Source organism: Methylobacterium sp. GXF4, from assembly GCF_000272495.1.
In the GTDB taxonomy this organism is placed as follows: Bacteria; Pseudomonadota; Alphaproteobacteria; order Rhizobiales; family Beijerinckiaceae; genus Methylobacterium; species Methylobacterium brachiatum.
Map to the genome: position 1 here is coordinate 1 of NZ_AKFK01000102.1, position 55,899 is coordinate 55,899.

The window sequence follows — 55,899 nt, forward strand, 5'->3', positions numbered from 1 at the left end:
GCCCAGCCCGCCCCCGCCGAGGCCCGGCGGCATCGGCGGCAGCTTGCCGCCGAACTGCTTCTCGATCTGCGCGATCTGCTCAGGCGTCGGCTCGGGCATGCCGGGCGGAAGGCCGGGCATGCCGCCGCCCATGCCACCACCCATGCCGCCGCCACCGAGCCCGAACATCGAGCCGAGCGCCTGGCCGATGCCGCGTTTCCCGGAGCCCATCGCCTTCATCATGTCGGCCATGGTCCGGTGCATCTTCAGGAGCTTGTTGATCTCCGAGACGTCGACCCCCGAGCCCGCCGCGATGCGCTTCTTGCGGGAATTCTTCAGCAGGTCCGGGTTCTTGCGCTCCTGCGGGGTCATCGACGAGATGATCGCCCGCTGGCGCTTGAACATCTTCTCGTCGAGGTTGGCGCCCTCGACCTGCTTCTTGATCGCGCCCATGCCGGGCAGCATGCCCATCAGGCCGCCGATGCCGCCCATCTTCTCCATCTGGGCGAGCTGCATGGACAAGTCCTCGAGATCGAACTTGCCCTTGCGCATCTTCTCCGCGGTGCGGAGCGCCTGCTCGTGGTCGATGGTCTCGGCGGCCTTCTCGACCAGGGAGACGATGTCGCCCATGCCGAGGATGCGGTTGGCGACGCGGGCCGGGTGGAACTCCTCCAGCGCGTCGACCTTCTCGCCGGTACCGACGAGCTTGATCGGCTTGCCAGTGACGGCCCGCATCGAGAGCGCCGCACCGCCGCGGGAATCGCCGTCCATGCGGGTCAGCACGATGCCGGAGACGCCGAGCCGCTCGTCGAAGGCGCGGGCGGTGTTGACGGCGTCCTGGCCGGTCAGCGCGTCGGCGACCAGCAGCACCTCGTGGGGCCGGGTCGCGGCCTTCACCTCGGCCGCCTCGACCATCAGGGCCTCGTCGACCGTGGTGCGGCCGGCGGTGTCGAGCATCACCACGTCGAAGCCGCCGAGCCGGGCCGCCTCCATGGCGCGCTTGGCGATCTGCACCGCCGACTGGCCGGCCACGATCGGCAGGCTCTCGACGCCGACCTGCTTGGCCAGCACCGCGAGCTGCTCCATGGCGGCCGGGCGACGGGTGTCGAGCGAGGCGAGCAGCACCTTCCGCTTCTCACGCTCCGACAGGCGCCGGGCGATCTTGGCGGTGGTGGTTGTCTTGCCCGAGCCCTGGAGGCCGACCATCAAGATCGGCACCGGGGCGGGGGCGTTGAGGTCGATCACCTCGGCATCCGTGCCGAGCATCGCCACCAGCTCGTCGTTGACGATCTTGACGACCATCTGGCCGGGGGTGACCGACTTGAGCACGACGGCGCCGACCGCCTTCTCCTTCACCCGGTCGGTGAAGCCGCGCACGACCTCCAGGGCGACGTCGGCTTCCAGCAGGGCGCGGCGGACCTCGCGCATCGCCGCGGTGACGTCGGCTTCCGTCAGGGCGCCCCGGCGGGTGAGCCCCGAGAGGATGCCGGAGAGGCGGTCGGACAGGCCTTCGAACATGGTTTTTCGGACCCGCGCTTACTGCTCGAGGCCGGCGCGCTCGACACGGCGCGCCTGGAGGGCGGCCTCGAAGCTGCGCACGGCGCTCGCGAATTTGTCCCGGCATTCCGGATTGCAGAAGCCGACGACGGCGCCGTTATAGAGCGTCAGCGAGTCGGCCGAAATCGGCTTGCCCGACCAGGGGCAGGTCTCGTTGATCGCGTCCGCAATGTTCAATGCGGCTGGAGTCACGGCGTCTTGGGGCATGCGGAGGCCTCGACCGGCGGAGTCCGGCGAAGCGGATCGACCCAACACAGATCGCGCCCGAGGGCGCGGACGCGCTGTCGGGCGTTGACCTCCGGCCTCGGGGACCGGTCGGCTTCGTGTCGTCGCGATCTGCTACGGATCGGAAGCGCGGGGGGTAGCGGCAGCGGCCGCAAAAGTCAATTTTCGGTGTCCTCGTCCGCGAACCACCCCAGGGTTGAGGCCGCCCATTAACTTTTACGGATCGTTAAGCATGTTTGGTCTCTGATCCGGCAGCACCCGTTCAGGACGACCGCCGATGTCGGAACCCGCCCGCACCATACCGCCGCACGAGGCCGGCAGCCGCGCCGCCCCCGGTCCGCTACGGGACTGGCTCGCGACCATGAAGACCCATAGCCCGGCCGAGCCGCGCGGCGACGCGCGGCCGCAGGAGGCCCAGCCCGATGCCAGGACGCCCCGGGGTGCCGAGGCGGCCTGGTCGCCCCGGCTCGTCTCCCCGCCGGACGGTTCCCAGGCGGCTTCGGAGGACGCGGATGTGTCTGAGCTGATGGCCGAGAACCTCATGCTCAAGGCCAAGCTGCGCCTGGAGGCCGACCGCCAGGACGAGCTGCAGGCGATCCTGGCCGAGGAGATCCGGACCCTGCGCGAGCATATCCGCGAGGAGATCGGCTCGATCGAGGATCTGCGCGCCGAGCAGGAGGAGGTTCGCGCCGAGCGCGAGGAGTTCCGGAGCGAGCGCGAGCGGTTCCGGCAGGAGCGCGAGCATATGCGGATCGAGCGCGACCGGGCCGTCGCCGAGCGCGACGCGCTGCGGGCCGAGCGCCACGCCATCGCGGCCGAGCGCGATGCCCTGCGCGAGGAGCGCGATCTGTGGCGGGCGCGGACCGAGGCCCTGGCGCAGCCGCTGTTCCAGTCGCCGAAGCGCTGAAAATTCGGGTCCCGAAAAGCCGAAGGGCCACCCGTGAGGGTGGCCCTTCCATTGCCGAACCGTCATGTCCGGCGGAACTGTCCCGAAATCGGGGCTCTGACGCGTCTTAGAGCGACGCGCCGGAGGCGACGGTCCAGGTCCGGTAAGCCGAGACTGACGGCTGATGACAATGAGACACTGGATCACCTCCTTTCGTTCGTTGCGGGTGAAGCGAAGGTAGGTGGCTCACGGCCGCTTGTGAAGCCCCGCGGCTGCGCCCGTTTGTCCTCCCCGGGAAGGCCGCTTCCGCCCCCGGGCTGCCGGGCGTATGACGGGCGCACCGAGGCCAGCCCGAAAACCCTTGACCGCTCCCGTCACGTCCCTGCCGCGTCCCGCCGAGGATGCCGCCCTCGATCCCGAGGCCATGCGCCAGCCCCTCGGCAACGCGTGGTACTGCGTCGGCCAGTCCCGCAGCCTCGGGCGCACGGGGCTTCGGGCCGTCGAGCTGAACGGCGAGCAGATCGTGCTGGGCCGCGCTCCCGACGGAACGCCGTTCGCCCTGCGCGACCGCTGCCCCCATCGCGGCATGGCCCTGTCCAAGGGCCGGTTCGACGGCGACACGCTGATGTGCCCGTTCCACGGCTGGCGCTTCGGCACGGATGGGCGCTGCCGCGACGTTCCGACCCTCTCCGAGCACGACGCCGCCGATTTCTCCCGCATCCAGGTGCAGCGCTTCCCGGTCCGCGAGAGCGCGGGGTTCCTCTGGGTGAACCCGCATCTCGGCCCCGCTTCCGGCGCGGTACCCGCGGTGCCGGAGCTGGATTTCGAGCCGGCGGGGTCGCTCGTCGTCGAGCTCGTGGTCGAGGCCTCCTACGACCTCACGACGTTGAGCCTGGTCGATCCCGGCCACGTCGCCTTCGTGCATGACAGCTGGTGGTTCCGCCCCTCGAAGCAGCTGCGCGAGAAGGTGAAGACCTTCCAGCCGGTGCCGCACGGCTTCGTCATGACGAGCCACGCCACCACGACCAGCTCACCGGTCTACCGCCTGCTCGGCGGCGTGCCGGAGGTCGAGATCGAGTTCCGCCTGCCCGGCATGCGGCTGGAGCGGATCCGCGCCGGCGCGAAACGCGTGGCCAACTACACCTTCGCGACCCCGCTCACGCCGGACCGCACCCTGCTCACCAATGCCCTCTACTGGAGCATGCCGGCGCTGAACCTGCTCAAGCCCGTCGCCCGGCCGCTGATGCGGCAGTTCCTCACCCAGGACCAGCAGGTGCTCCAGCACGCCCAGGACGGCCTCGACCGCAAGCCGACGATGGTGCTGTTCGGCCAGGGCGATCTGCCCTCGCAATGGTATTTCCGGCTCAAGCGCGAGGCCCTGGAATCGGCCCGGGCCGGACGCCCGTTCGTGAACCCGCTGGAACAGCGCGAACTGCGCTGGCGCTCGTGATTTGTAGAGCCGGTATAGATCACTATTCGGGTCGGTTAACGCACCATTAACTATAATTTGTGTACGGATATCGGCGAATTAGTATTCCTCGAGACGCCGCGCGCCGATGCCCCGCTACTTCATCGACCTCCATGACGGTTCCCAGCCAGTCCGCGACGAGGTCGGTTTCGACCTGCCGGACCTGCCGGCCGCACGCGCCAAGGTCACCCGGATCATGTCGGCGATCGCCCGCGACATGCTGCCCGACGTGGAGCGCCAGGACTACGTCGCCTGCGTGCGCGACACGGTCGGCAAGGTGGTGTTTCGTGCGCGCCTGTCGCTCGCGGCGGAAGCCGTCGAGTGAGGCCGAGACGACCCTGAGGCTCCCCGTCGCGGCCGGGAGAGCTTGACCACGGCGCCGGGCCGGCCATCTCCCCTCCATGAAACGGCGCAGCCTGCTCACGGTCGCGAGTGCGGCCACGGTGATGACGCTCGGCGGCGTCGGCTATGCCGCCCACCGCCGGGGCAAGAACCCGTATTATCGCGGTCCGAAATCCGACCATTTCGACGGGCTGCGGTTCTTCCTGCCGGACCAAGCCACCGACAAGTCGCTGCCGGACGTGCTGCGCTGGCAGGCCAAGCGGCAGCGCGAGCCCTGGCCCAAGAGCTACCCGAGCCCGTTCCCCGCCGACCGGCCGCCCGAGCGCAGCGGCGCGCTGCGCGTCGTGCTGATCGGCCACGCGAGCTATCTCGTCCAGGTCGCCGGCCGCAACATCCTGATCGATCCGGTCTTCGCCAAGCGGGCCAGCCCGGTCCGCTTCGCCGGCCCGAAGCGGGTCAACCCGCCGGGGATCGCGTTCGGCGACCTGCCGCCGATCGATGCGGTCCTGATCACCCACAACCACTACGACCATCTCGACGGGCCGAGCCTCGCCCGGATCTGGCAGGCCCACCAGCCGCTGATCGTCGCGCCGCTCGGCAACGACACGATCCTGCGCAACTACGACGACACGATGCATGTGGAGACCCGCGACTGGGGCGAGTCGGTGGATCTCGGCGACGGCCTGACCGTCCACCTGACCCCTGCCAATCACTGGTCCGCCCGCGGCGTGCAGGACCGGCGCATGGCCCTGTGGTGCGCCTTCGTGCTCACCGCGGCCCAGGGCGTCCATTACCATGTGGGCGATACCGGCTTCGGCGATGGCAGCCTCTTCCGCGACATCCGCGCCCGGTTCGGGGCGCCCCGGCTCGCGACCCTGCCGATCGGCGCCTACGAGCCGCGCTGGTTCATGCAGGCCCAGCACGTGAACCCGGCCGAGGCGGTCGAGGCCTTCGCGCTGCTCGGGGCCGACCAGGCGCTCGGCCACCATTGGGGCACGTTCCAGCTCACCGACGAGGGGATCGAGCGGCCCGTGGAGGCGCTGACGGCGGCGCTGGAGGCGCAGGGCATTGCCCCCGAGCGATTCCTGGCCCTGAGGCCCGGACAGGTCTGGGCGGGCTGAGGGTCGGAATACCGGCGGCCGCGGCGTTGGGCACGATGCATGCAAGATACCGTATGCGGCCTGCGGCGGCACTTCTCGACGGAGGGGGCGCTGACGGCAGCGCGTCCCCTACTGCCGAGAGACACGATGGACTCGATCAAGCCGACACGCCGCGCGCTGATGGCCGGGGGCGCGGCCCTGGCGGCCCTGGGCACGGTCGGCCGGGCCGGCGCCCAGGGCGGAAGTGCCGGCAGCCTGACTTACGGCATCTCGATGACCGACCTGCCGCTCACCACCGGTCAGCCGGATCGGGGCGCCGGCGGCTACCAGTTCACCGGCCTGACGCTCTACGATCCCCTGGTCGCCTGGGATCTCGGCATCGCCGACCGGCCCGGCACGATGATCCCCGGCCTCGCCACGTCCTGGGAGGTCGACAAGGCGGATCCGAAGATCTGGATCTTCCACCTGCGCGAAGGCGTGACATTCCATGACGGCTCGGCCTTCGATGCCGACGCGGTGATTTGGAACTTCGACAAGGTCCTCAACAAGGAGGCGCCGCATTTCGACCAGCGGCAGGCCGCCCAGGTCCGCCCGCGGCTGCCGGGTGTCGCAAGCTACCGGAAGCTCGACGCCAAGACCGTCCAGGTGACCACGAAGAATCCCGACAGCCTGTTCCCCTACCAGATGCTGTGGTTCCTGATCTCCTCGCCGGCGCAGTACGAGGCGGTCGGGCGTGACTGGGCGAAGTTCGCGTTCCAGCCCTCGGGCACCGGCCCGTTCAAGATGGGTCAGCTGGTCCCCCGGGTCCGTCTCGAGCTCCTGCCGAATGCCGGCTACTGGAACCCGAAGCGGGTGCCGAAGCTCGCCAAGCTGACGCTGACCTGCGTGCCCGAGGATCTTGCCCGGGTGAACGCGCTGCTCTCCGGCAATGTCGACCTGATCGAGGCGCCGGCCCCGGACGCGGTGCCCCGCCTCAAGGCGTCCGGCATCCGCGTCGTCGGCAACGACACCCCGCATGTCTGGAACTACCACCTGTCGATGCTGGAGGGCTCACCCTGGCGGGACCTGCGCCTGCGCAAGGCCGCCAACCTCGCCATCGATCGCGAGGGCGTCGTCCAGCTTCTGGGCGGTCTCGCCCAGCCGGCAGCCGGTCAGATGCAGGCGTCGAGCCCGTGGTTCGGCAAGCCGAGTTTCCAAATCAAGACCGACGTCGAACAGGCGCGCAAGCTCGTGCAGGAGGCCGGCTTCTCGGTGCAGAACCCGGTGAAGGCCACGATCATGATCCCCACCGGCGGCACCGGGCAGATGCTGTCCCTGCCGATCAACGAATTCGTCCAGCAGAGCTGGGCCGAGATCGGCATCCAGGTCGAGTTCAAGACCGTGGAGCTGGAGGTGGCCTACACGGCCTGGCGCCAGGGTGCCGCGGATCCGAGCCTCAAGGGCATCACCGCCGGCAACATAGCCTACGTCATTTCGGACCCGTTCTACGCGATCCTGCGCTTCTACGATTCGAAGCAGATCGCCCCGGGCGGCGTGAATTGGAGTCATTACCGCAACCCGGAGGTCGATGCGCTCTGCGACAAGGTGAAGGCGAGCCTGGATCCGGCTGAGCAGAACAAACTGCTGGCCCGCATCCATGAAATCATCGTCGACGACGCGGTGCAGGTATGGGTGGTCCACGACACCAATCCCCACGCCTTGTCGCCGCGGGTGAAGGACTACGTGCAGGCTCAGCACTGGTTTCAGGATCTCTCGACGCTGGCCTGAGGCCGCCTCAATCCATGCGGAGGTTCGGGGAAAGCCTGGGCGAATCAGGAACGATCGTCGCGAGACTGTGTTGGGACCCCAACGCACGAAGGAGTGTCCCATGAAGACCCTGCTCGCCGGCGCCATCCTGGCCGCCTCCCTCGCGACCGTCGTCCCGGCCTCGGCTCAGCGCATCGATATCGGACCCGACGGTCCCAGCGTCGACCTGCGCTCGCGCGGTCAGCGGGAACGCGACTTCCGGCGCGAGGAATATCGCCGGGATCGCGACCGGGCCGATGACGAGGACCGGATGTATCGCCGGCAGCGTTTCGAGGACGACCGCCCCGTGGTCCGTCGCGGCTACGGCTACTGAGTCAGCCGGCTAACCGCCTTGTAGGACGCCATGATTTTGGAAGGGGTCGGCATGTGCCGGCCCCTTTTCTCATCGCGCCTGGCGTTGGAAGCTGCGCTGCACCGCCAAACTTCGCACTTGCAGCAGCGCTGGCGCGCGACTAGGAAGATCGCGCATCACGTTTCGGGAGAATTTGGCAATGACCCTTCGTTTCATCAGTGGTTTCGCGGCGGTTGCGTTTGCTGTGTCCGGCCTTTCGGTCCCCGCCGCCCTGGCCAAGCCGGTGAGCGGAGCCAGCGCCGTGAAGATGATCGACACCGACAACGACGGCACCGTCGATCTCAAGGAAGTCGAGGCCGTGGCCTCCGCCACCTTCGATCGCCTGGAAAAGGATGCCGACGGCACCCTCGATGCCAAGGAGCTGAAGGGCCGCCTCAGCAAGGCCGGCCTGAAGCAGGCCGATCCGGACAACGACGGCACCATCGACAAGAACGAGTACCTCGCTGCCGTCGCCGACCGCTTCAAGGCGGCCGACCCGGATGGCGACGGCACCCTCGATGCCAAGGAGTTGAACTCCAAGGCCGGCAAGGCGCTGCTCGCCCTGATCAAGTAACGTTTGGCGGGCACACCCTGCCCGTATCGACGAACGGCAACGCCCCCGTGGATGTATCCACGGGGGCGTTCTTGCGTTTCAGTCGCGAATATGAGGCCCATACACAGAACTTGCAGGCGCGTGCTTATCGCCCTTCGGTTGTATGCCCCGAATCATGAATGTTGCATTCGGTTGCGTTGCGAAGAGATCGACCGTGCGACGGATGGGCAATAATCTACAGATGCGCGGAAGATGTGCAGGTTGGCGGTTGACGGATCGCAACCTGTAGGTGCAGTTTGGGGTCGGTTGGGGGGCCGACACCATGCGAAACGACACGCCGGAAGACGCGACGAGTCTGGAACTGCTCGCGGAAATGCGGGCGATGATCGACGCGGCGCGGGAGGTCATCGAAGTGTCGCAGGCCACGCGCGACCAGCCGGCCGAGGACCTGGCGCCGGCTTCGGAAGCCGAGCCCGTGGAGTTTCCGATCGATTCGTCGGATCTGCTCGGGGATATCAGCGACAACCTGCTCGTGGCCTATCAGCTGGCCAAGCATGACGGCGATCCGCTCACCGTGGCGCTGATCGAGAAGGTGCTGTTCCATGTCGGGCGCCGGCTGGCGCGGGGCATGTCGCCGGCCGATGCCGGCATTCCCTGCCACTAGAGCGCTCGGCGCCGAAGCGGCCACTGGCTCGGCGTCGGCGGGCGCGATCGGGAGCTGCGTCTGGACGTCGCCCCGAATGGCGGCCTCTGAGGGGCTCAGAGGCGGGCTGTCTCGATACGGTCGAGGAAGGCGCGCAGGTAGAGGCCGGCCGCGTCGGCGCGCTCCACGGCGAGGAGATGCGCCGCCCGGGGGAGCACGACGAGTTCCGCTTGGGCGATGCCGGCGCAGATCTCCTCCGCCATGGCGGGCGGCGTCGAAGGGTCGTCGCGCCCGGCCATCACCAGGGTCGGAGCCGTGATCGCCGACAGGGCCGGGCGCATATCCATGCGCCCGATCGCCTCGCAGCACACCGCGTAGCCCGCCCGGTCACAGGCGATGAAGCGTTCGCGGACCGCCTGGACGGTTTCGGGCGCATGCTGCGCGAAGGCCGGGGTGAACCAGCGCGCCAGGGTGGCGTCCACCAGAGCGCCGGTGCCCTGGCTCCGGGCCGTCGCGGCGCGCGCGTTCCAGGTCTGCGCAGTCGGGAGATGGGCCGCCGTCGCCATCAGGGTTGCGCTCACGGCACGCTCGGGCTCGGCGCTCGCCAGCGCCTGCACGGTCATGCCGCCGAGCGAGAGGCCGACCAGATGGGCGCGGCCGATCCCGAGGGCGTCGAGCAGTCCCGCGAGGTCGCCCGCCAGATCCGCGATCTCGGTCGGCCGGTCGCTCGTTTCCGAGCCGCCATGGCCGCGTGTGTCGTAGCGCAGGGTCCGGAAGCGGCCGGCCAGGGCCGGCAGCAGGGCGTCCCACATCTCCAGGGTGGCCCCCAGCGAGTTCGAGAAGGCCACGAAAGGCGCGTCGCTCGGGCCTTCGAGAACGTAGCGGAGTTCGAGCCCCCGGACGGCGATCTGCGGCATCAAACGTCTCCGTGTTCGGCAATGCGCGTCATCCGCCCAGATAGGTCGCGCGTGCGCGCCTGATCAGCGCCCACGCACGCTCCGGCGCCGCACCAGAATCATCGCCGCCGCGACAGCCCAGGCGGCGCAGGTCGGCGCTAGCCATTGCTGGAGGTTAGGCAAGGACCAGCCGTACAGGAATTCGGCGCCCAAATGCGCTTGGACCGCGTCCCAGCCGGCATGCTTGATGTCGTGCTCGCGCTGCCCGGCCTCGCGGCCGAAATAGTAGGTCGAGACCACCAGCGCCGCGGTCGCCTCGGGACGGGGTGCGCGCAGCCCGATCATCGCGGCGGCGACGCCGGCGGTCTCGGGCAGGGCCGTGAGGGCGTGGCTCGTCGCCGGGTTGGCGATCATGAAGCCGAGGAGCGCGTCGAGCATCCGGTGAGGTTACACGATCCGCCGCCCGGCGTCGGCCGCGCGCATCCGAATGCCGGCCGCGGTGTTGATCTCCTGCAGACCGGAGCGGGACCATGGCCGAACCGTACACTCTCGAGCGTTTCGTCGCCGCGCAGGAGGGCGTCTACGAGCGGGCCCTGGCCGAGCTGCGCGCCGGGGAGAAGCGCAGCCACTGGATGTGGTTCATCTTCCCGCAGATCGCCGGCCTGGGCTCCAGCCCGATGGCCCAGCGTTACGCGATCGGCTCCCTCGACGAGGCCAAGGCTTACCTGGCCCATCCCGTGCTCGGCGACCGACTGCGCGCCTGCACGGCGGCGGTGAACGGCGTCACCGCCCGCTCGGCGCACGCGATCTTCGGTTCGCCCGACGACGTGAAGTTCCGCTCGAGCATGACGCTGTTCGCGCGCGCCGCGCCGGAGGAGCCGCTCTTCGCCGAGGCGCTGGCGCGGTATTTCGACGGCCAGCCCGATCCGCTGACGCTCGCCAAGCTCGGCGCGGGCTAGAGGGTCACCGCCCCCATAGGCCGACGCGCTCGGCCCGGGCCTGCTCCTCGGCGCCGAGCAGGTCCGGCGGGGCGTCTTCCGCTGCGCGCGCGCCGCCGGCTGTGAGGATCAGGGCGGCGAGGTCGTCGCCCTCGATCCGGCAGCGGGCCGTGGCCCCGTCGGCGAGGCTGCAGACCACCTCCCGGCGGCGCAGGTAGTTCGCGAGCTGGCGGGCGAGATGGCCGCGCTCGCCGATGACGCCGAGCAGGCGCACGGTCCGCCCGCGCAGCGACAGGGTCCCGGTGTCGATCACCTCGGGCACGCCCCGGATCTCCGCGGACGCGACCGGGGCCGGCGGGGCCGAGGCGGCGGCCGGCGCCGGCTCGGCCCGTTCCGCCGAAGGGCGGGGCTTGCCCTTGGCCAGCTGCGCGGAGGCGCGCTGGACGAAATCGTGGAAGATGCCGGCCGGCATCTCGCCGCCGAACATCCGGTTCATCGGGCTGTCGTCGTCGTTGCCGATCCAGACCCCGACCACGAGGTCCGGGGTCATGCCGACGAACCAGGCATCGCGGAAATCCTGGCTGGTGCCGGTCTTGCCGCCAATGATCTGGCCCGGCACCCGCGCCGCCCGGCCGGTGCCGGATTCGACCACCGCCTGAAGCGAATCGAGCATCATCTGGCGCGGCTCCTGCGCCAAGGGGGCGGTCTGGGCCGGATCGGCCCGCACGTAGAGCGGCTGCGGGGCGGCGCCGCGGATCGCGTGGATGCCGAAGGCCTGGAGCGGGGCACGGCCCGAGAGCACCGAGCCGTAGGCGCGGGTGATCTCCAGGAGGCTTACGGCGCCGGAGCCGAGGACGAGGCTCGGCACGTTCGGCAGCTCGGACTGGATCCCGAGCTTGCGGGCGGTGGCGATCACCGCCGGGATGCCGACATCCTGCCCGAGCTGGGCCGCCACCGTGTTGATCGAGAGCGCGAAGGCGGTCCGCAGCGGCACCGGCCCGCGATAGCGGCCGTCGTCGTTCTCGGGCTCCCAGTCCCCGATCCGCACCGGGCGATCGTCCATCACGGTCTCGGGCGTGAGGCCCTGCTCGTAGGCCGTCAGGTAGACGAGGAGCTTGAACAGCGAGCCCGGCTGCCGCTTGGCCTGGACGGCGCGGTTGAACTGGCTGTCCTCGTAATCCCGGCCGCCGACCATCGCGAGGATCGCGCCGGCCTTCGACAGCACCACCATGGCCGCCTGGCCGACCTTGCGCTTGGCGCCGTCCTTGTCGAGGCGGCGGGCGACGACGCCCTCGGCGAGGCTCTGCAGGTCGAGATTGAGGGTCGAGCGCACGGTCATGTCGCCGTCGGTGCCGGCCAGACGCTTCACGTCGCCGGCGATCATGTCGAGGAAGTAGTTGGTGCCGGGGGGCGCCTCGGGGGGCGACTTCAGGCTCACGCTCTGCTTGCGCGCGGCGTCGGCCTCTCCCTGCGTGATCGCGCCGGTCTCGACCATGGCCTGCAGCACCACGTCGGCCCGTTCCTTGGCACCGCCGAGGTTGCGGGTCGGGGCGAGCTGCGAGGGCGCCCGCACCAGCCCGGCCAGCATGGCCGCCTCGGGCAGGGTCAGGGCCTTGGCGGGCTTGCCGAAATAGCGCCGCGCCGCCGCATCCGCCCCGTAGGCGCCGGCACCGAAATAGGCGGCGTCGAGATAGCCGAGCAGGATCTCGTCCTTGCTCATGGTCGACTCGACCCGCAAGGCCAGGAACGCCTCCTGGACCTTGCGCCAGAGCGTCTTCTCCTGGTTGAGCGAGGTCAGGCGGACATATTGCTGCGTGATCGTCGAGCCGCCCTCGCGCACGCCGCCGCCCGCGACATTGCGCCAGGCGGCACGGCCGAGGCCGCGCAGGTCGATGCCCCAGTGGCTGTAGAAGCGGCGATCCTCGATCGCCACGATCGCCTTGGCGAGGTTCGGCGGCAGGTCGGCGGCGGTGAGCTTCTGGCCGCGAAAGCTGCCCCGGGTGGCGAAGACCCGCCCGTCATCCGCCTCGACGGTGATCGCCCGCTGGCCGGTATCGACGACCGCGCCCCCGAGCGGCGGCAGGGTGAGGAGGGCGGCCAGCAGGTAGATCGCCAGCGTCAGGACCGGCAGCAGGATCGCCGCACCGACGGCGAGCAGCACCGGCTTGCGGTTCAGGCGCGCGAAACGCGCAGAGGCGGGGGCAGCTGAAGCGCCAACCGGCTGTTCCGTCGCTTCCGGCCGCACGCGATCGCGCCGACGGGCGAGGCTCGCGGCGAGCCGGGCGAAGGCCGAACGCCCGAGCCGTAGGAGGCCGCGTCCACCGGCGGCGATCAGGATCCACAGGTGGCGGAACAGGTCGCGGGCGGCCCGCCCGGCCTCGCGCGCCGCCCTGCGCGGGTCCGACGTGTCCGCACCGGGGCTCCGCGCGGGATCCGGGTCGGTCGGGGCGCGCTCCGGCGCGTCTGGCGTCATCGCGATACGTGTTCCGGGACCGGCCGATCCGATCGACGGAGGGTTCTAAGCTGCATTCGCCTGCGAGTCCCACCGACAAAGCGATGAGGCCGGCCTGCCGGAGACGATCGCGCCCGAGCGTGTGACGCGCGCCACGCGGTCCGGTCTCGAACCGCGGGCGGGCGGCGGCTTACCGCCCCGCGGCCGTGTGCCGGCTGCGCAGCTGGAAAGCCAGGATCAGCAGGAGCACGCCGAACGCGATCGTGTAGGCGCCGATCCACCAGGTGAGCACCAGGGCCGACATGCCCGGCTCCAGGGCCAGCGCGATGCCGAACAGGATCGAGACCAGGCCGCCGAGTCCGAGCCACCAGCGTCCGTAATGGAGGTGCAGCCGGAAGGCGGCCGCGATCATCAGGCCGCCGGTCACGAGCGCCCAGGCGGCGAGCAGAAGCACGAACGCCCAGACCGCGGCACCCGGGACGAGCACGGCGGCCACGGCCACGATGATGTCCACAAGGCCTTCGAGCAGCAGGAAGCCCCAGCGCTCGTGCCGCTGCGCGGCGCGTACGGCGCCGACGATCGCGAAGGCGCCGTCGACCAGGGTGTAGGCGGCGAACAGCAGTACGAGCGAGAGCACGAAGGCCCCGGGCGCCGCGAAGGCGACGATGCCGAACAGGATCGCTACGACGCCGCGCAGGGCGATGAGCCACCAGTTCCGGGCGAGCGCCGCGCTCATCGCATCGAGGCGCGCGCTGCCGGTGAGCGGGATGCCGGAGGGCGATGTCGCGGTCGAGCCGGAGCCTGAGCCCTGCGGGTTGGGTGATTGGGTGCTGGTCATGGCGGAACTCCGAAACGCGCCGGGCCCGCCGGCCCGGTCAATCCGCCCGCAGAACGCTGCACTGCGACAAGCGTTCCTGAGGCCGGCCGCGGGCCGGGTGGAACCTTGGTGCGATCCCTGACTTTTGCTGACCGAGGCGGGCACGCGTACAGCCCGGCTGCCGTGCGGCGGCCGGTCCATCCAGTGGTGATGAGACGCCATGTTTGACGAGCAGCGGCAGGCCGCCGAGCCCGCATCACGTCCGCTGTCGGTCGAGGGACCGCCCGAAGCGCCCCAGCGCGACATTCTGGATCTCGGCCGCGACACTTCCGACCAGAGCCGCGAGACCGCGCGCAAGCCCAACACAGACGACGACGATCCGGGTTCCTCCGACGCGGAGGGCCGGGACGACGATGCCCAAAAGGAGGACGGGCCCGAGGACGAGGAGCAACGCCCGAACATCCTGCGGCGCCACCCCTGGGCCTTCCTGCTCGGAGGCCTCGCGGTGGTCGCGCTGTGCGTCGGCGTGTTCTTCTACTGGCTCCTGTACATGCATCCCTATGAGAGCACCGACGACGCGTTCGTCGATGCCCGCAGCATCGCGGTCCAGCCGAAGGTCGGCGGATATCTGGTCGAGGTGCCGGTCACCGACAACCAGCATGTCGAGGCCGGACAGATGCTGTTCCAGATCGATCAGCGCGACTACCGGATCGCTCTCGAGCAGGCGAAGGCTCAGGTCGCGGCCGACGAGGCGGCGATCACCAATATCGACGCCCAGATCCAGGCCCAGTACGCCAATATCGACGTGTCGAAGGCCCAGGTCGCGACCGCCGAGGCGGCCCTGAAGTTCGCCCAGGAGGATGCGGCCCGCTACAAGGACCTCGCGGAGCGGGGCTCGGGCTCGGTCCAGCAATCCCAGTCGGCGACCTCGACGCTGCAGCAGCGCCAGGCCTCGGTGCAGAGCGCGAATGCGAGCGTCGTCGCCGCGCAGAAGCAGATCGGCTCGCTCCAGGCCCAGAAGGCCTCGACCCAGGCGCAGATGGCGCGGGACAAGGCCCAGGTCGAGCAGGCCGAGTTGAATCTCGGCTACACGACGATCCGGTCGGTGCAGCCCGGGCGGGTCGTGCGGCTGACGGGCGGTATCGGGGCGCTGGCGCAGGCCGGGCAGAGCCTGTCGATGTTCGTGCCGGACGACATCTGGGTCACGGCGAACTACAAGGAGACGCAGATCACCGACATGCGTCCCGGCCAGCCGGTGGACCTCGTGATCGATGCCTATCCGGGTCGCACGATCCACGGCACCGTGGCCTCCGTCCAGCCGGGTTCGGGCACCGCCTTCAGCCTGCTGCCGGCCCAGAACGCCACCGGCAATTACGTGAAGGTCACCCAGCGCATCCCGGTGAAGATCGTGGTCAAGGATTGGCCGACGGATGTCTCGATCGGCCCGGGCATGTCGGTCGTCCCCACCGTCACGGTGCGGTGACCGCGATGGCCGGGACCGGCCGGGCTTCCGCCGGCAAATCGTCCGCCGCCAAGGCGCCGGGCGGGCACAATCCGTGGCTGATCGCCTGCGTGGTGGCGCTGGCGACCTTCATGGAGGTGCTCGACACCACCATCGCGAACGTCGCCCTGCGCTACATCTCCGGGGGGCTCGCGGTCGGGCCCGACGAGGCGGCTTGGGTGGTGACCAGCTACCTCGTGGCCAACGCGATCACGCTGACCGCGTCGAGCTTCCTGGCCAAGCGCTACGGCCGCAAGGCCTTCTTCATGTGGTCGGTGGCGCTGTTCACCGTCGCGTCGATCCTGTGCGGCTTCGCCTGGAGCCTCGAATCGCTGCTGCTGTTCCGGGTGCTGCAGGGGCTCGGCGGCGGCGGCATGGCCCCGCTGGCGCAATCGATCCTGGCCGATTCCTTCCCGCCCGAGAAGCGCGGCCAGGCCTTCGCGCTCTACGGCGTCGCCATCGTGGTCGCGCCGGTGATCGGCCCGACTTTGGGCGGCTGGCTCTCCGACAACGCCTCCTGGCACTGGTGCTTCCTGATCAACGGGCCGATCGGCGTGATCGCGCTCGGGCTGATGTACTGGCTGATCGAGGACAGCGACGCGGCCAAGAAGGAGCGCCGCGCCCTGGTGCGCAAGGGCATCCGGTTCGACATCGTCGGCTTCCTGCTGGTCGCCGTGTTCCTCGGCTCGCTGGAGGTCATTCTCGACGAGGGGCAGCGGAAGGACTGGTTCGGCACGTCGACCCTGATGAACGTCTCCGGCCTGCTCATGGTCGTCTCGTTCATCGCCATGATCCCCTGGCTCCTGACCCGGAAGAACCCGGCGGTGGACCTGCGCCTGATCGGCAATCGCCAGTTCGGCTCCTGCTTCCTGGTGATGATGTTCACCGGGGCGATCCTGATCGCCACCACGCAGTTCATCCCGCAGATCACGCAGGAATATTACGGCTACACCGCCACCCTGTCGGGCCTCGTGCTCGGCCCCGGGGGCATGGTCACGGTGGTGATGATGTTCCTCACCGGCCGGGTCTCGGCTTACGTGCAGCCGAAATGGCTGATCGCGGCCGGCATGACCATCGTGGCGCTGGGCATGTACGACCTGACCCGGCTCAACGGCACGACCACGTTCTCGTTCTTCGCGTGGTCGCGGGTCTATATCGGCATCGGCCTGCCGATGGTGTTCCTGTCGATCACCTCGGCCTCCTACGAGGGCCTGCGCAAGGACCAGACCGACCAGGCTTCGGCGCTGATCAACGTCGCCCGCAACGTCGGCGGCTCGATGGGCGTGTCGCTCGCCCAGAACATGCTGGCCTATCGCAGCCAGTTCCACCAGAGCCGGCTGGTCGAGAGCGTCAACCCGGCCGCGCCCGCCTATCAGGAGACCATGCGGCAGGCGACGCAGTACTTCTCCGAGCACGGCTATGCCGGCGTCGAGGCCCAGAGCCAGGCGACCGCCTGGATCGGCAGCGTGCTCCAGACGCAGGTGGCCTACTGGGCCTATATCGACGTGTTCTGGGTGATGGGCCTGGTCGCCGCCTGCGCGGTGCCCCTCGCGCTGAGTCTGAAATCGGTCAAGCTCGGCGGCGGTGCGCCGGCAAGCGGGCACTGACGCGGGTTGGCATCAGACGCCGTCCGGGGGCAGCGCCTCCGTCACCTCGACGCGACGGTTGTCCGGCGCCTGGTCAACCGCGTTGGACGCGGTCTCGGTCGGGGCGGGCAGCTTGTCGGCAATGACCGCGCCGGTCACCGCGGCGACGCCCTGGTAGCGGGTCAGGCGGCGGTCGATCATGTCGTCGATCCGCCCGTGCAACTCGGCCACCGTCAGGCTGCGGCGCTTGCCGCCGGTCTTGGCGGTGAACAGGCTGCGATTGGCGCGCGCCGCGCTGCGGAACTCGCGTCCGGCCACCTCGTCGGGCTTCTCGGAGGAGAGCGACAGGAAGCGCCCGGCGCTGGCGCTGCCCAGGAAATGGGCGAGATAGAGCTCGGTGGTGGTGAGCGCCCGCCCGACCTTCGCCTCGATCCGCTCGCGGTCGCGCTTGATCAGCTCGGCCGCCATCAAGGCGGCGACGCGGGGGTCGTTGCGCAGGCCGAGCACGCGGGCCCGCATGGGGCCGGCGACGGTGATCGCGGAGCCGCGGCCCTTCACGGCGGCGGCCTCCTCGGCCAGGCCGTATCGGGCGCCGTAATCGCGGATCATCTCCAGCCAGGTGCGGGTGACGAACTGGAACAGGCCCTGCGCCGAGGAGGTCCCGGCCTTGGCATCCGTGTCGAAGCTCGATTCCTTGTCGGCCAGGGCCATCATGTAGACCGGGTCGACGCCGGCCTCGTCGGAGGCCTTCACGATCGTGTCGACCACCTTGCGCGGCACGCTGCGCTCGCCGAACCGGACCGCATCCTCACCCTGCTCCTGGGTCACCCGCGGCAGGGTCGCGAGGTCGTCCTGGATCAGTGCGGTGGTCGCGGGCTCCTGGTCCTCGACGGGCAGTCCGGTCCAGGCGTCCGGGCTCTCCGCCGGGGGCGTGTCCGTGAAACCGGCGCGCAGGCCTTGCTCAGAGCCGCCGGCCTGCATCCAGCCGGACTCGCTGCCGGCGGCGAGCGCCCTGGCCGCGCGCGGGCTGGTGTCGATCCGGTCATGGGCCTGCGCGGATGGCGCGAAGACGGCCGGCGCGAAGGCCGCCTGCGGCAGACCGAACCCGGCGATGACGCCCAGGGCCAGGGTCCCGGTGAGGCGGCGCAGGCCGGTGCGGCCCATGCGGCGAAGTGACCGGCGCCCGTTCCCGCGTCCGGCCCGCGGCAGCCATGCCACGGTCTCAGTCTCACAAAAGCTCGCGCTGGGCACGAGTCGGCTCACGTCGTCGGCGCAATGCGCCGGCTCCGGGAAAACCCCCATCACTGGTCCTTCTCTAGATTGTCCCTTGCGTCGGCCCGGCGTCTGGCGGCCGGGTTCTCTCAGACGGCGGCCCTATCGGCACCGGCCGTGACCAGAATGGGACGGCCCCGTGATTCAACCGTGGCACGGTCAACGAAGGGTTAACCCTGCTTTTTGAGGCCGCGTTAACGCCGTGATCCGGCCGCGCTTCACGTCGGTTGGGCGCAAAGTTGTCGCATTCGACTTGGAACGGGCCACGGTTGAGCCAGTTAGATATCGCCCCGGGGGGGTCGACTACTCTTTCCCCAGACGCGACGCGCGTCCCCACAAGGACAGTATTTTCCGATGAGCATGCAGACCGGTCGCCGCGTCGGCGTCGCGTTCGTTGGCATGGGTGGCGCTGTCGCCACCACCGCCATCGCCGGCATCGAAATGATCAAATCCGGATCGAACCGGCTCGACGGACTGCCGCTCGCCGGCCTCTCCGTGGCGGGCATGGCCGACTACAAGGACCTCGTGTTCGGCGGCTGGGATCTGAACGGCGACGACCTCGCCTCGGCCGCGGCCGGCCACGGCGTGCTGTCGAAGGACGACATCGAGGATGGCGCCAAGGCGCTGAAGGGCATCACGCCCTGGCCCGCGGTCGGCAGCGCCAAGTTCTGCAAGAACATCGACGGCAGCAACCGCATCGTCGCCGCCGGGCACCGCGAGGCGGTCTCGATCATTGCCAGCGACCTGCGGCGCTTCCAGCAGGAGAGCAACCTCGACGAGGTCGTGGTCGTGAACCTCGCCTCCACCGAGCGCTGGCCCGACCTGTCCGACCCGACCCTGAATTCCTCGGACGCCTTCGAGAAGGGCCTGGATTCCAGCGACGAGTCGATCTCACCCGCGATGCTCTACGCCTATGCGGCGATCAAGAGCGGCGTCCCCTACGCCAACTTCACCCCAAGCATCGCCGCCGATGTGCCGGCCCTGCTCGAACTGGCCAAGGAGATGAACGTCCCGGTGGCCGGCAAGGACGGCAAGACCGGCCAGACCATGATGAAGACGGTGCTGGCCCCCGCCTTCAAGGCCCGCGCGCTCCACGTCGACGGCTGGTTCTCGACCAACATCCTCGGCAACCGCGACGGGCTCGCCCTGAACGACCCGAACTCGCTGCAGTCGAAGCTTAACACGAAGGGCACGGTGCTCGACTCGATCCTCGGCTACCCGGTCGAGGACCACCTCGTGCACATCCACTATTACCGCCCGCGCGGCGACGACAAGGAGGCCTGGGACAACATCGACGTCACCGGCTTCATGGGCCAGCGCATGCAGATCAAGGTCAACTTCCTCTGCAAGGACTCGATCCTGGCGGCGCCCCTCGTGATCGAGATCGCCCGTGTGCTCGATCTGGCGAAGAAGCGCGGCGACGGCGGCGTGCAGGAGCAGCTCTCGACCTTCTTCAAGGCCCCGATGGTGAAGAACGGCCACGGGCCGGAGCACGCCTTCGGCAAGCAGGAAGCGATGCTTCTCGACTGGCTCGGCGTTCACTGATGTCCGACGCGGCGGCGCCGGCCGCTCTGCGCGAACTCTTCGTCGAGATGAACGATCTCAAGCGCGTCCACTCGGCGGGCCGCGACGGGTCGATCGCCGAACGGCTGTTCGCGCAGGGGTGGGGCCTGCTCACCGGCGGGGCCTCCCCGAAGGATGTCGCCCTCGACATCACCGCCACGACGCTGGCCGCGACACGGCTCTGCGACCTCGACGCCGCCTTCCTGGCGGCGGCGGGGCTCTCGGACGCGGCGGCCTCCGCCGTGCTGGTCGCGGGCTTCGATGCCGTGGCCGGCGACCTCGACCCGGACCTCCGGGATCGCCTGCGCGCGCGGCTCACGCCGCGCCCGCCGGGCCGGCCCGGACCGGTGCCGTCCTTCGTTGCGGCCCTGGCGAAGCAACCCCGGGCGGGCGTCACCTGCCCCGGCCGCGCCCGGATCCTGCTGGAGCCGCCGGAGAACCACGCCGAGCATTGCCTGATCGTGGCGGTCTACGGGGTCTGCCTGAGCCCGTTCTATCGGGCGGATCCCGGGACCGTGTTCCTGGCCGCGATGGCCCATCATTTCCACAATGCCGCGATGCCCGATGCCGGCTTCACCGGCGAGATGCTGCTCGGCGACCATCTCGGCCCGATCATGGCCGTGACCACCGGTTGGGCGATGTCCGAGCTCGACGCGCCGTTGCGCGATCACGTCGAGCGTGCCCGGGCCGTGCTGCCGGACGACGCCACCGCGGAGGGCCGTGCCTTCCACGCAGCGGATTGCGTCGACCGGGTCCTGCAGATCGCCCAGCATCTGCGCGGCGCCTCGACCACGATGGCGGCGGTGCTCGATGAGTGGGAGCTGGTCCATGCCGGGCCGGTGAAGGGTTTCCACGACCGTGTCCTGCGCGACATGCGCATCCCTTAGGACCAGATTCGCGTTGTCCGTCAGACCCGGTCGCCCATCTGACGGGGCGGTCCCGAGAGCCCATGATCCCGTTCGAACTCAGATCGCCGCAGACCGGCAACCCGCTGAAGCCCGACGCGCCGCACGCCCTGCGTGACGCCGGCACCGGGGCGCGCTGGCCCGTCATCGACGGAATCCCGTACCTCCGGGTCGGCCGCGAGGCGCTGGTCGAGCGGGTGCTGGCCCATCTCGACGCGGGCGAGCCCGATGAGGCCCTGGCTGCCCTGCTGGTCGATCAGGACGATTGGTGGAACGGCCCGCCGGCGGACCCGGCCGAGATCATCCGGCTGATCAAGGACCGCCGCGACGCGACCCTGCGGGATGCGGTCCACCGCCTCGGCTGGGGTCGCGTCGGCGATTATTTCCTGCATCGCTGGAGCGATCCGACCTTCCTGGCCGGCCTGACCCTGCTCGAGGCCCATTGGAACGAGCCGCGCTGCGTCTTCGAATTCGCCTGCGGCATCGGCCACTACCTCCGGGAGCTCGAGCGCCGCGGCTGCAAGACCGCCGGGGCCGACGTGGTCTTCGCGAAGCTCTGGGTCGCCCGCCACTGGGTCGTGGGGCCCAAGCCGCAGCTCGTCTGCTTCGACGCCGGCTCGCCGCATTGGCCGATCCCTGACGCGCCGGTCGATCTGGTGGTGTGCAACGACGCCTTCTACTTCCTCGACGACAAGACGGCGCTGCTCGAAAACCTGCGCCAGAATGCCGGCGACGATGGCTGGCTCGCCCTGAGCCACATCCACAATCGCGAGTGCCCCGGTTTCTCGGCCGGCCGGGCCGTCACCGCCGAGGACATCGCCGAGCTTTTTCCCGACGCCCTCGTGTACGACGACGCCGAGCTGACCCGCGCCCTGGTCGAGGCCCGGGCGCCGGTCCCCCAGGAGCCGGCCGCCTTGAGGACCTGCGAGGCGTTCTCGGTGGTCGCCGGCCCCGGCATGCGCCCGGCGCCCCGGGCGGTGGTGGATGGCCTGACCCTGCCGAAGGCCGGCACGGTCGTGCGGCTCAACCCGCTCTATCAGCCCGACGGCGAGGGCTACGCGATCCGCTGGCCCTCCGAGCGCTACCGGGAGGAATACGCCCCCCGCTCGACCTACCCGATGCAGTCGTCAGGTCCCGAACAGCTCACCTTCGACGGCCGAATCGACGGTGCCGACACGCAGCGCGTCCGCGCCCGCGAATATGTCGATCTGCCGGAGCGCTGGTGATGGACGCGGTCGGCTGGGGCATCGTCGGCTACGGCTGGGTCGCCCGCGATTACATGGCTCCCGGCATCCGGGCCGCCGGGCACCGTCTCGTGGCGGTCAGCGACCCGAACCCGGAGAGCCGCACTGTGGCCGAGCGCGAAGGCGCCCGCGCCCATGCCGACCTCGCCGGTCTCCTTGCGGAGCCCGAGGTCGAGGCGGTCTACGTCGCGACCCCGAACCATCTCCATCGGGGCGCCGTCGAGGCGCTCGCCGCCGCCGGCAAGGCGATCCTGTGCGAGAAGCCGATGGCGGCGACGCTGTCCGACGCCGAAGCGATCGTGCGGGCGGTGGAGTCCAAATCGATCTTCTACGGCACCGCCTTCGATCAGCGCCACCACCCGGCCCACCGGGCGATCCGCGCGCAGGTCGCGGCCGGACGGCTCGGCACCGTGACGGCGGTCCGGATCGTCTATGCCTGCTGGCTCGGGCGCGACTGGTCGGAGGCCGGCCAGCCCAATTGGCGGATCGACGCCGCGCAGGCCGGCGGCGGCGCGCTCATGGATCTCGCCCCCCACGGCCTCGACCTCGTGGATTTCCTGCTCGGCGAGCCGCTCGCCGACATCGCGGCCCTGACGCAGATTCGCGCCCAGGATTATGCCGTCGATGACGGCGCCCTGCTGATCGGCCGCACCGCCGGCGGCGCCCTGGCGAGCCTGCACGTCGCCTACAATTGTCCCGACGCGCTGCCCCGCCGCCGCCTGGAAGTCGTCGGCACAAAGGGCCAGCTCACCGCCATCGACACGATGGGCCAGACGGCGGGCGGGTCCCTGACCTTCACCGACGGCGCGAGCGGACGCGCGGAGCCGCTGGCCTTCGATACCGATAGCTCGCCCTTCACCGAGCAGGTGCGGGCCTTCGGCTCGGCGCTGCGCCGACCCGAGGAGCGCGCGGCCTATTCGGCCTCTCGAGACCTCCACACGATGCGACTCGTCGCCCGTGCCTACGGGCAGGGGTAGCGGCCCCAAGACAGGATGATCGACCGCCGAGCCAAACCCCGGGATCTCCCACCCCGACCCTCATCCTGAGGTGCCCGCGTCAGCGGGCCTCGAAGGAGCCCTCCAGAGACCCCTGCGCTTTCTGGAAGCCTCCCTCGAGGCCGTCGCTGCGCTTCGGCACCTCAGGATAAGGGGGGACGGGTGGGATGGGGCGGCAAAGCGGTTCAAGGCAGACGGGAATACGACTTGACCGACACAGCTCCCAGTCACGACCAGGACGACCGCGCCCGCCACGAGCGGATCAAGGCGCCGCGCCCCTATCGGTTCGGCGCCAAGCGCCGGATCGAAGGCCTGCCGGAGGCGCTGCCCGATCCGGTGCGCGCCTATCTCAACGTGCTGCCGGAGGGGCGCATCGTCGGCTTCCCGCTGGCGCCGCTGGACCGGACCGGCGTGCCGGTCTGGTTCGTCGCCCTGTTCCTCGATGATCCGTTCTTCGTGGGCGCGATGCCGTCGGGCATCGGCTACGGCGCCACCGACGAGGAGGCGCTGATCGGCGCCGTGGCGGAGATCGCCGAGAACCTGATGCCCTCGCTCGCGGTCCTGCCGCGGGCCAAGGAGCGCGCGAGCTACGCCGACCTCGTGCGGGTCTATGGGCCGAAATCGGTCGCCGACCCACTCACCCTGTGCCTGCCGGCGGGCTCCCCGGTCGGCCGGGACACGGTGCTCGAATGGACGCCGGCGGTCCGGCACGGAACCGGCGAGATCGTGCTGATGCCGCTCGACGTCGCCGCCACCGACTATTTCGAATTGTCGGAGGGCTACCGGCCCTTCACCAACCTGATCACCAACGGCCTCGGCGCCGGGCCGGACGTGCCCTTCGCGTTGGGCCACGGCGTGCTCGAACTGCTCCAGCGCGACGGCAACGGCCTGCTGTTCCGGGCCCTCGACCAGGGCGTCATGCTCGATCTCGACGGGATCGGCCCGGAGAACGCCGCGATGCTGGCGCGGTTGAAGGAGTTGGGCATCCGCGCCCTGCCGAAATTCGCCACCGATCAATTCGGCCTGACCAACCTCTACGTCGTCGGCTACGACGAGGATCCCGCCCGGGCGCCGGCGCCGATCGCCCTCTCGGCCTGCGGCGAGGCCTGCGATCCGGACCGCGAGCGGGCCCTGCGCAAGGCGCTGCTCGAATTCCAGGCCGCCCGGGTGCGCAAGACCTTCGGGCACGGTCCGCTCGACCTCGCCGCCACGGTGACGCCGCCCGGCTACGTCGATGCCTTCATCCAGAAGGCGCTTCCCAGCCTCGACCTGGAGGAGAGCCGCGCCCTGCAGGCGATGCTCGCCTGGATCGAGCTGCCGGCCGCCGATCTCCGGAGCGTGCTAGCCGATACCGTGTACAGCGAGCGCAGCACCAAGCGGTTCTCGGACCTGCCGTCCACCGAGGCGGCCGACGGGCATGCCCGGGGCAAGATCGCTTGCGATCGGCTCACCGAGGCCGGGTTCGACCTGCTCTACGTCGATTGCTCGCCGCTCGGCGGCAGCGTCGGCGTGGTCAAGGCGATCGTGCCCGGGCTCGAGGTCGAGACCATGAGCTATTACCGGATCGGCGAGCGCAACACGCGCAAGCTCCTCGACCGCGACCACCCGCTGATCCGCTTCGGCACCGAGAGCGAGACCCTGCGCCCGGTGCGCCTCACCCCGGAGGCCCTGGAGCGGTTCGGCGGCCAGCCGCTGTTCGACACCGCGCTCGCCGAGCAGATCGTCGGCCGCCATTATCCGCTCTATCGCGAGCCCGAATCGCATCACGCGCCGTTCCGGCTCGCGCAGAAGCAGGGGAGGGCGGCGTGACCCTCCGTTTCGCCTACAACACCAACGGCGCGGCCAACCACCGCCTCGACGACGCCCTCCACCTGATCAAGGCGGCGGGCTACGACGGCGTGGCCCTGACCCTCGACATCCACCACCTCGATCCGTTCGCCGAGACCTGGGCGGCGGAGGCCGGCCGGGTGGCGAGCCTGCTGGAGAAGCTGGAACTCGGTTGCGTCATCGAGACCGGCGCCCGCTTCCTGCTCGATCCCACCGCCAAGCATGAGCCGACCCTGGTGACGGCCGATGCGGCGGGCCGGGCCCGCCGGGTCGGCTTCCTCAAGCGCGCGGTCGAGATCGGCGCGATGCTGTCGGCCGAGGCCGTGTCGTTCTGGGCCGGCGTGCCGAAGCCCGGTGTCGACCATGGCGAAGCGCGCCGCTGGCTGACCGAGGGGCTGCACGAGGTCGCGGCCTTCGCCAGCCAGGCCGGAATCGTGCCCTGCCTGGAGCCCGAGCCCGGCATGCTGATCGAGACCCTGGACGATTTCGTTGCGCTGGATGTGCCGGGCCTCAAGCTCGCCCTCGATACCGGCCACTGCCTCGTCACCGGCGAGCGCGACCCGGCCGAGGCCGTGCGCGAGTTCGCCGATCGGATCGGCACGGTGGCGATCGAGGATATGAAGCGCGGCAGCCATATCCACCTGCCCTTCGGCGAGGGCGACATGGATGTGCCGGGCGTTCTCGCGGCGCTGGAAGAGGTCGGCTTCGGCAAGCTGGTCTGCGTCGAGCTGTCCCGCGAGAGCCACCGGGCCGACGTGATGATCCCGCAAGCCCTCGAATATCTGCGCGGCTGCCGCCGCCCCGGCCCGGAACTCGCCGGCGAGCAGGAGACGCGGCGGCAATGGCAGTGATGGGACGCGCGCACCTCTCCTCCCCCTTGCGGGGAGGAGCCGGAGGTGGGGGTGGTGCACAATCGAGCGCCCCGGTGCCGTCTGCGCCACCCCCACCCCTACCCCGCCCCGCAAGGGGGAGGGGATCCTGGCCGTCCGGTGCTGCCCGATGAGAATCCTGTTCCTCAGCCGCCGCTACTTCCCGGCGATTTCGGGCATGAGCGTCTATGCGCAGAACCTGCTGCGCGAGCTGGTCGGGGCCGGCCATGACGTGACGATGATCTCGCAGTACCGGGGCGATGCCTTCGGTACCCGCGTCTATGGCGGTGGGCCGCCGCCGCCGGTGCCGGGCGTCCGGGTGATCGGCCTGGAGCAGCTCGGCGAGCAGAGTTCGGGCGATTTCGAGCGCGACATCGCCACCATGGTCGATGCGATCTGCCGGGAGCACGCCGACAAGCCGTTCGACGTCCTGCACGCGCAATACGGCTATCCGACGGGCTGGGCGGTCCTGCTCGCCGCGAGGAAACTCGGGGTGCCGAGCGTGGTCTCGATCCAGGGCGGCGACGGCCACTGGGTCGGATCCTGCTGCGAGACCCACCGGGTCGCCATGTGCGAGGTGCTGGCCCACGCCAACGCGCTGCTGATCGGCGGCGCCTCGTTCGTGGATGAGGTCTGCGATCGGCTGGGCTCGGATCCCGCCCGCTTCACCATCGTGCCCGGCGCGGTCGACACCGAACGGTTCGCGCAAGGCACGCCCGACGGGCTGCCGACGCCGCATATCGGACCGGTGCGGCTGTTCTATCACGGCCGGGTCGACCGCCGGAAAGGCGTGCTCGACTTCATCGCCGCCCTGGCGATCCTGCGTGAGCAGGGCACGCCCTTCGCGGCCACGATCTCGGGGATCGGGCCGGACGTGGATCCTGCCCAGGCGATGGCCGCCGACCTCGCCTTCTCCCCGCGCGAGATCGCGTTCACCGGCTATGCCGAGTACGGCCAGGTGCCGGACCTCTATCGCCGCGCCGACGTGTTCGTCTCGCCGACCTACGCGGAAGGCTTCTCCAACACGATCCTGGAAGCCATGGCGGCCGGTCTCGCGGTGGTCTCCTGCCACGCGGTCGGCGTCTCGGATTGCCTGCGCGACAGCGAGAACGGCCTGCTGATGAATCCGGGCGACATCCCGGCGCTGGCCGGCGCGCTCACCCGCATCGTCACGGATACGGCGCTGCGCCGCGGCCTGGCGGAGGCGGGGCTCGAGGAATGCCGGCGGGTCTATTCCTGGAGCGCCGTCGGCCGGCAGATCATGGACGTCTACGAGCGCGTGCGCCACGAACGCCCGGCCACGGACTTCTCCGTCGACCTGCCCGAGGACCCGACCTGCCGGTTCCGCGCCGAACCGCATCTCCTCTGACCGAGAAGCCACGCCGCGTGCCGACAGCCCTCGCCCTCTCGCCCCATCTCGACGATGCGGCCTTCTCCTGCGGCGGGCTGCTGGCGAGCCTGGCCGGGGAGGGCTGGCGGGTGGTGATGGCGACGCTGTTCACCGGCAGCGTCTCCGATCCGAAGGGGTTCGCGCTCGCCTGCCAGCTCGACAAGGGCCTGCCGGCCGAGATCGACTACATGGTTCTGCGCCGGGCCGAGGATGACCGGGCCGCCGAAGAACTCGGGATCGCGCCGCCCCGGCACCTGCCGTTCCGCGAGGCGCCGCACCGCGGCTACGGCTCGGCGCCGGAACTGTTTTCCGCCCCCCGCGCCGATGACGGCATCGCCGCCGATCTGGCGCCGGCCCTCGCCGAGCTCATCGCCGCGGAGAGGCCGGACCTCATCCTCGCCCCGCAGGCGGTCGGCGGCCATGTCGACCACGTCCAGGCGGTCCGCGCCCTGACGAGCCTCGCCGTGCCGATCCCGATCCTGTGGTGGCGCGACTTCCCCTACACGGTCCGCGAGGCCACGCCCCGGGAGCCCCTGGCCGACCTGTTCGCTGCCCTGCCGGTGCGGCGGATCGCCCTCGATCCCGGGGCTCGGGCGCGCAAACGCGCGGCCTGTGCGGCCTATACGAGCCAGATCGGCTTCCAGTTCGGCGGCGTGGCGGGTCTCGACGCGCGGCTCGCCCGGGAGGAGGGGATCGAGGGCTTTCGCCTCGCGGGCCGGCTCGGAGCGCCGATCCCCGGCCTCGATGCCGGCTGAGCCGCAGGCGCCGAAATCCCTGGCCGACCCGGAGGCGCTCGCCGCCCGCCGCGCCCTGATCACCGCGCCGCATATCGCCCCCATCCGGGCCCTGGCCGAGCGGATTTCCGCGGAGCGGGGAGCGCCGGTTCCGGTGCCCGACCCCCTCGACGGCGGCGTCGCGGCGCGGATGCTTTTGCTTCTGGAAACGCCGGGTCCGGCGGTGCTGCGCACCGGCTTCGTCACCCGCGACAGCGCGAACGGCACCGCCGCCAACCTGTTCCGGTTCCTCCGGGAGGCCGGAATCCCGCGAGCCGACACCCTGATCTGGAACGCGGTACCCTGGCTGATCCACGCCGCGGGCGCGCTGAACCGAGCGCCGCGCCGGGCGGAGGTCGCCGCGGCCGCGCCCTATCTGGCGCCGCTGCTGGACCTGCTGCCGCGGCTGAGCGTGGCGGTCCTGGCCGGGCGCTTCGCCGGCGGGGCGGCTCCGGCGATCGCGGCCCTGCGCCCCGGCCTGCCGCTGATCGCCATCCCCCATCCGAGTCCGACCTATGTCTGCACCTCGCCGGAGGTGCCCGCTCGGATCCGGCAGGGCCTGTCGGAGGCCGCGGCGCTCCTGCGCCGCACCGATCCGTGAGCAGAGCGTGCCCGCCCCCGCCCGGCCTTCCCTGGCCTTGAGCGCCGGTTCGGCCTACATGCGGGGCAACGGGCCGCGGTCCGGGAACATCCGGCACGGGCGCAGGCCTTCGGCCGGGCCGCGCAGCCGGAAGGGCGGACGCCGAACGGCATGAACTTTCAGGGACAGCACCGGGGACCGGCAGAGCCGGTCGAGCCGGTCGAGCACGACGCTGCCGCGGGCACCTCGCGGAAGAGCTGGCGCGGCCGGTATGCCTGGATCGGCACGGCCGCCAGCATCGTGCTGTTCGCGGTCTCGCTCGGCGTGCTGTGGAAGCTCGTCCAGAGCGTGAGCTGGGCGGAGGTCCGCGCGGCCGTGGCGGCGGCGACCGCCGAGCAGCTCGGCCTCGCCTTCCTGTTCGTCGGCATCAGCTACCTGTTCCTCACGGGCTACGACGCGCTGGCCCTGCGTCAGCTCCGGATCAAGGTGCCCTACCGGATCACCGCGCTCGCCTCGTTCACGAGCTACGCGGTGAGCTTCACCCTCGGCTTCCCGCTGCTGACCGCCGGCACGATCCGCTACTGGATCTATGCCCGGCAGGGCCTGTCCACGGCCAAGATCGCGGCGCTCACGGTCATTGCCGGCTTCACCTTCTGGCTCGGCATGGGCGTCGTGCTCGGCCTCAGCCTGATCATCGAGGCGGGCCAGCTCGCCGGGCTCGCCTTCACGTCGATCCGGATCAACCAGGGCGTCGGGCTTGCGGCGCTGGCCCTCGTGCTCGGCTACCTCGCCTGGGTCTCGGCCAAGAAGCGCAGCATCACCGTCAAGCAGTGGCGGCTGGAACTGCCCGGCGCCTCGGTCTCGATCGGGCAGATGCTCGTCGGGATCGGCGATGTCTGCGCGGCGGCGGCGGTGCTCTACGTCCTGCTGCCGCAGGAGACGACGCTGGGCTTCACCACCTTCCTGGCGATCTACGTGCTGGCCGCCATGCTGGGCATCGCGTCCAACGCGCCCGGGGGGATCGGGGTGTTCGAGGCCACGATCCTGCTCGCTTTGTCGAGCCTGCCACGCAACGAGGTGCTGACCTCGCTGCTGCTGTTCCGGGGCTGCTACTACATCGTGCCGTTCATGACCGCCCTGGCGATGCTCGGCCTCTACGAGATCGTGAAGCGGGCCGGGGGCGCGCGCGATCCCGGGCCGCCGGAGGGGATTGCCGGCCCGTCCGGGCGGCCGCGGCCCGACGACACCGGATCCCGGTAACCGGTCCGGCACGCCCTCGACCATGCCCGACCGTCCGCGCAGTTCCCAATCCTGGATGGGCGCCGCGATCGCGGTCGGCCTGTTCGGCATCGCCGTGGCACTCTCCGGCCGTCTCGAACTCCCGCTGATCCTCGTCGGCCTCGGTGCCGTCTGCATCGGCGGCTGGCTCGGCGGCCGCGGTCAGGAGGCGCCGCGCCCGCGACCGGCGGCGACCGCCCAGCGCCACGCGATCGCCGAGGCGCTCCTTGCCCATGTTCCCGACCCGGTCATCCTGGTGGACCGCCGCACCCTCGTGGTGGAGGCCAACCCGGCGGCCCGGGCGCTCCTGCCGGCCCTGCATCAGGCGCGGCCCCTGTCCTTCGCTCTGCGCAGCCCGGAAGTCCTCGACGGGGTCGAAGCGGTCCTCAGCTCGGGCATGCCCCGCCGCGTTCCCCTGGCGACCCGGGTGCCCCTGGAGCGGACCTTCGAGGTCCAGATCGGCGCCCTGCCGATGCCGGACGGATCGGGGGTGAGCGCCGTGCTGTTCCTGCGCGACCTGACCTCGGCCCGGCGCCTGGAGGCGATGCGGGTCGATTTCGTGGCCAATGCCAGCCACGAGCTGCGCACCCCGCTCGCCACGCTGATCGGCTTCATCGAGACCCTGCAGGGGCCGGCCCGCGAGGATGCGCAGGCCCGCGAGCGGTTCCTGGAGATCATGCGCGTCCAGGCCCTGCGCATGACCCGGCTGATCGACGACCTGCTGTCGCTGTCGCGGATCGAGCTGCGCGAGCACGTCGCGCCCACCACCGTGGTCGATCTCGGGGCGCTCGCCCGCCAGATGGTCGACGCGCAGGGGCCGCCCGCCGAGGCGCGGGGCGCCACGGTGCAGTTCGAGGACGGGGCCGGGCCGTATCCGGTCCCCGGCGATGCCGACGAGCTCGCCCGAGTGATCGAGAACCTGATCGAGAACGCCGTGAAATACGGGGGCGGCCATGTCGGCGTCAGCCTGTCCCGGGAGGAGGATCCCCGGCTCGGGCGCCGTATCGTCCTGTCCGTGACGGATGACGGCCCCGGCATCCCGCCCGAGCACATCCCGCGCCTGACCGAGCGCTTCTACCGGGTCGACGTGGCCTCGAGTCGCGCCCGGGGCGGCACGGGCCTCGGCCTCGCCATCGTCAAGCACAGCCTCAACCGCCACCGCGGCCGCCTCGCGATCGAGAGCACGGTCGGGCAGGGGACCACCGTGCGCGTCAGCCTGCCGGAATACGGCGCCACCGCGGAGCTGCCGCGCGCGGCCGATCAGGCATAGGGACCGAGCCCGAGTGCCGTCTCGACGCGGGTGATCCAGGGGCGGAGGGCTGGGTAGGGCGCCAGGTCGAAGCCGCCCTCGTGGGCCATGCGCGTGTAGGCGACCAGGGCCACGTCGGCGAGCGTCGGCGCGTCGCCGACCAGGAAGGCAGAGCGTTCGAGCGTCCCCTGCATCAGCCGAAGGGCGTCCGCGCCGCGTTCAGCCAGCCGGGGATCGAGCGTGTCCGGCGCCCGCTTCAGGTAATGGAGCTGGTAGCGGCGGACCGCGATGTAGGGCTCGTGGCTGTACTGCTCCCAGAACATCCATTGCAGCATCCGGGCGCGGGCGCGTGCCGCCTCGGGAATGAGGCCCGAGCCTTCCGCGAGATGGAGGATGATCGCGTTCGATTCCGACAGCGTCTCGCCATCGGGAAACACCAGGAGCGGGACCCGGCCGGCGGGGTTCAGCGCCAGGAAGGCCGGTTCCCGCGTCCCGCCGCCCGGCACATCGACGGTGCGCCAGACCGAGGGAATGCCGAGATGATCGGCCACCCATTTGACCTTGAGGCAATTCCCGGAGCCGAGATCGCCATACAGGGTCAGGGGTTCCGTCATCGGATCTCTCGCGCGTGGTGCGCAGGAAATCTGTCGGGCGCGTCGCGATTTGGCAATGCGATTCGGCTGGCCCTTGACCTTCCCATCATGGGAAGCCCCATCTGAGGCGGCATGGATGCCCCGATCGGAACCGCCCCCGTGCCCGAACACGTCTCCTTGAGCTTCCCCGTCGAGGGGATGTCCTGCGCGTCCTGTGTCGGCCGCGTCGAGCGCGCCCTCAAAGCCCTGCCCGGCGCCCGGGACGTGGCGGTCAACCTCGCCACCCACCGCGCCAGCCTCGTCCTCGACGGTGGCGCGCGCCCGGCCGACGCCGCCGCGGCGCTGGCCGAGGCCGGCTACCCGGTCCCGGAGACGCAGAGCGTGATCGCCGTCGAGGGGATGTCCTGCGCCTCCTGCGTCGGCCGGGTCGAGCGCGCGCTCGCAGCCGTGCCGGGCGTGCGCGGCGCCAGCGTCAACCTCGTCACCGGCCAGGCCGCGATCCGCCATCCGGAGGGGCTGGTGGCGACCTCCGATCTCGTCGCGGCGGTGGAGGCGGCCGGCTACGAGGCGCGCCTGCTCGATGACGGGCCGCGGATCGACCCTGCGGCCCGGCAGGAGGCCGAGGGCCGAGCCCTGCGGCGCGACGCCATCGCGGCGGCGTTGCTCTCCGCCCCCGTGGTCGTCCTCGATATGGGCGGCCACATCCTGCCGCAGCTCCGTGGTGGCTCGGTCACGGCCCTGGTCCAGGCCGCCCTGGCCACCCTGGTCCTCGCCTGGCCCGGGCGGCGCTTCTTCCTGAGGGGCGTACCGGGGCTGCTGCGCGGCCATCCGGACATGAACGCCCTCGTCGCCCTCGGGGCCGGGGCCGCCTACCTCTATTCGCTGGTCTCGACCCTGGCGCCGGGCCTGCTGCCCGCGGGTGCCGCGCATCTCTATTTCGAGGCCAGCGTGCTGATCGTGACGCTGATCCTGCTCGGGCGAACCCTGGAAGCCGGCGCCCGGGGCCGGACCGGCCAGGCCATCGCCCGGCTGATGGATCTGGCGCCCAAGACCGCCCGCGTCGTCCGCGACGGCACGGAGGTCGAGGTGGGGCTGGCGGAGCTGCGCATCGGCGACGTGGTCCGCGTCCGGCCCGGGGAGCGGGTCGCCGCGGACGGCGCGGTCCTGTCCGGCTCGAGCCACGTCGACGAGAGCATGGTCACGGGCGAGGCGGTTCCCGTGCGCAAGGGGCCGGGAGACCGAATGGTCGGCGGCACCCTCAACGTGCGCGGCAGCCTCGACCTGCGGGTCGATGCGGTCGGCGCCGCCACGGTGCTCGCGCAGATCGCCGCCATGGTCGAGCGGGCCCAGGGCGGCAAGCTGCCCATCCAGGCGCTGGTCGATCGCGTCACCGGGCGCTTCGTGCCGGCGGTGATCGGGATCGCCCTCGCGACCTTCCTGGGCTGGCTGGTCCTCGCCCCGGCGCCCGCCCTCGGGCCGGCCCTGGTCAACGCCGTGGCCGTGCTGATCATCGCCTGCCCCTGCGCCATGGGGCTCGCCACGCCCACCGCCATCATGGTCGGGACCGGCCGCGCCGCGAGTCGCGGCATCCTGTTCCGCGACGGCGCGGCGCTGCAGCGCCTGCGCGACGTGCGCGTCGTGGCCTTCGACAAGACCGGGACCCTCACCGAGGGCCGCCCGCGGGTGACGGATGTCGTCGCAGGGCCGGGCCTCACGGAGGACGCGGTGCTGACCCTGGCTGCCGGGCTCGAGAGCCGGTCCGAGCACCCGCTCGCCGGCGCCGTCGTGGCCGCGGCCCGGGCCCGGGGGCTCACCATCGCCGATCCGGCCGACTTCGAGGCCCTGGACGGTTTCGGCGTCTCCGGCGAAGTCGCCGGGCGGAGCCTCGCCCTCGGCGCGCCACGCTATCTCGACAGGCTCGGCATTGCCCGGGACGCGGACCTCACGGCCCGGGCCGAACGCCTCGCGCGCGCGGGCAAGAGCCCCATCCATCTCGCCCTCGACGGTCGCCATGCGGCCCTTCTGGCCGTGGCCGACCCGGTGAAGGCTGGAGCCCGCGAGACCGTGGCCGCGCTGAGGGCGCAAGGCCTCGTGGTGGCGATGGTGACGGGCGACGACCCTCACACCGCCGCCGGGGTCGCGACGAGCCTCGGGATCGCCGAGGTCGCGGCCGGGATCCTGCCCGGCGGCAAGGTCGAGACGGTCAGGGCTTTCCGGTCGGCGCACGGGCCGGTCGCCTTCGTGGGCGACGGCATCAACGATGCGCCGGCCCTCGCGGAGGCGGATGTCGGCCTGGCCATCGGCACCGGCACGGACATCGCCGTCGAGAGCGCCGACGTGGTGCTGATGTCGGGGGATCCGCAGGCGCTCGTGGAGGCGCTGGCCCTGTCCCGGGCGGTGATGGCCAATATCCGGCAGAACCTGTTCTGGGCCTTCGCCTACAACGCCGCGCTGATCCCGGTGGCCGCGGGGCTGCTGGTGCCGTTCGGCGGCCCGGCCCTGTCGCCGGTGCTGGCCGCCGGCGCCATGGCCTTCTCGAGCGTCTTCGTGCTCGGCAATGCTCTGCGGCTGCGCCGGGCCGGCGGGCGGCCCGCACCCGCCGAGCAGCCGGCGCTGGCGCCGAGGGCCGCATGAGCGAGGGAGCGATCACGATCGGCGAGGCGGCGCGGCGCACGGGCGTCTCGGCCAAGATGATCCGCTGGTACGAGGGGACCGGCCTGCTGCCGCCGGCGACCCGCTCCGAATCGGGCTACCGCCACTATGACGAGGCGGATCTGCACACCCTGCGGTTCGTCCGCCGTGCCCGCGACCTCGGCTTCAGCGTCGAGGCCATCGCGGATTTGCTCGCGCTCTGGCGCGACCGCGCCCGGCCCAGCGCCGGCGTGAAGGCGATCGCCGAGGAACAGATCGCGGATCTGCGTCGCCGCATCACCGAGCTGGAGGGCATGGCCCGGACCCTGGAGCGCCTGGCCGAGAGCTGCTGCGGCGACGACCGGCCCGAATGCCCGATTCTCGACGACCTCGCGACGGAGGACAGGCCGCCTGCGCCGCGCCGGCAAGCCTCGCCCCTGGCGGCTCTGGGGCCCCGCTCGGCCCACCGGCGCGACAAGCGTGGCCGTTGACGGCGCGACTGGCCCCGGCTTTGCTGGTCCGGCACCGACCTGAAGGCCACGAAAGCCCGGACTCATGCCCGTCCTCGAACGGATCCGCGATTTCGCCGACACGATGAAGGCGTGGCGGCACGATCTGCACGCCCATCCGGAGCTGCTCTACGACGTGGAGCGGACCGCGGGGTTCGTGGCCGATCGGCTCCGCGACTTCGGCTGCGATTCGGTGGAGACCGGCATCGGCCGGACCGGCGTGGTCGGGGTGATCCGCGGCAACGGCCGGAACTCGAACCGCGCCATCGGGCTGCGTGCCGACATGGACGCCCTGCCGATCCAGGAGGTCCGGGACCTGCCCTACCGCTCCACGGTGCCGGGCAAGATGCACGCCTGCGGCCACGACGGGCACACCACGATGCTGCTCGGGGCGGCCAAGTACCTCGCCGAGACCCGGGATTTCGACGGCGCCGCGGTGCTGATCTTCCAGCCCGCCGAGGAGGGCGGTGGCGGCGGCGAGGCGATGGTCGAGGACGGCCTGATGGAGCGGTTCGGGATCGAATCGGTCTACGGGATGCACAACATCCCCGGGATGGCGGTGGGCACCTTCGCGATCCGTCCGGGGCCGATCATGGCCTCGACCGACCGTTTCACCATCACGATCGAGGGTCGGGGCGGCCATGCGGCCCTGCCGCAGAACGCCGTCGACAGCGTGCTGGTGGCGAGCCACGTGATCATCGCCCTGCAGAGCATCGTGTCGCGCAACCTCCATCCGCTGGAATCGGCCGTCGTCTCGGTCTGCGCGCTCGATGCCGGCGAGGCGTTCAACGTGCTGCCGCAGAGCGTCACCATGCGCGGCACCATGCGCACCCTGTCCCAGGCGGTGCGCAGCCAGATCAAGGCGCGGATCGAGACCCTGGTGGCGGAGATCGCCGGCGGCTTCGGCGCGAAGGGCGTCGTGGAATACGGCTCGAGCTATCCGGTGACCGAGAATCACCCGGCCGAGACGGACTTCATGGCCGGCGTGGCCGAGGCGCTGGTCGGGCCGGAGAATGTCGACCGGACCGTCGCGCCGATGATGACGGCGGAGGACTTCTCCTACATGCTCGGCCGCCGCCCCGGCGCCTACATGTTCATCGGTAACGGCGACAGTGCCTCGCTCCACCACCCCCATTACGACTTCAACGACGCCGCGACCCCGTACGGGGCTTCGCTGTGGGCGCGTCTGATCGAGACGGCGCTGCCCCTGACGGCGTGAGCCCGGCGGGCGCCCCCGGCCTTCCGAATCCGACCCTGAGGCAGGCCGTCCCGGTCTGGCTGCGGGTGGCGGCCCTCTCCTTCGGCGGGCCGGCCGGCCAGATCGCCGTGATGCACCGGATCCTCGTAGAGGAGCGACGCTGGATATCGGAGCGGCGCTTCCTGCACGGGCTCGGCTTCTGCACGCTTTTGCCCGGCCCGGAGGCGCAGCAGCTCGCGACCTATATCGGCTGGCTGATGCACGGGCCCGCCGGTGGCCTGGTCGCGGGCGGGCTGTTCGTGATGCCCGGGCTCCTGGCCCTGATGGGCCTGAGCTGGCTCTACGTCCTGTACGGCACGATCGATCTGGTCGCCGGCCTGTTCTTCGGGCTCAAGGCAGCGGTGCTCGCCATCGTGCTGCACGCGCTCTGGCGCCTCGGCGGCCGGGCCTTGCGCGGGCGGACGGACCGCCTCATCGCGGGCGCCGCCTTCGTGGCGATCTTCGCCCTCGCCGTACCCTTCCCCCTGGTGGTCGTCGTGGCGGGCGTGCTCGGCCTCGTGCTGGGGCGGAAGCCCGCGCCGGCTCCGACCCCCGCGGAGGCCGCGGCGGCGGGCGAGGCCGGATTCCTGATCGGCGAGGCGATGCTGCCGCGGGAGCGCGCCGGACCGGCGGATTCGCTGCGCGTCGGCGCCCTCTGGCTGGCGATCTGGCTCCTGCCGGTGGTGGCGCTGCTGGTTCTGCCCGGCCCGGCCCCGGTCTTCGGGCAGGTCGCGCTGTTCTTCTCCAAGATGGCGGTGGTGACCTTCGGGGGCGCCTACGCGGCGCTCGCCTATGTCGCCCAGCAGGCGGTGGAGCATTACGGCTGGCTGCGGCCGGGCGAGATGCTCGACGGGCTGGGGCTCGCCGAGACGACGCCCGGCCCGCTGATCATGGTGCTCCAGTTCGTCGGCTTCCTGGCCGGCTACCGGGCGCCCGGCACCCTGCCGCCGCTGCTGGCCGGAACGCTGGCCGGCCTGCTCACCACCTGGGTCACCTTCGCGCCCTGCTTCCTCTGGATCTTCGCCGGAGCGCCGCTGATCGGGCGTCTGCGCGGGAGCCGGCTGCTCGCCGGGGCCCTGTCGGCGATCACCGCTGCGGTGGCGGGCGTGATCCTCAACCTCGCGGTCTGGTTCGGGCTGCGGACGCTGTTCGGCGCGGTTCGGACGGTGCCGCTGGGGCCGCTGCGCCTGGACGTGCCCGTGCTCGCGAGCCTCGATCCCGCCGCCCTGGTGCTGACGCTGCTGGCGGTCCTGGCGGTCTTCCGGCTGAATCTCGGGGCGCTGCCGACCCTGGCGCTCTGCGCCGGGGCCGGGATGCTGCTGCGACTGTCGGGCCTGGCCTGACCGTGCCGCTCAGGTCCCGTAGCGGGCCTTGAGCAGCGCGTAGGTCAGGCGCGCGGTCTGGACCTCGCCGCCCTCCGGCCGGCCCGGCTTGGTCGCGGGATTCCAGCCGTAGAGATCGAAATGGCCGTGCGCCTTCGTCTTGGGCGCGAAGCGGCGCAGGAACAGCGCCGCGGTGATCGCGCCGGCGAACGGGCCCCCGGACACGTTGTTGAGGTCCGCCACCTTGGAGTCGAGCAGGCTCGCGTAGGGGGCGTGCAGCGGCATCCGCCAGATCGGGTCGATCGCCGTCCGCCCGGCCTCCGCGACGGAGGCGGCCAGGCCCTCGTCCTCGGTGAAGAACGCCGGGAGATCGGGACCCAGCGCCACCCGGGCCGCGCCCGTCAGCGTCGAGAAGTCGAGGATCAGCTCGGGCCCCTCCGCGTCGGCGAGCGCCAGCGCGTCGGCGAGGATCAGCCGGCCTTCGGCGTCGGTGTTGCCGATCTCGACGCTGAGCCCCGCCCGGCTGGGCAGCACGTCGCTGGGACGGAAGGCGTTGCCGGAGACCGCGTTCTCCACCGCCGGGATCAGCACGCGCAGGCGGATCCTGAGGCCGGCGCCCATGATCATGTCGGCGGCGGCCAGCGCCACCGCGGCGCCGCCCATATCCTTCTTCATCAGCAGCATGGCGGAGGAGGGCTTGATGTCGAGCCCGCCGGTGTCGAAGGCGACGCCCTTGCCGACCAGGGTCACGCGCGGCGCATCTTCCGGCCCCCAGCTCAGGTCGATTAGGCGCGGCGCCCGCGGCGAAGCGGCGCCGACCGCGTGGACCAGGGGGAATTCCCGGGCCAGCGCGTCGCCCTGCGTCACCGCGATCGCGGCGCCGTGGCGCTCGGCCAGGGCCCGGGCCGCAGCCTCGATCTCGGCCGGTCCGAGATCGTTGGCGGGGGTGTTGATCAGGTCCCGGCCCATCGCGACCGCGGCGGCGATCCGCCCGATCTCGTCGCTGTCGATCCCGGCGGGCGCCACGAGGCGCGCCTTCGGGCCGCCGGCGGAGCGGTAGCGGCCGAAGCGGTAGCTCCCCATCAGCCAGGCCAGCGCGGCCTCGGCGGGGTCGGGGGCGTTCTCCAGGCGGAAGTTTCCGTCCGGCAGCAGGCTGGGCAGCTTCCCGGCGATCAGGCGGTCATAGGCCGGCGCCTCGGTATCGCCGAGGCCGAACAGTACCCGGGCGAGATTGCCGTCCGGGCCCGGCAGCAGCGCGAGGCTCCCGGCCTTCGGCTTGAAGCCGAGCGAACGGGCGAAGCTGCTGTGGGCCGGGTCCAGGGCGGCCTCGGCCTCGGACCAGGACGCCGTCGTCACGAGGGTGACCGGCACGGCGGGCGTGTCGCCGGGCAGAAGGGCGGGATGCGTCGCGGAAGCGTCGGCCTGGGTCATATGCCTCTCGTGGGGCGGTCGGGCCGGCAGCGGCTTAACCGGTGGTTAGGGTTAACGCTCTATCACCGGCCGGCCGGGAGCGTGAAGCGCGAGCCAGAGCCCACCCGGCCTGTGCCGGCGGAGCGCATCATGAAGACGGCCCCGATCCGGGTCACCGGAACCCTGGCTTCCAACGTCCGCCGGGCAGCTCTTGCCGCCGCGGCCCTCACGGCACTGGGTCTTGCCGGCTGCAACACCCGCTCGCCCGAGACCACCGGCTCGATCGGCGATCTCGGTGGGCGCCAGATTGCCGCGCGCCAGGAAGCGCCCTCGCGCCAGGATCTCGAGGCCCTGGCCGAGCGGTTCAACGCCAATCCCGGCGATGGGCGGGCGGCCATCGCGTATGCCCGCGCCCTGCGGGTGAACGATCAGGCGGCCCAGGCTTCTGCGGTGCTGCAGCAGGCGGCCCTGCGCAACCCGCGCGACACGTTCATCCTCGGCGCCTACGGCAAGTCGCTGGTCGAGGCCGGCCGCTACCGCGAGGCGATCGACGTCCTCGCCAACGCCCATTCCCCGGCCTCGCCCGATTGGCGGATCCTCTCGGCCCAGGGCTCGGCCTCCGCGCAGCTCGGCGAGCAGGCCCGGGCCCAGAGCTTCTACGAGGCCGCGCTGAAGATCCGGCCGAACGAGCCCTCGCTGCTGTCGAATCTCGGCCTGTCCTACGCCCTGTCGCGCAACCTCGATCAGGCCGAGCAGACCCTGCGGCTCGCGGCCGACCAGCCCGGCGCCGATGCGCGCGTCCGGGCGAACCTCGCCCTGGTGCTCGGCCTCAAGGGTCGATTCGCCGATGCCGAGGCGATTCTGCGCCGGGACATGAGCCCGGAGGAGGCCGCGACCAACGTCGCGTCCCTGCGCAAGCTCGCCGCCCAGCCGAATCGCTTCAAGACGCTGCCGGGCGCGCCGCAGCAGGGCTGATCGCCGCCCGAATCGCATCCAGGGCTGATGGCAGAGGCGCCGACGCGTTCCGTCCGCGTCTCACGATGCACCGCACCATCGAGGCAGCCCCGCAGGCCCGACAGGGCCGCGCGGCTGTCATCGCAACCCGGTAGCGGCCAGATTCGAAAAGTTCTATATCGCTTCCTGGCTGCGCCGCGCGGCTCCACGGGCGTCCAAATCGCCCCCGCGCATCGTCCTGCCCGGGCACTCCCGGGGCGGCGCGCGCCCGTCGGGCGCTACACAGGCCGAACACAGACTTCGTAGCGCAGGTCTTGCCTGCGCGTGTTCGACAACCCGCAGCGAGGATAGAACCAGCCGTGCCATCACTCGACAGCTTCAAGGCCCGCCAGACGCTCGAAGCCGGCGGCAAGACCTACACCTATTATTCGATCCCCGAGGCCGAGAAGAACGGCCTCGCCTCCGCCACCGCGCTGCCCTTCTCGATGAAGGTCCTGCTGGAGAACCTGCTGCGCTTCGAGGACGATCGCTCGGTCCGCAAGGCCGACATCGAGGCGACGGTCGGCTGGCTCGCCGAGAAGGGCAAGGCCGAGGTCGAGATCGCGTTCCGGCCCGCCCGCGTGCTGATGCAGGACTTCACCGGCGTCCCGGCCGTGGTCGATCTGGCGGCCATGCGCGACGCCATGGTGGCGCTCGGCGGCGACCCGCAGAAGATCAACCCGCTGGTGCCGGTCGATCTCGTCATCGACCACTCGGTGATCGTCGACGAGTTCGGCACCCCGAAGGCGCTCGCCGACAACGTTGCCCTGGAATACTCGCGCAACGGCGAGCGCTACACCTTCCTGAAGTGGGGCCAGTCGGCCTTCGACAACTTCTCAGTGGTCCCCCCGGGCACCGGCATCTGCCACCAGGTGAACCTGGAATACCTGGCCCAGACCGTCTGGACGAAGTCCGAGGACGGGACTGAAGTCGCCTATCCCGATTCGCTGGTTGGCACCGACTCGCACACCACCATGGTCAACGGCATGGCGGTGCTGGGCTGGGGCGTCGGCGGCATCGAGGCCGAGGCGGCCATGCTCGGCCAGCCGCTCTCGATGCTGATCCCCGAGGTCGTGGGCTTCAAGCTCTCCGGCAAGCTGCCCGAGGGCACCACTGCCACCGATCTGGTGCTCACCGTCACGCAGATGCTGCGCAAGAAGGGCGTGGTCGGCAAGTTCGTGGAGTTCTACGGCCCCGGCCTCGACGACATGGCGGTCGCCGACCGGGCCACGATCTCCAACATGGCCCCGGAATACGGCGCCACATGCGGCTTCTTCCCGATCGACCAGCGGACCATCGACTTCCTGAAGGTCACCGGCCGCTCCGACGACCGGATCGCCCTGGTGGAGGCTTACGCCAAGGCGCAGGGCATGTGGCGCGACGCCAAGACGCCCGACCCGGTCTTCACCGACACGCTGCATCTCGACATGGGCGAGGTCCGCCCCTCGCTCGCCGGCCCGAAGCGCCCGCAGGACCGGGTTCTGCTCGATGCCGCCAAGCCCGGCTTCGCGACCTCGATGGAGACCGAGTTCAAGAAGGCCGCCGATCTCGCCAGCCGCTACCCGGTCGAGGGCACGAATTTCGATATCGGACACGGCGACGTGGTGATCGCGGCGATCACCAGCTGCACCAACACCTCGAACCCGTCGGTGATGATCGGCGCGGGCCTGCTCGCCCGCAACGCCGTGGCCAAGGGCCTGCGCTCGAAGCCCTGGGTGAAGACCTCGCTGGCCCCCGGCTCGCAGGTCGTCGGCGAGTATCTCGAGAAGTCCGGCCTTCAGGAGCCCCTCGACGCGCTGGGCTTCAACCTCGTCGGCTTCGGCTGCACCACCTGCATCGGCAATTCCGGCCCGCTGCCGGAGGCGATCTCCAAGGCGATCAACGACAACGATGTCGTGGCCGCCGCGGTGCTCTCGGGCAACCGCAACTTCGAGGGCCGGGTGAACCCCGACGTGCGGGCGAACTACCTCGCCTCGCCGCCGCTGGTCGTGGCCTACGCGCTGGCTGGCTCGATGCAGATCGACATCACCACCGAGCCGCTGGGCCAGGGCTCCGACGGCAAGCCGGTCTACCTCCGGGACATCTGGCCGTCCTCGGCGGAGGTCCAGCAGTTCATCGAGGAGAACATCACCTCGGAGCTGTTCAAGCGCCGCTACGCCGACGTGTTCGGCGGCGACGAGAACTGGAAGAACGTCGAGGTCACCGAGGCCGAGACCTTCGCGTGGAACCCCGGCTCCACCTACGTGCAGAACCCCCCGTACTTCGTCGGCATGGAGAAGACGCCCAAGCCCGTGGAGGACATCGAGAACGCCCGTATCCTCGGGCTCTTCCTCGACTCGATCACCACCGACCACATCTCGCCCGCGGGCAACATCCGGGCGGCCTCGCCGGCCGGCGAGTACCTGCAGGCGCACCAGGTCCGCGTGCAGGACTTCAACCAGTACGGCACGCGGCGCGGCAACCACGAGGTGATGATGCGGGGCACCTTCGCCAATATCCGCATCAAGAACCAGATGGTCCGGGACCCGTCCGGCAACGTGGTCGAGGGTGGCTGGACGCTGTTCCAGCCGTCGGGTGAGAAGATGTTCATCTACGACGCGGCGCAGAAATACGCCGCGCAGGGCACTCCGCTCGTCGTCTTCGCCGGCAAGGAATACGGCACCGGCTCCTCGCGCGACTGGGCGGCCAAGGGCACCAAGCTGCTCGGCATCCGCGCCGTGGTCGCCGAGAGCTTCGAGCGTATCCACCGCTCGAACCTCGTCGGCATGGGCGTGGTGCCGCTGGTCTTCCAGGGCGACACGTCCTGGGCGTCCCTGGGCCTCAAGGGCGACGAGACCGTGACCATCAGGGGGTTGTCCGGCGAGCTGAAGCCGCGCCAGACCCTGATCGCGGAGATCACCGCGTCGGACGGATCGAAGAAGGAGGTGCCGCTCACCTGCCGGATCGATACGCTCGACGAGCTGGAATACTTCCGCAACGGCGGCATCCTGCCCTACGTGCTGCGCTCGCTCGCGGCCTGAACCCTCGGCCAGGCGGCCCCCGCAGGGTCGCCTGAACCGTATCGAGGCGGCGCCGATCCGGCGCCGCCTTTTTCATGCCCGGCGTCAGGCTGCGCATCCTGACGGAATTGTCTTGCGCACAACCTTGTTTCGCGCCCGCGGCGCCCCATAACCCGGCTCCCGAAGCAGGACCGGAACCCGATGAAGCATCTCAGCAAGACCCTCGCCGCCGCCGGACTGACAGCTCTGCTGTCGAGCGCAGCCTTCGCCGCGCAGGTCGAGCGCGTCCGCGGCACGATCGACAAGGCCGAGGGCAGCACGCTCACGATCAAGACCGAGGACGGCAAGTCCGAGACCGTCGATGTCGGCGGCGCCAAGTTCGCCTGGGTGGTTCCGTCGAGCCTCGACCAGATCAAGGACGGCGTCTTCATCGGCACCGCCACCAAGGGCGAGAACCCGATGACCGCCCTCGAAGTCGTGCTCTTCCCCGAGTCGATGCGCGGCACCGGCGAGGGCCATTACGGCTGGGACACGATCACCGACCAGACCGGCGGCGCCGGCTCCAAGGTGAAGAGTGCCATGACCAACGGCACCGTGAAGGCCGAGACCGCCAACGCCCTCAAGGTGAAGAGCGCGATGACCAACGGCACCGTGAAGGCCGATGCGAGCGCCGCCGGCGGCGCCCGCACCCTGACGGTGAGCTACGGCAAGGACGGGTCCAAGGAGATCGTGGTGCCGTCCTCGGCGCCGATCGTCGCCTTCGAGCCGGCCGATAAGACGATCCTGGCCCCCGGCTCCAAGGTCTTCGCCGTCGTCGCCAAGGATGGCGCCAAGGCCGAGGGCAAGCTCGTGGCGGTCGGCAAGGACGGCCTCACCCCGCCGATGTAAGGTTTGGACGTGCGCCCCGGGGCCGGCAGGGCCGATCCCGGGGCGTGGCCGCCTTCGCGAAGCCTGTGTTTTCGAGTCCGGAGCCCCGGTGTTGGGCCCGCCATCCTGCTCGGTCCGCGAGGACGACGCACGCACGTGCACAAATCCTCGGCATGATCGGGCGCTTCGCGCAGGCCGCAGAATCGGGTCGAGTTCTGCAACGGTCCGAACAAGCGCGTGATATCGCGCATGAGGGAAGTAAGTTTGCGGTCTATTTTACGATTTATAATATGTTATGTTTTGTCTTATTAATATATACAACCAATTTATCTTGATACTAAATTGGTCTGCGCCTGTATGGTTTGTCGGCAGGGTAGCGCACAGGGCTTTCGCCGTTGATGTTTCCGTGGTCAAGCTGGAGGATCAGGGATCTAGCTTGCACGATGCGGGGCCGGCGCGATGAAGTTCTTGCGTGACGCAAAAATTCTCGTGAAACTTGCAATCCCGCTTCTGATCGTCGCTCTCGCCGCCGGTGGATTCATTCTCTACGCCCGTGCGAGCCTGGTCGCGCAGTCGGAGCAGACACGTCACATCATCGACGTGCAGGCCAAGCGGCTCGCGCTGATCCTCGGTCTCCAGATCGATGTCAGCGAGATGTCCGTCCAGGCCCGGAACCTCGTCCTCGAGACGCGGGACTCGCAGCTGGCGGGATACGAGACGCGCATCAAGCAGGCCAAGGCGCATGCCTTCGGCCAGATCGACACTCTCGGAAAGCTCGCCGACACGCCCGAGCGGCGCGCGGCCAACGCGGAGCTGAGTCAGACCCTGACGGCTCTCGGGGCGGTCATCGACCGGGTCATCGCCAGCGCGGAGGAGGGCAACAGCGAACTCGGCCGCGACATCCTGCTGAGCGACGGCAATCCGCTCCGTGCGAAGCTCTGGGAGCTGGCCCAGGCGCGGATCGATGTGCTGACGGCCGAACTGCAGCAGGAGCGCGACGCGTCGGAGCAATCCGCGGCCCGGGCGACCCTGACGCTGGTCGCGGCGGCGTCCAGCGGTCTCATCGCCGCCATCGGGGCGGGCGTCGCGGTCGTCATCCTCGGCGTGACGGCGCCCCTCAAACGCCTGGTCCGGACCCTCGAGCGCATGGGGCACGGGGAGATCGACAGCGAGATCGCCGAGGCCGCCCGCGGTGACGAGATCGGCGCCGTCGGGCGCGCGGTCGAGGGGATCAAGCGCATGGTCGCCGCGGAGGCGGCCGAGCAGGCCGAGATGCGGCGCCGGGCCGATGCCGCCGCCTCGGCCGAGCGCAGGCGCGCCCGGGCCGAACTCGCCGACAGTTTCGAGCAGGCCATGGTCGGCATCGTCGGCGCCGTGTCGAACTCGGCGGTCGAGCTGCAGACGGCCGCCCAGGGCATGACCGATACCGCCAGCATCGCGGCGATGCAGGCCGCGACCGTCGCGGCGGCGGCGGAGGAAGCCGCCGCCAATGTCCAGACGGTTGCCGCAGCCGCCGAGGAACTCGGCACCTCGGTCCGGGAGATCGGCCGCCAGGTCACCGGATCGGCCGCGCTGACCCGGACGGCGGCCCAGGAGGCCGGCGAGACGACCCAGCTCGTGCAGGCCCTGAACCAGACATCAGCGAAGATCGGTGAGATGGTCGGGCTGATCGCCAACATCGCCAGCCAGACCAACCTTCTGGCCCTGAACGCCACCATCGAGGCGGCCCGGGCCGGGGAGGCGGGGCGCGGCTTCGCCGTCGTCGCCTCGGAGGTGAAGGAACTCGCCGGCCAGACTGCCCGTGTCACGGACGAGATCACCGGTCAGATCGGCGCGATCCGGGCGGTGACCGAGAACGCCGTGGCGGCCATCGGGGGGATCACCAACCGGATCGGCGAGATCGACGGGGTGACCGCCAGTATCGCGGCGGCGGTCGAGGAGCAGGGCGCGGCGACTCAGGAGATCGTGCGCAACGTCGCCCAGGCCGCCTCCGGCACCGGCGAGGTCACGAGCAACATCGTCGGGGTCGCGGAGGCGTCCGAGGCGACCGGGGCCGCCGCCGCCCAGGTTCTGGGGGCGGCCGCGGCGCTCTCGGACCAGTCCGGGCTCCTGAATGCCGAGGTGGCCCGCTTCCTCAATGGCATCCGGGCCGCCTGAGGCGGCCCCGACCGATCGGCCGGGTCATCCCGGAAGCCGAATGTCGGCTCCCGGGATGATGCGCAATCAGGCTGCGAGCGCGACGGTGTAATCCGCCTCGGTCTTCTTGCGGATCTCCGCCTCGGAGACGCCGTCGGCGAGCTCGATCAGCTTCATGCCGCCGTCGCCCTTCTTGTCGATCTCGAAGACGCCGAGATCGGTGATCACCAGATCGACCACCCGTGTCCCGGTCAGCGGCAGGTCGCAGGCCTTGAGCAGCTTGGGGCTCTCGGTGCCGTCCTTGTTCTTGGCGACGTGCTCCATCACGACGATGACGCGCTTCACGCCGGCAACGAGGTCCATCGCGCCGCCCATCCCCTTCACCATCTTGCCGGGGATCATCCAGTTGGCGAGGTCGCCGTTTCCGGCCACCTGCATCGCCCCCAGGATCGACAGGTTGATGTGCCCGCCCCGGATCATCCCAAAGGAATCCGCCGAGGAGAAGTAGCTGGTCGTCGGCAGGGCCGTGATCGTCTGCTTGCCGGCGTTGATCAGGTCCGGGTCCTCCTCGCCCTCGTACGGGAAGGGGCCCATGCCGAGCATGCCGTTCTCGGATTGCAGCTGCACCGACATGCCCTCGGGAATGTAGTTCGACACCAGCGTCGGGATGCCAATACCGAGGTTCACGTAGAAGCCGTCTTCCAGCTCCTTGGCGGCGCGCGCCGCCATCTGCTCGCGGGTCCAGGCCATCGTTCTACTCCCTTCCCTCGATCAGTGCGTGCCGCCGCCGGCGGCGGCCGCGGGCGTGGTCTCGGAGCGCTTGCGCGTGGTACGCTGCTCGATCCGCTTCTCGCGCACGCCGACCTCGATGATCCGCTTCACGAAGATCCCGGGCGTGTGGATCGTGTCCGGGTCGATCTCGCCCGGCTGCACGAGATGCTCGACCTGCGCCACCGTCATCGTGGCGGCCGTCGCCATCATCGGGTTGAAGTTGCGGGCGGTCATCCGGTAGCGGAGGTTGCCCTCGGTATCGCCGGTATGGGCGTGCACGATCGCGAGGTCGGCAAACAGGCCGCGCTCCATCACGTATTGCTCGCCGTCGAACTCCCGCACCTCCTTGCCCTCGGCGACCTTGGTGCCGACGCCGGTCTTGGTGAAGAAGGCCGGAATGCCGGCGCCGCCCGCGCGGATGCGCTCGGCGAGCGTCCCCTGCGGGTTGAATTCGATCTCCAGCTCGCCCCCGAGATACTGCCGGGCGAACTCCTTGTTCTCGCCGACATAGGACGAGATCATCTTGCGCACCTGTCGCGTGTCCAGGAGCTTGCCCAGGCCGACGCCGTCGATGCCGGCATTGTTCGAGACGATGGTCAGGCCCTTGACCCCCGAAGCGCGCACCGCCTCGATCAGCTCGTCGGGGATGCCGCAGAGGCCGAAGCCGCCGCACATCACCATCATGTCGTCGCGCAGCAGGCCGGCCAAGGCCGCGGTGGGATCCGTGTAGACCTTCTTCATCGAACCGTCCTTTTCCCGCCCGGTCTGGCCCGGCCGAAATCTTGGGAAGCGCGTTTCCTCGGGCTTGCTGTCCGCGATTCCGCGACCGAAATCCAGTACCGCGATCCCCAGCCCACATGGTGTCCGGGGCGATCCGTAACCCGCGCCGCCCTGGGGAGAGCCCGACCGCAGCGCCGGAGCCCCGCAGACAAGGCGGCCTGAGCGCGCTATGAGATGAATTCGACGAGCAGACCCTACCGGGCCGCGACGGCTTGAGGGGGCTGGCGCCGCACCCGGCCTTCGGCCGCATCTGCGGCTCGCCCATCCGGAGCATGATGTCGCCGCGCCGCCCAATCCTCGCTCTCGCCCTCGCGGGCCTCATCCTCGCGGGCCTCGGCCTTCAGGACTGGTCCGTCGATGGCCGCCGGGCGACGCGTTTCGCGGCCCATGCGCTGGACGATTACGGACTCGCGCTGACCACGCAGGGGACCGCTCAACTCCGACTCCTGCCCCTGCCGCGCTTGACCCTCGGACAGGTGCGCCTTGCCGCCGGACCCACCGGGCCGACCCTTGCGGAGGGTGGCCGCTTGACCATCGACCTCGATCCGCTCGGGTTGCTGGTCGGGCGGGCGGATCTGGGCGGGCTCCGGCTGGAGGATGCACGCCTGTCCGCGGATGCCGCCGCCTGGCGCGAGCCGCTCACGCAGCTGACCGGCCGCATGCGCTCGGGGCTGACGCAGCGCCCGCGCTGGATCGCCCTGAGCGGGGGCCGCATCGACGGGGGCGACGACGCGCGGGATATCGCAATCGACCTCGCCTGGCCGTTCTGGAGCGCCTCCGCCGAGGCCCATGCCAGCCTGACCTGGCGAGGCGTGCCGATGCGGGTGGCGCTGACCCATCTTCTGCCGGCCTACATCGCACAGGGGCTGCGCACACCGTTCACGGCTTGGATGACCTGGCCGGATGGCAGCCTCGCGCTCGACGGGACGGCGGGACCTCCGCCGGATGGAAGCACAATGCCGGCCCTGGCCGGGCGAGCCCGGTTCGAGAGCCGCTCGCTCCCGGAAACCCTGGCCTGGCTCGGGCGCGACGCACCGCTCGCATCGCTCGCGGGCGCCTTCTCGCTCGACGGACGTTTCGAGACGTCGGACAAATCCGTGTCCTGGCCGAGCCTGCGGGTCGGCCTCGGCGACGACGTTCTGGAGGGGGCGGGTGCCGTGGCCCTCGGTCCGGGTACCCCGCAGCGCCTTTCGGTCCAGGCGACCCTGGCGGCCGAGACGCTCAACCTGGCGCCGCTGATGGGCGATCTGGTCAAGCTGTTCGAGGCGGAGCCGACGCCTCTGGCGCTGGCGCCACTCACCAAGGGCGATCTCGATCTGCGCCTGTCGGCGGCCGAGGGCCGGGTCGGGCTGGTTCAGGTCCAGGACCTAGCCGCCAGCATCCTCGTCCGGGATGCCGCCGTGGAAGTGGCGGTGAACCGCGCGCGCCTTCAGGACGGCACGCTCAAGGGGCGCGTCACCCTGGCGAGCGGTGCAGATCCGGCCGAGACCGAGGTGCGGATGCAGGGCAGCCTCGATCGAGTCGATCTCAGCACCCTGCTGGGCGAGATCGGGACCGGGCGCTGGATGAGCGGGCCGCTGCAGGGGCAGTTCTCCCTCGAGGGCAGCGCCCGCGACAGTGCCGGCCTGCTCGCTCATCTCGGCGGTCGCGCGACGCTGTCGGTCGACGGCGGTGCGATCTCGGGTCTCGATTTGGCCGAGCTCGTTCACCGCAATGGCGTCGTCCCCGCCGGAGCGCTCGCGCGCCGCAACGGCCGGACCGCCTTCGAGCGCGCCGCAATCACGCTGCGCTTCGCCGACGGGGTCGGTGAATTCGCCGAATCGGGCCTGCGTGGGCCGAGTGTCGGGGCCAGCCTGCAAGGTCGGGTCTCGCTGCCGACGCGACGGATCGAGGCCCGGGGCGATCTGGCGCTGCGCGCGGCATCCGACCCGTCCCGCGGGCTCCTGTTCGAGGTCTCGGGTCCATGGGATGCGCCGACCGCGCAGGTCGTACCCCAGGGCGAGGCGATGCTGCCCGACCCGTTCAAGGTTCCCGCTGCGCTCGGGCTGAGCGGCAACGCCCGCGCCTACGCGCCGTGACGCCGGTGATGGCGTCCGTTCGTGCCCGCTTTTAAGCTCCGGCTTCAAACCTGTTCGTGACCCCCATGCGCCGCCTGCCACTCGAGGAACCGATCACCCGCGCCGGGCCGCTGTCGCGGCAGCTCGCGGTGTTCGCCATCATCGCCACGGGGCTCGCTCTGATCGTGGTCCGCGACCCGCGCGCGGATACCGACGCGGCGCTGGTCGCGCTCGCGGCCGGGCTCTGCGTCGCCCTGGCCGCGGCGGTCGCGGCGGTTTTCGCGTTCGTGCATGTCTGGCGCGAGGGCGCGCGGGGACTGGGGGCGGCGCTGGCCGGATTGCTTCTGGCGCTCCTCCTGCTGGGCTACCCGGCCTATCTCGGCCTGCGCGGCCTACGCCTGCCGGCCCTGTCGGACATCACCACCGATATCGACAACCCGCCGGCCTTCTCGCGCTCGCGGGCCGCCTTCGCGGCGCGGGGCGGGCGCTACCCGCCGGATCCGGGCCCCGCGATCCGCGAGCGCCAGCGCGGCGCCTATCCGCAGATCGCGCCCCTGACCCTCGATATCGGCGCCGATGAGGCGTTCGAGCTTGCGCGCAAGGCGGCGCTCAACCGGCATTGGCAGATCGTCGAGGCGATCCGCCCGGGGGGACGCACCGGCAATGGCCGGATCGAAGCCGTGGCCCGCGGCCTCATCCTCAATCTGCCCGACGACGTGACCGTGCGGATCCGTCCCCGGGCCGACGGCGCCCGGATCGATGTGCGCTCGGCCTCGCGGATCGGGGGCCGGGATTTCGGCAGCAATGCCGACCGCATCCGGGCCTATCTCGACGACGTCGCCAACCTCGCGCTGGCGGTGAAGTAGGCGAGCGCCGGTCAGGCCGGGGCGTAGGCGCTGTCGAGGCGCGGCGGCCCATCGCAGGCCACGAGCCCGCGCCCGACGAGATCTTCCAGATGGGCGAACACCGACAACGCGGCGGCGCCCCGCAGCCGCGGGTCGAGCCCCTGGTAGATCGCCGCGACGACCTCCGGAATGCGTGAATCCCCGGCGGCCAGCCGGGCGCGGATCGCCGCCTCCCGCTGACGGCGATGGCCGAGGAGGCAGCGAACGAGGCGCGCGGGCTCGCGGACCGGGCCGCCATGTCCCGGCCAGTAGATCGTCTCGCTGCGCCCGCGCAGCTTCTCGAGCGAGGCCATGTAGGCCCGCATCTCGCCGTCCGGGGGGGCGACGATCGTCGTGTTCCAGGCCATCACGTGGTCGCCCGAGAACAGCGCCTCGCCCTCCGGCAACGCGAAGGCGAGGTGGTTCATCGTATGGCCGGGGGTCTCGACCGCCACGAGCGTCCATCCCGGACCCGAGATGGTCTCGCCCTCCGCCATGACGCGCGCCGGGGCGTGGGCCTGGTCGGAACTGGCATCCAACATCGGGGCCTCGCCCTCCGCGAGGGCCCGGGCCGCCCGATGGGGGCCGCAACCGACGATCGACGCACCGGTCCGGGCCGCCAGGAGACGCGCCCCGGGCGAATGGTCCCGATGCGTGTGGGTCACCACGATGACCTCGACCTGTTCGTCGCCGAGGTCTGCGAGCAAAGCGTCGATATGGTTGGATTCGTCCGGGCCGGGATCGATGATGGCGACGCGCCCGTGGCCGACCACATAGGTGCAGGTGCCGGTCGCCGTGAACGGTCCGCCATTCGGAGCGATTCGCCGCCGGATCAGCGGTGCGACCTGCTCCATTCGCCCGCTCTCGGGCAGCGACCGATCGAAGGTCGGCTTGCTCTCGTCCTCACCCGCCATCACCACCCCGTCCCTGTCCGGGGGTGGTTCTAAGGCCGCGTCCGACCGCGGTGCAAACGGGGCCGAACCTTAGACGGCTCCGTTGAACGCGCCGCGGTCTCGGGGCTCAGCCCATCGTCCCACGGGTGTGGGCTGAGTCCCAGCCGGGGGGCGGTCAGCCCCCGCGTCGCTCGTTGCGTCGCGAATCAACCGGCCCGGTGAGACCGGCCGGCGCGGACGCGGACGCGGACAGGCACCGGCACGGGGGCCGGCATGACGCCGAGGCCGAGGGCCGCGGCCCGCGCCGCGTCGGCAGCCCCATCGACGATCTCCGTCACGCGCGTCGCCAGGGCGGCGACCTTGGATCGAACGGCTCTCTTTGCAGCTTGCAGCATCGCGGATCCCGGTTCGGACCTAATGACCTATCATCGAACGCTACCGTCAGGCTCCCGTTCCGTCACGCAACGTCGCGGGCAGATCCGCGAGCGAGACGAATCGCGCCTCCCTTGTCAAGTGCGCGGAACCAGAGCGAAACCTTGGCGTTTTCGAGTCCAGAACGACGCGGCCACCCGCGCCGGTACTTTTAAAGGATCCGCACAATGCTCGGTTGGGCCGTAACCTTCCTCGTCGTCGCTCTGGTCGCCGCTCTGCTCGGTTTCGGTGGTATTGCCGGGACCGCCATGGAAGCAGCCAAGCTGGTGTTCTTCGTTGCGATCGTCCTGTTCGCGATCTCGGCCGTCGTCGGCCTGATGCGCGGCCGCTCGCCAACTCTGTAAAGCGGTCGTAACCACTGGCGCTGGCGCCAGGCTGTGGACCGAATTGGGGAGAGCCGCCGTCATCCACGGCGGCTTTTCCATCTTCAAGACGTCTCGAAGGCCTCAAGACCGTCGGCCGCCGCTCACGCCTTCTCGCGATCCCCACCATCGAGTTTGGCGATGAGTTCGGCGAAGCGATCGGGCACCGGTTGAAGCGCCACGGTGTCGTACATCGCGCGCAACTGCGCGGCGAGGCGGTTGCGGGTGTGATCGCTCAGGGCGCCGCGACCGCCGGGCCGGTCTCCCGACGCGGGGGCGGCATCCGCGGGATCGCCCGATGCAGTCATCGGGGCTTGGGCCGAAGGGGCTGAAGCGGTTCCGGCATACGGATCACCGGCGCGGAGGTCCGCATCCTTGCCCTGGTCCGCCATTCACACGCCCCTTATTGCCGAAGTCCGCTGGGCCGCATTGTACTGCGGCTCGACATACGCCATGGCTGCGGCTGCAACGCCCGCCCGCCGGATCGGTTCCGCTGGGGGCGGAACGGAGTGCGGGCCTCCGCGTTGGGCGGTAGGCTGCGCAGGATACAAGCCGGCCCCGGCACGACCTCGGTCGAGGACCGAGGCATCGCGGCCGGGCAACACGGCGAGGCACAGGGGATCGAATGTCGACATCGCAACTCGTGGTACAGCACCTGCCGTACCTGCGCCGCTACGCGCGGGCGCTCACGGGGAGCCAAGTGGCGGGCGACGCCTATGTCGCCGCCACCCTGGAAACCCTCGTCAACGAGCCGGACACGCTCGGCCGCAGCACCAATATCAAGGCGGACCTGTTCCGGGTCTTCACCCGGATCTGGAACTCCCTGTCGGTGAACGGGCGCAGCGAGCAGGTCCAGCACGATTTGCCGGCTGAAGTCCGACTCGGCCAGATCACCCCGCTGCCGCGGCAGGCCTTCCTGCTGTCCTGCCTCGAGGGCTTCTCGGAGGAAGATGCGGCCATCATCCTGGCCGTCGATGTCTCCGAGGTCCGTGACCTGGTGGACGAGGCCGGCCGCGAGCTCGCCGCCGACATGGCCACCGAAATCCTCATCATCGAGGACGAGCCGCTGATCGCCATGGATCTCGAGGCGCTGGTCGAGGGCCTCGGCCACAACGTCATCGGCGTCGCCCGCACCCGGACCGAGGCGATCAAGATCGCCAGCGAGGGCAAGCGCCCGGGTCTGATCCTGGCCGACATCCAGCTGGCCGACGGCTCCTCGGGCCTCGACGCGGTGAACGACCTGCTGAAGACCTTCGAGGTGCCGGTGATCTTCATCACCGCCTATCCGGAGCGGTTCCTCACGGGCGAGCGCCCCGAGCCGGCCTTCCTCATCGCCAAGCCGTTCCAGCCGGCGAATGTGTCGGCGGTGATCAGCCAGGCCTTGTTCTTCCAGCAGACCGCGCGTCGCCGGGAAGCTAAGACCGCCTGATCCCTGAGGGCACCGGAGCGGCTGGCCGCTCCGGACCGACTCATCGAGCTCAAAAAACCCCGGTGCGAGCCGGGGTTTTTTGTTGCGCTACGTTCGGCGCGAGCGCGCACAAAAAAACGGGCCGGAGATGGCTCCAGCCCGTCGAAGAGGTTCCGGCCGATGCACAAGGGGAATGCGGGGAGGACCAGGTGGCCGGGTCTCGATGTAACGAGCGCGGCCTCGGGATGTTCCGGAAGATGCGCTTTTTGCGCGAGCGTGCTATTTTAAGCACAGGGGATGGTTGTGGATGCCGGGGTGCGCCGCCGCACCAACAGCCCGCCCGTTGACGAATACTCAGTGATCACAGGAACGGGACTGTTGTGGAACCTGCGATTGCAGGCCGCGTTGTTCGAACATCCTGTCAAGCTCTCGTGATGAGGTCGGGGCAATGCTGCGGTCTGGTTTCATTCTGGGCGTGAGTGCTCCCGCGGCTCTTCTCACCGTGCTCCTGCAGCCGGTGGTTCGCGAGACGGCCGACAATTGGTCGCCGCCCGTCATCGCCGCCACGGCGTCCGCGCCCGCATCGCTGCCGGGGATGCGTCCGGCCTCCCTGGCGCTGAACCCGACCCGCGTCGCCGGCGTCCAGCGCACCGAGAGCCGCCCGGTCCCGGTCGCGGAAGAGGGCCAGGAAATCGGCATCCGGCCGATCCTCAAGCCGCCGGTGCAGCCGCGCCGTTTGGTCCGTGAGGGCTGCGAGACCGCACTCAGCTCCCTGGTCGGTCCCGAGGCGCGCCGCATGACCCCGGGCCGCTGCATCTCCTGATCCCGAAAGCCTATTCGCCCCAAAGCAAAAGGCCCCGTCTCTCCGGCGGGGCCTTTTGCTTTGGGGCGGTTGTCTGAAACGGCTCTGAAAACAAGGACGGCGCCGGTCTGAAGACACGGCGCCGTTACGCAACGCGATGGTTCTGGTGCGTCACTCGGCGCGGCCAGTCCCGGTCGATTGTCCGCCCTTGCGGCCCGCCGAAGAGGCCAGCTCACGGTCCTGCGAGAAGGAGCGCTTCTCGGCCGGCACGCTGCGTCCGCCCTTGCTGGCGATCTCGCGCTGCCGCGACAGGTCCATCGAGGCAAAGCCCCGCTTCGAGGTTGAATTCCCGGATGCCATCAGTTCCTCCTCAGGCTTCGCTTCACCCCGCAACAACCTTCAGCAATAACCAAGGTTCCTGTGACGAGACCTGGCCAAGTTTGGCAAAGCTAAGCTTGGCAGCAACCGCCGTCTGTGTGCGGCGTTGATCCGGGATTGATCTGCGCGCACCGCCACGGGCGCCTCAGGCGCGCCGCCTTGGGCCGGCCTTCTCTCGAAGGGCGCCCGCGGGGATCTGCGATGCAGGTCGGGAAAAAGGGTTTTGGGTGATGACGAACCGCGACATGGTGAAGATCAGGCCCGGCTCGGCGCCGAGCGTCGAGCCGAACACGCCTCCGCTGCCGCCGATGCCCGCCCCCGAGGATTCCCCGACGCCGACGACGCGCGAGGAGCCGGTCGACTCGCCGCATCTGAATGCCAGCCTGAAGCGTCCGGCCCCCGGTCCCGGGGAGCAGGGCCTGTCGACGAAGCGCTGAGCCGGCTCGGCCTCAGCCGGCGCGCAGGCGCGTCCGGCGGGTCAGGCCGACGATCAGCAGACCGATCCCTAGGATCGTCGCGATCCCGGTCACCGTCAGGATCCGCTGCACGAGGGGTGTGTAGAGGCCGCGTGCGGCATCGTAGCCGTAGCAGAGCAGCGTGAGGCGATCGGCCAGGCTTCCGACCCGGCCCTCGCCGGCCTCCGTCAGGGCAAGGCGAAGATCCCGCCCGGTCAGCGCCAGCGGCGACAGCACGCGGGCGACCCGGCCGTCGCCGGCAAGCAGCATCGCGGCGGCGGGATGGGCGAAGCTGTCCGTCCCGGCATCGTAGACCGCGCTGTAACCCAGGGCGCCGGTCAAGGCCGCGAGGGCGGCGTCGGAGACGAGCAGGGGGCGGATGCCGGCCGCGCGGTCGCCCAACGTCTCCGCGAGCATGCGACGCGCCGCCGCGGCATCGTCCCGCGGATCGATGCCGACGAGCACGAATGCGTAGTCCTCCGCGGCGAGGCCGGTGGCCGCCAAGGCGTCCGCCGCCATCGACACCATCGGGTCGCAGACATTGCCGCAGGTATAATCCACCGGCAGCAACAGGGCGGCGCGCCCGCTGAGGGCCTGCCCCAGCGTCATCGCCCGCCCCGTCCGGGCATCCGTGACGGCGAGCTCCAAGGGGACCCGGGCATCCGGCGGGGGAGCGACCGCGACGCGGGCCAGATCGGCCTGGACCAGCCGGGCGCGGGCCGGCACCGGACCGACCAGAAGCCCGCCCAGGATCGTGAGCAGGGCGGCGATCAGGCTGCGGACGGCCCGGTCTGCGCCGGGGCTGGGACTGGACAAGCGCTTGACGAACCGCATGGATGTGTGGGCCGGTGCGGCCATCTGAAGACCATCCATGCCCGCGAGGGCGTGAAACCCCTCGCGGAGCCCGCGAATGACCCTCGATACCGAGGTTTCCTCTTTAAGGCAGGTTCCGCTG

General features: G+C 70.5%; 53 protein-coding genes (1 of these 53 only partly in view). 37 read left to right on the forward strand and 16 right to left on the reverse strand.

Translation table 11 applies throughout. The features are described 5' to 3' along the window. The coding region (gene ffh, locus WYO_RS27075) for a signal recognition particle protein (protein ID WP_007568777.1) at positions 1-1,497 on the reverse strand (1,497 nt) is incomplete at its 3' end. Between the two features lie 18 nt (positions 1,498-1,515). Then, the gene (locus WYO_RS27080) at positions 1,516-1,743 is read right to left on the reverse strand and encodes a hypothetical protein (RefSeq protein ID WP_007568778.1); all 228 of its coding nucleotides are present in this window, start codon (positions 1,741-1,743) and stop codon (positions 1,516-1,518) included. 295 nt (positions 1,744-2,038) lie between these two features. Between WYO_RS27080 and WYO_RS27085 the strand changes: the two genes are divergently transcribed. From WYO_RS27085 to WYO_RS27120, 8 genes are all read left to right on the forward strand, one after another. Continuing rightward, on the forward strand, positions 2,039-2,668 hold the full coding sequence (locus tag WYO_RS27085; protein WP_007568779.1) for a hypothetical protein: 630 nt from the start codon (positions 2,039-2,041) through the stop codon (positions 2,666-2,668). A gap of 307 nt (positions 2,669-2,975) precedes the next feature. Next, positions 2,976-4,097: an aromatic ring-hydroxylating dioxygenase subunit alpha gene (locus WYO_RS27090; RefSeq protein ID WP_081497057.1), complete on the forward strand. Its 1,122-nt coding sequence runs from the start codon at positions 2,976-2,978 to the stop codon at positions 4,095-4,097. 106 nt (positions 4,098-4,203) lie between these two features. Further along, positions 4,204-4,440, forward strand: coding sequence for a hypothetical protein (locus WYO_RS27095; RefSeq protein ID WP_007568781.1), 237 nt, complete (start codon positions 4,204-4,206; stop codon positions 4,438-4,440). A gap of 76 nt (positions 4,441-4,516) precedes the next feature. Next, on the forward strand, positions 4,517-5,578 hold the full coding sequence (locus tag WYO_RS27100; RefSeq protein WP_007568782.1) for an MBL fold metallo-hydrolase: 1,062 nt from the start codon (positions 4,517-4,519) through the stop codon (positions 5,576-5,578). A 126-nt stretch (positions 5,579-5,704) separates the two neighbouring features. Then, on the forward strand, positions 5,705-7,324 hold the full coding sequence (locus WYO_RS27105; RefSeq protein ID WP_007568783.1) for an ABC transporter substrate-binding protein: 1,620 nt from the start codon (positions 5,705-5,707) through the stop codon (positions 7,322-7,324). A 100-nt stretch (positions 7,325-7,424) separates the two neighbouring features. Continuing rightward, complete coding sequence (locus tag WYO_RS27110; RefSeq protein WP_007568784.1) at positions 7,425-7,676, forward strand: hypothetical protein; 252 nt, start codon at positions 7,425-7,427, stop codon at positions 7,674-7,676. Between the two features lie 178 nt (positions 7,677-7,854). Then, positions 7,855-8,268, forward strand: coding sequence for an EF-hand domain-containing protein (locus tag WYO_RS27115; RefSeq protein ID WP_007568786.1), 414 nt, complete (start codon positions 7,855-7,857; stop codon positions 8,266-8,268). Between the two features lie 301 nt (positions 8,269-8,569). Continuing rightward, positions 8,570-8,911, forward strand: a complete 342-nt coding sequence (locus tag WYO_RS27120) for a hypothetical protein (protein WP_007568788.1) — start codon at positions 8,570-8,572, stop codon at positions 8,909-8,911. Positions 8,912-9,006: 95 nt separating this feature from the next. On the opposite strand, the gene pcaD is transcribed toward WYO_RS27120, so the two are convergent. Together pcaD and WYO_RS27130 are read right to left on the reverse strand one after the other, a co-directional pair. Then, a complete protein-coding gene (gene pcaD, locus WYO_RS27125) occupies positions 9,007-9,807 on the reverse strand; it encodes a 3-oxoadipate enol-lactonase (protein ID WP_007568790.1) in 801 nt (266 codons plus the stop codon). Between the two features lie 63 nt (positions 9,808-9,870). Then, entirely contained in the window at positions 9,871-10,224 is a 354-nt protein-coding gene (locus tag WYO_RS27130) for a hypothetical protein (RefSeq protein WP_007568792.1), read from the reverse strand. Between the two features lie 92 nt (positions 10,225-10,316). Here WYO_RS27130 and WYO_RS27135 point away from each other — a divergent pair, with 92 nt between their 5' ends. Then, entirely contained in the window at positions 10,317-10,745 is a 429-nt protein-coding gene (locus tag WYO_RS27135; protein ID WP_007568794.1) for a DUF1810 domain-containing protein, read from the forward strand. Between the two features lie 4 nt (positions 10,746-10,749). On the opposite strand, the gene WYO_RS27140 is transcribed toward WYO_RS27135, so the two are convergent. Beyond that, a complete protein-coding gene (locus WYO_RS27140) occupies positions 10,750-13,197 on the reverse strand; it encodes a PBP1A family penicillin-binding protein (protein ID WP_007568796.1) in 2,448 nt (815 codons plus the stop codon). A 169-nt stretch (positions 13,198-13,366) separates the two neighbouring features. Next, positions 13,367-14,014, reverse strand: coding sequence for an HdeD family acid-resistance protein (locus WYO_RS27145; RefSeq protein WP_007568798.1), 648 nt, complete (start codon positions 14,012-14,014; stop codon positions 13,367-13,369). A 199-nt stretch (positions 14,015-14,213) separates the two neighbouring features. Between WYO_RS27145 and WYO_RS27150 the strand changes: the two genes are divergently transcribed. Beyond that, positions 14,214-15,476: an HlyD family secretion protein gene (locus WYO_RS27150; RefSeq protein ID WP_007568800.1), complete on the forward strand. Its 1,263-nt coding sequence runs from the start codon at positions 14,214-14,216 to the stop codon at positions 15,474-15,476. A 5-nt stretch (positions 15,477-15,481) separates the two neighbouring features. Next, positions 15,482-17,101: a DHA2 family efflux MFS transporter permease subunit gene (locus WYO_RS27155; protein ID WP_007568801.1), complete on the forward strand. Its 1,620-nt coding sequence runs from the start codon at positions 15,482-15,484 to the stop codon at positions 17,099-17,101. A gap of 12 nt (positions 17,102-17,113) precedes the next feature. Here the strand turns inward: WYO_RS27155 and WYO_RS27160 are convergent, their stop codons facing one another. Continuing rightward, positions 17,114-18,244 (reverse strand): transglycosylase SLT domain-containing protein, encoded by a 1,131-nt coding sequence (locus WYO_RS27160; RefSeq protein WP_244424330.1) that lies wholly within the window; start codon positions 18,242-18,244, stop codon positions 17,114-17,116. 462 nt (positions 18,245-18,706) lie between these two features. On the opposite strand from WYO_RS27160, the gene WYO_RS27165 reads away from it, so the two are divergent. From WYO_RS27165 to WYO_RS27215, 11 genes are all read left to right on the forward strand, one after another. Next, positions 18,707-19,897, forward strand: coding sequence for an inositol-3-phosphate synthase (locus WYO_RS27165; RefSeq protein WP_007568803.1), 1,191 nt, complete (start codon positions 18,707-18,709; stop codon positions 19,895-19,897). Further along, complete coding sequence (locus WYO_RS27170; protein ID WP_007568804.1) at positions 19,897-20,802, forward strand: hypothetical protein; 906 nt, start codon at positions 19,897-19,899, stop codon at positions 20,800-20,802. The genes WYO_RS27165 and WYO_RS27170 overlap by 1 nt, the downstream gene beginning before the upstream one ends. A 62-nt stretch (positions 20,803-20,864) precedes the next feature. After that, on the forward strand, positions 20,865-22,046 hold the full coding sequence (locus WYO_RS27175; protein WP_007568805.1) for a methyltransferase domain-containing protein: 1,182 nt from the start codon (positions 20,865-20,867) through the stop codon (positions 22,044-22,046). Next, on the forward strand, positions 22,046-23,041 hold the full coding sequence (locus WYO_RS27180; RefSeq protein ID WP_007568806.1) for a Gfo/Idh/MocA family oxidoreductase: 996 nt from the start codon (positions 22,046-22,048) through the stop codon (positions 23,039-23,041). Before WYO_RS27175 ends, WYO_RS27180 begins: the two co-directional genes overlap by 1 nt. 225 nt (positions 23,042-23,266) lie before the next feature. Beyond that, positions 23,267-24,868 carry a YcaO-like family protein gene (locus WYO_RS27185; protein WP_039904450.1) on the forward strand — a complete coding sequence of 534 codons (1,602 nt, stop codon included), beginning with the start codon at positions 23,267-23,269 and terminating at the stop codon, positions 24,866-24,868. Continuing rightward, the gene (locus tag WYO_RS27190; protein ID WP_007568809.1) at positions 24,865-25,737 is read left to right on the forward strand and encodes a sugar phosphate isomerase/epimerase family protein; all 873 of its coding nucleotides are present in this window, start codon (positions 24,865-24,867) and stop codon (positions 25,735-25,737) included. Before WYO_RS27185 ends, WYO_RS27190 begins: the two co-directional genes overlap by 4 nt. Positions 25,738-25,885: 148 nt before the next feature. After that, entirely contained in the window at positions 25,886-27,124 is a 1,239-nt protein-coding gene (locus tag WYO_RS27195; RefSeq protein WP_007568811.1) for a glycosyltransferase family 4 protein, read from the forward strand. A 17-nt stretch (positions 27,125-27,141) separates the two neighbouring features. Then, positions 27,142-27,900, forward strand: a complete 759-nt coding sequence (locus tag WYO_RS27200; protein ID WP_007568813.1) for a PIG-L family deacetylase — start codon at positions 27,142-27,144, stop codon at positions 27,898-27,900. Then, entirely contained in the window at positions 27,890-28,519 is a 630-nt protein-coding gene (locus tag WYO_RS27205) for a uracil-DNA glycosylase (RefSeq protein ID WP_007568815.1), read from the forward strand. The genes WYO_RS27200 and WYO_RS27205 overlap by 11 nt, the downstream gene beginning before the upstream one ends. Before the next feature lie 150 nt (positions 28,520-28,669). Continuing rightward, a complete protein-coding gene (locus tag WYO_RS27210; RefSeq protein WP_007568817.1) occupies positions 28,670-29,758 on the forward strand; it encodes a lysylphosphatidylglycerol synthase domain-containing protein in 1,089 nt (362 codons plus the stop codon). A gap of 22 nt (positions 29,759-29,780) precedes the next feature. Next, positions 29,781-31,046, forward strand: a complete 1,266-nt coding sequence (locus WYO_RS27215; RefSeq protein ID WP_039904467.1) for an ATP-binding protein — start codon at positions 29,781-29,783, stop codon at positions 31,044-31,046. Here the strand turns inward: WYO_RS27215 and WYO_RS27220 are convergent. Then, positions 31,037-31,639, reverse strand: coding sequence for a glutathione S-transferase family protein (locus tag WYO_RS27220; protein WP_007568821.1), 603 nt, complete (start codon positions 31,637-31,639; stop codon positions 31,037-31,039). The two genes, WYO_RS27215 and WYO_RS27220, sit on opposite strands and share 10 nt — an antisense overlap. A 111-nt stretch (positions 31,640-31,750) precedes the next feature. On the opposite strand from WYO_RS27220, the gene WYO_RS27225 reads away from it, so the two are divergent. The 4 genes from WYO_RS27225 to chrA all read left to right on the forward strand — a co-directional run bounded on the left by WYO_RS27225 (position 31,751) and on the right by chrA (position 37,338). Further along, positions 31,751-34,252: a heavy metal translocating P-type ATPase gene (locus WYO_RS27225; RefSeq protein WP_007568823.1), complete on the forward strand. Its 2,502-nt coding sequence runs from the start codon at positions 31,751-31,753 to the stop codon at positions 34,250-34,252. Beyond that, complete coding sequence (cueR, locus tag WYO_RS27230) at positions 34,249-34,740, forward strand: Cu(I)-responsive transcriptional regulator (RefSeq protein ID WP_007568825.1); 492 nt, start codon at positions 34,249-34,251, stop codon at positions 34,738-34,740. The genes WYO_RS27225 and cueR overlap by 4 nt, the downstream gene beginning before the upstream one ends. 64 nt (positions 34,741-34,804) lie before the next feature. Further along, positions 34,805-35,977 carry a M20 aminoacylase family protein gene (locus WYO_RS27235; RefSeq protein ID WP_007568828.1) on the forward strand — a complete coding sequence of 391 codons (1,173 nt, stop codon included), beginning with the start codon at positions 34,805-34,807 and terminating at the stop codon, positions 35,975-35,977. Then, on the forward strand, positions 35,974-37,338 hold the full coding sequence (gene chrA / locus WYO_RS27240) for a chromate transporter (protein ID WP_007568830.1): 1,365 nt from the start codon (positions 35,974-35,976) through the stop codon (positions 37,336-37,338). The genes WYO_RS27235 and chrA overlap by 4 nt, the downstream gene beginning before the upstream one ends. 9 nt (positions 37,339-37,347) lie before the next feature. On the opposite strand, the gene WYO_RS27245 is transcribed toward chrA, so the two are convergent. Next, complete coding sequence (locus tag WYO_RS27245) at positions 37,348-38,748, reverse strand: leucyl aminopeptidase family protein (RefSeq protein WP_007568832.1); 1,401 nt, start codon at positions 38,746-38,748, stop codon at positions 37,348-37,350. A 129-nt stretch (positions 38,749-38,877) separates the two neighbouring features. Here WYO_RS27245 and WYO_RS27250 point away from each other — a divergent pair, with 129 nt between their 5' ends. The 4 genes from WYO_RS27250 to WYO_RS27265 all read left to right on the forward strand — a co-directional run bounded on the left by WYO_RS27250 (position 38,878) and on the right by WYO_RS27265 (position 45,743). Further along, positions 38,878-39,702, forward strand: a complete 825-nt coding sequence (locus tag WYO_RS27250) for a CDC27 family protein (RefSeq protein ID WP_007568834.1) — start codon at positions 38,878-38,880, stop codon at positions 39,700-39,702. A gap of 338 nt (positions 39,703-40,040) precedes the next feature. Then, positions 40,041-42,740, forward strand: a complete 2,700-nt coding sequence (gene acnA, locus WYO_RS27255) for an aconitate hydratase AcnA (RefSeq protein ID WP_007568836.1) — start codon at positions 40,041-40,043, stop codon at positions 42,738-42,740. Positions 42,741-42,920: 180 nt separating this feature from the next. Further along, complete coding sequence (locus WYO_RS27260; RefSeq protein ID WP_007568838.1) at positions 42,921-43,607, forward strand: hypothetical protein; 687 nt, start codon at positions 42,921-42,923, stop codon at positions 43,605-43,607. 438 nt (positions 43,608-44,045) lie between these two features. Further along, positions 44,046-45,743 carry a methyl-accepting chemotaxis protein gene (locus WYO_RS27265; RefSeq protein ID WP_007568840.1) on the forward strand — a complete coding sequence of 566 codons (1,698 nt, stop codon included), beginning with the start codon at positions 44,046-44,048 and terminating at the stop codon, positions 45,741-45,743. Between the two features lie 66 nt (positions 45,744-45,809). Here WYO_RS27265 and WYO_RS27270 read toward each other — a convergent pair whose 3' ends face one another. Together WYO_RS27270 and WYO_RS27275 are read right to left on the reverse strand one after the other, a co-directional pair. Continuing rightward, positions 45,810-46,472 (reverse strand): CoA transferase subunit B, encoded by a 663-nt coding sequence (locus WYO_RS27270; protein ID WP_007568842.1) that lies wholly within the window; start codon positions 46,470-46,472, stop codon positions 45,810-45,812. 21 nt (positions 46,473-46,493) lie between these two features. After that, positions 46,494-47,234 carry a CoA transferase subunit A gene (locus WYO_RS27275; protein ID WP_007568844.1) on the reverse strand — a complete coding sequence of 247 codons (741 nt, stop codon included), beginning with the start codon at positions 47,232-47,234 and terminating at the stop codon, positions 46,494-46,496. Positions 47,235-47,548: 314 nt separating this feature from the next. Here WYO_RS27275 and WYO_RS27280 point away from each other — a divergent pair, with 314 nt between their 5' ends. Both WYO_RS27280 and WYO_RS27285 read left to right on the forward strand, forming a co-directional pair. Next, positions 47,549-49,351, forward strand: a complete 1,803-nt coding sequence (locus WYO_RS27280; protein ID WP_007568846.1) for an AsmA family protein — start codon at positions 47,549-47,551, stop codon at positions 49,349-49,351. A gap of 65 nt (positions 49,352-49,416) precedes the next feature. Continuing rightward, positions 49,417-50,196, forward strand: coding sequence for a DUF1499 domain-containing protein (locus WYO_RS27285; RefSeq protein ID WP_007568848.1), 780 nt, complete (start codon positions 49,417-49,419; stop codon positions 50,194-50,196). A gap of 11 nt (positions 50,197-50,207) precedes the next feature. Here the strand turns inward: WYO_RS27285 and WYO_RS27290 are convergent, their stop codons facing one another. Together WYO_RS27290 and WYO_RS27295 are read right to left on the reverse strand one after the other, a co-directional pair. Beyond that, on the reverse strand, positions 50,208-51,128 hold the full coding sequence (locus tag WYO_RS27290) for an MBL fold metallo-hydrolase (protein ID WP_007568850.1): 921 nt from the start codon (positions 51,126-51,128) through the stop codon (positions 50,208-50,210). A gap of 185 nt (positions 51,129-51,313) precedes the next feature. After that, entirely contained in the window at positions 51,314-51,502 is a 189-nt protein-coding gene (locus WYO_RS27295) for a hypothetical protein (RefSeq protein WP_007568852.1), read from the reverse strand. Positions 51,503-51,706: 204 nt separating this feature from the next. Between WYO_RS27295 and WYO_RS30310 the strand changes: the two genes are divergently transcribed. Next, complete coding sequence (locus WYO_RS30310; RefSeq protein WP_007568853.1) at positions 51,707-51,883, forward strand: DUF1328 domain-containing protein; 177 nt, start codon at positions 51,707-51,709, stop codon at positions 51,881-51,883. 122 nt (positions 51,884-52,005) lie between these two features. Here the strand turns inward: WYO_RS30310 and WYO_RS27305 are convergent, their stop codons facing one another. Continuing rightward, positions 52,006-52,293 carry a NepR family anti-sigma factor gene (locus WYO_RS27305; protein ID WP_007568854.1) on the reverse strand — a complete coding sequence of 96 codons (288 nt, stop codon included), beginning with the start codon at positions 52,291-52,293 and terminating at the stop codon, positions 52,006-52,008. Between the two features lie 233 nt (positions 52,294-52,526). On the opposite strand from WYO_RS27305, the gene WYO_RS27310 reads away from it, so the two are divergent. Next, positions 52,527-53,330 carry a response regulator gene (locus WYO_RS27310; protein ID WP_007568855.1) on the forward strand — a complete coding sequence of 268 codons (804 nt, stop codon included), beginning with the start codon at positions 52,527-52,529 and terminating at the stop codon, positions 53,328-53,330. A 427-nt stretch (positions 53,331-53,757) separates the two neighbouring features. Continuing rightward, positions 53,758-54,132: a hypothetical protein gene (locus WYO_RS27315; RefSeq protein WP_007568856.1), complete on the forward strand. Its 375-nt coding sequence runs from the start codon at positions 53,758-53,760 to the stop codon at positions 54,130-54,132. Positions 54,133-54,282: 150 nt separating this feature from the next. Here the strand turns inward: WYO_RS27315 and WYO_RS27320 are convergent, their stop codons facing one another. After that, complete coding sequence (locus tag WYO_RS27320; protein ID WP_007568857.1) at positions 54,283-54,471, reverse strand: KGG domain-containing protein; 189 nt, start codon at positions 54,469-54,471, stop codon at positions 54,283-54,285. Between the two features lie 248 nt (positions 54,472-54,719). Here WYO_RS27320 and WYO_RS27325 point away from each other — a divergent pair, with 248 nt between their 5' ends. Next, positions 54,720-54,926, forward strand: a complete 207-nt coding sequence (locus WYO_RS27325; RefSeq protein WP_007568858.1) for a hypothetical protein — start codon at positions 54,720-54,722, stop codon at positions 54,924-54,926. Positions 54,927-54,938: 12 nt separating this feature from the next. Here the strand turns inward: WYO_RS27325 and WYO_RS27330 are convergent, their stop codons facing one another. Then, a complete protein-coding gene (locus WYO_RS27330) occupies positions 54,939-55,802 on the reverse strand; it encodes an SCO family protein (RefSeq protein WP_007568859.1) in 864 nt (287 codons plus the stop codon). 52 nt (positions 55,803-55,854) lie between these two features. Here WYO_RS27330 and WYO_RS27335 point away from each other — a divergent pair, with 52 nt between their 5' ends. Next, positions 55,855-55,899 carry the 5' portion of a Crp/Fnr family transcriptional regulator gene (locus WYO_RS27335; protein ID WP_007568861.1) on the forward strand. The gene runs 399 nt beyond the window's last position, so the window shows 45 of its 444 coding nt (coding positions 1-45); it begins with the start codon at positions 55,855-55,857; its stop codon lies beyond the right edge, outside the window.

Bases quoted from the DNA above. Each gene is read 5' to 3' on its own strand.
- WYO_RS27080 (WP_007568778.1), bottom strand. From the start codon at position 1,743: ATGCCCCAAGACGCCGTGACTCCAGCCGCATTGAACATTGCGGACGCG.
- WYO_RS27085 (WP_007568779.1), top strand. From the start codon at position 2,039: ATGTCGGAACCCGCCCGCACCATACCGCCGCACGAGGCCGGCAGCCGC.
- WYO_RS27090 (WP_081497057.1), top strand. From the start codon at position 2,976: ATGACGGGCGCACCGAGGCCAGCCCGAAAACCCTTGACCGCTCCCGTC.
- WYO_RS27095 (WP_007568781.1), top strand. From the start codon at position 4,204: ATGCCCCGCTACTTCATCGACCTCCATGACGGTTCCCAGCCAGTCCGC.
- WYO_RS27100 (WP_007568782.1), top strand. From the start codon at position 4,517: ATGAAACGGCGCAGCCTGCTCACGGTCGCGAGTGCGGCCACGGTGATG.
- WYO_RS27105 (WP_007568783.1), top strand. From the start codon at position 5,705: ATGGACTCGATCAAGCCGACACGCCGCGCGCTGATGGCCGGGGGCGCG.
- WYO_RS27110 (WP_007568784.1), top strand. From the start codon at position 7,425: ATGAAGACCCTGCTCGCCGGCGCCATCCTGGCCGCCTCCCTCGCGACC.
- WYO_RS27115 (WP_007568786.1), top strand. From the start codon at position 7,855: ATGACCCTTCGTTTCATCAGTGGTTTCGCGGCGGTTGCGTTTGCTGTG.
- WYO_RS27120 (WP_007568788.1), top strand. From the start codon at position 8,570: ATGCGAAACGACACGCCGGAAGACGCGACGAGTCTGGAACTGCTCGCG.
- pcaD (WP_007568790.1), bottom strand. From the start codon at position 9,807: ATGCCGCAGATCGCCGTCCGGGGGCTCGAACTCCGCTACGTTCTCGAA.
- WYO_RS27130 (WP_007568792.1), bottom strand. From the start codon at position 10,224: ATGCTCGACGCGCTCCTCGGCTTCATGATCGCCAACCCGGCGACGAGC.
- WYO_RS27135 (WP_007568794.1), top strand. From the start codon at position 10,317: ATGGCCGAACCGTACACTCTCGAGCGTTTCGTCGCCGCGCAGGAGGGC.
- WYO_RS27140 (WP_007568796.1), bottom strand. From the start codon at position 13,197: ATGACGCCAGACGCGCCGGAGCGCGCCCCGACCGACCCGGATCCCGCG.
- WYO_RS27145 (WP_007568798.1), bottom strand. From the start codon at position 14,014: ATGACCAGCACCCAATCACCCAACCCGCAGGGCTCAGGCTCCGGCTCG.
- WYO_RS27150 (WP_007568800.1), top strand. From the start codon at position 14,214: ATGTTTGACGAGCAGCGGCAGGCCGCCGAGCCCGCATCACGTCCGCTG.
- WYO_RS27155 (WP_007568801.1), top strand. From the start codon at position 15,482: ATGGCCGGGACCGGCCGGGCTTCCGCCGGCAAATCGTCCGCCGCCAAG.
- WYO_RS27160 (WP_244424330.1), bottom strand. From the start codon at position 18,244: ATGGGCCGCACCGGCCTGCGCCGCCTCACCGGGACCCTGGCCCTGGGC.
- WYO_RS27165 (WP_007568803.1), top strand. From the start codon at position 18,707: ATGAGCATGCAGACCGGTCGCCGCGTCGGCGTCGCGTTCGTTGGCATG.
- WYO_RS27170 (WP_007568804.1), top strand. From the start codon at position 19,897: ATGTCCGACGCGGCGGCGCCGGCCGCTCTGCGCGAACTCTTCGTCGAG.
- WYO_RS27175 (WP_007568805.1), top strand. From the start codon at position 20,865: ATGATCCCGTTCGAACTCAGATCGCCGCAGACCGGCAACCCGCTGAAG.
- WYO_RS27180 (WP_007568806.1), top strand. From the start codon at position 22,046: ATGGACGCGGTCGGCTGGGGCATCGTCGGCTACGGCTGGGTCGCCCGC.
- WYO_RS27195 (WP_007568811.1), top strand. From the start codon at position 25,886: ATGAGAATCCTGTTCCTCAGCCGCCGCTACTTCCCGGCGATTTCGGGC.
- WYO_RS27205 (WP_007568815.1), top strand. From the start codon at position 27,890: ATGCCGGCTGAGCCGCAGGCGCCGAAATCCCTGGCCGACCCGGAGGCG.
- WYO_RS27210 (WP_007568817.1), top strand. From the start codon at position 28,670: ATGAACTTTCAGGGACAGCACCGGGGACCGGCAGAGCCGGTCGAGCCG.
- WYO_RS27215 (WP_039904467.1), top strand. From the start codon at position 29,781: ATGCCCGACCGTCCGCGCAGTTCCCAATCCTGGATGGGCGCCGCGATC.
- WYO_RS27220 (WP_007568821.1), bottom strand. From the start codon at position 31,639: ATGACGGAACCCCTGACCCTGTATGGCGATCTCGGCTCCGGGAATTGC.
- WYO_RS27225 (WP_007568823.1), top strand. From the start codon at position 31,751: ATGGATGCCCCGATCGGAACCGCCCCCGTGCCCGAACACGTCTCCTTG.
- cueR (WP_007568825.1), top strand. From the start codon at position 34,249: ATGAGCGAGGGAGCGATCACGATCGGCGAGGCGGCGCGGCGCACGGGC.
- WYO_RS27235 (WP_007568828.1), top strand. From the start codon at position 34,805: ATGCCCGTCCTCGAACGGATCCGCGATTTCGCCGACACGATGAAGGCG.
- WYO_RS27245 (WP_007568832.1), bottom strand. From the start codon at position 38,748: ATGACCCAGGCCGACGCTTCCGCGACGCATCCCGCCCTTCTGCCCGGC.
- WYO_RS27250 (WP_007568834.1), top strand. From the start codon at position 38,878: ATGAAGACGGCCCCGATCCGGGTCACCGGAACCCTGGCTTCCAACGTC.
- WYO_RS27260 (WP_007568838.1), top strand. From the start codon at position 42,921: ATGAAGCATCTCAGCAAGACCCTCGCCGCCGCCGGACTGACAGCTCTG.
- WYO_RS27265 (WP_007568840.1), top strand. From the start codon at position 44,046: ATGAAGTTCTTGCGTGACGCAAAAATTCTCGTGAAACTTGCAATCCCG.
- WYO_RS27270 (WP_007568842.1), bottom strand. From the start codon at position 46,472: ATGGCCTGGACCCGCGAGCAGATGGCGGCGCGCGCCGCCAAGGAGCTG.
- WYO_RS27275 (WP_007568844.1), bottom strand. From the start codon at position 47,234: ATGAAGAAGGTCTACACGGATCCCACCGCGGCCTTGGCCGGCCTGCTG.
- WYO_RS27280 (WP_007568846.1), top strand. From the start codon at position 47,549: ATGTCGCCGCGCCGCCCAATCCTCGCTCTCGCCCTCGCGGGCCTCATC.
- WYO_RS27285 (WP_007568848.1), top strand. From the start codon at position 49,417: ATGCGCCGCCTGCCACTCGAGGAACCGATCACCCGCGCCGGGCCGCTG.
- WYO_RS27290 (WP_007568850.1), bottom strand. From the start codon at position 51,128: ATGGCGGGTGAGGACGAGAGCAAGCCGACCTTCGATCGGTCGCTGCCC.
- WYO_RS27295 (WP_007568852.1), bottom strand. From the start codon at position 51,502: ATGCTGCAAGCTGCAAAGAGAGCCGTTCGATCCAAGGTCGCCGCCCTG.
- WYO_RS30310 (WP_007568853.1), top strand. From the start codon at position 51,707: ATGCTCGGTTGGGCCGTAACCTTCCTCGTCGTCGCTCTGGTCGCCGCT.
- WYO_RS27305 (WP_007568854.1), bottom strand. From the start codon at position 52,293: ATGGCGGACCAGGGCAAGGATGCGGACCTCCGCGCCGGTGATCCGTAT.
- WYO_RS27310 (WP_007568855.1), top strand. From the start codon at position 52,527: ATGTCGACATCGCAACTCGTGGTACAGCACCTGCCGTACCTGCGCCGC.
- WYO_RS27315 (WP_007568856.1), top strand. From the start codon at position 53,758: ATGCTGCGGTCTGGTTTCATTCTGGGCGTGAGTGCTCCCGCGGCTCTT.
- WYO_RS27320 (WP_007568857.1), bottom strand. From the start codon at position 54,471: ATGGCATCCGGGAATTCAACCTCGAAGCGGGGCTTTGCCTCGATGGAC.
- WYO_RS27325 (WP_007568858.1), top strand. From the start codon at position 54,720: ATGACGAACCGCGACATGGTGAAGATCAGGCCCGGCTCGGCGCCGAGC.
- WYO_RS27330 (WP_007568859.1), bottom strand. From the start codon at position 55,802: ATGGCCGCACCGGCCCACACATCCATGCGGTTCGTCAAGCGCTTGTCC.